Here is a 56959-nt window from a genome sequence, read left to right as displayed (position 1 = left end):
CACGGTTGGTCGGGCAACGTCAGGTGCAGCTCCGTGGCCAGCGCGTCGGCAATCGGCAGCGCTTGCGCACCGAGGGCCGCGAGGGTCCCGGAGGCGCCGCCGAATTGCAGCACCAGCAGGCGCGGTTTGAGTTCTTGCAGGCGTTGACGGCTGCGGGTAACGGCGCCCAGCCAACCGGCGATCTTCATGCCCAAGGTGACCGGCGTTGCGTGCTGCAACCAGGTGCGACCGGCCAGCGGCGTGGCGACATAACGCTGGGCTTGCGTTGAAAGGGTTTCGCCCAGTTGCGCCAGATCGCTCTCAATCAGTTCCAGCGCCCGGCGCAATTGCAGCACCAGACCGGTGTCCATCACGTCCTGGCTGGTGGCGCCCAGATGCACATAGCGCTCGGCTTCGGCATCGGTGGTCGCGATCTGTTTGCCCAACGCTTTCACCAGCGGAATCGCCGAATTGCCAGCCGTGGCAATCGCCTCGCCGAGGACGGCGAAATCGTAGTGCCCGGCGCGGCAGGCCGCTTCGATAGGCGCCACTGCCGCCTGCGGAATCAACCCGAGATGCGCCTCGGCGCGGGCCAGCGCCGCTTCGAAATCGAGCATGGCCTGAACCCGGCCCTGATCGCAAAACACCTCGCGCATATCGCGCGCAGTGAAATAGGCATCGAACAATTGATTGCCCGGTCGCTGGTTCATAAACAGTCCCTGGAGGCGCGGGCCGCTTGGGCCCGCGGGTGTGGATCAAAGGTCGTTTTCTAGATACTTCGCATGTTTGGGCAGACGCAGGCTGAACAGGAACGCTATCGCCATCATCAACGTCACGTACCAGTAGAAGGAGTTTTCCATGCCGACCGCTTTGAGGCTCAAGGCTACATACTCCGCTGAACCACCGAATATTGCATTCGCCACCGCGTAAGCCAGGCCAACACCCAATGCACGCACCTCAGGCGGGAACATTTCGGCTTTTACCAGACCGCTGATCGAGGTGTAGAAACTGACAATCGCCAGCGCCAGGGTAATGAGCACGAAGGCCAGGAACGGACTGGTGACGCTTTTCAGGCTGAGCAGAATCGGCACGGTGCACAGCGTGCCGAGTGCGCCAAACCACAGCATCGAGCTCCGGCGGCCGATCCTGTCCGAGAGCATGCCGAAGATCGGCTGCATGCACATATAAAGGAACAGAGCGCCGGTCATGATGTAGCTGGCGGTCTTGGCATGCATGCCGGCGGTGTTCACCAGGTACTTCTGCATGTACGTGGTAAAGGTGTAGAAAATCAGCGAGCCGCCGGCGGTGTAACCGAGCACGGTAATGAACGCGGCCTTATGGTCGCGGAACAGCGCGCGGATGCTGCCGGCGTCCTTGTTCTCGCGCATTTCCTTGCTGGTGGTTTCTTTCAGCGAACGACGCAGGTACAGCGAAACCAATGCCGCCATGGCACCGACCACGAACGGAATCCGCCAGCCGTAGGCACGCAGGTCATCCTCGGTGAGGAACTGTTGCAGCACCACCACCAGCGACACCGCCAGCAGTTGCCCGCCAATCAAAGTCACGTACTGGAACGAGGCGAAGAAACCGCGCTGGCCCTTGAGGGCGACTTCGCTCATGTAGGTGGCGGTGGTGCCGTATTCGCCGCCCACCGACAGGCCCTGGAGCAAACGGGCGAACAGCAGCATGATCGGCGCCCAGACGCCGATGTCCTTGTAGGTCGGCAGGCAGGCGATGAGCAACGAACCGAAGCACATCATCAGAATCGATATCAGCATCGAATTCTTGCGCCCGTGCTTGTCCGCGACGCGACCGAAAATCCAGCCGCCAATCGGGCGCATCAGGAACCCGGCGGCAAACACGCCCGCGGTGTTGACCAACTGCACCGTGGGGTTGTCGGACGGGAAAAAGGCAGGGGCGAAATAGATCGCGCAAAAGGCGTAGACGTAGAAGTCGAACCATTCGACGAGGTTGCCGGACGAGGCGCCGACAATCGCGAAGATCCGTTTGCTGCGCTCTTCGCCGGTGTATAGCGCGGTTGAAGCGATTGGCGTTGTCATTGTTTTTCACTCAATGGGGACAGTGAGAGTCTAGACACACTTTGCAACAGTCCCGTTCCACACGAACATTTGGTGGCGTACTTATGGACGCCTTCGCGGGCAAGCCTCGCTCCTACAGGTTTAGTGCCGCTCACAAAATGTGATGACCAAATCAAAACCTGTAGGAGCGAGGCTTGCCCGCGAATGATCTCAAGCCAACTCAATAATCGAAGAACACCGTCTCCGCGTCCGTGCCTTGCAGAATCACATTCCACTGGTAAACACCGGTCGCATCCTGCTTCGCCAGCAAGGTATTGCGGCGTTCGGCTGGCACGCACTCCAACAACGGGTCGGCGACGTTGGCCGGTTCGCCATCAAAGTAGATCCGCGTCAGCAAGTGCTTCACCAGCCCGCGAGCAAACACCAGCACCACCAGGTGTGGCGCCTGGGTCGAACCTTTCAGGCCTTCCACTGTGCCCGGTTTGATCGTGGTGAAGCGGAAGCGCCCTTCGGCATCCACCGGGATCCGGCCAAAGCCTTCGAAGTTCGGGTCCAGCGGTTTGGCCTGATCGTCTTCGGGATGGTCGTACTTGCCGGCGGCGTTGGCCTGCCAGACTTCCAGCATCGCATCGTTGACGATGTCACCGTTGCCGTCGATGACTTGCCCGGTGATCGCCACGCGCTCGCCCAGGGTTTGTTCGACGGTCAGGTTTTCGCGGTTCAGCCAGGTCAGGCCGATGTGGTAATACGGCCCGACGGTGTGGGACGTGGTCGCAGTCAGCGTCATCTTATTTCTCCATCGGCGTGGCGTCGCGGCCGCGCAATACGATGTCCCAGCGGTAACCGAGGGCATAGGAAGGGATGGTTTTTTCCAGGTCGAAACTGGCGATCAAGCGCTCTTTGGCGCTGGTATCGGGCACGCAGTTGTAGATCGGGTCGTACGCCAGCAACGGGTCGCCGGGGAAATACATCTGGGTGACGAGGCGCGTCAGGATGCTCGGCCCGAACAGCGAGAAATGGATGTGCGCCGGACGCCAGGCATTGTGGTGGTTGCCCCACGGGTAAGCGCCGGGCTTGATGGTCTGGAATTGATACCAGCCATCGGCGTCGGTCACGGTGCGGCCGGTACCGGTAAAGTTCGGGTCCAGCGGCGCGTCGTGCAGGTCGCGGGCATGGTTGTAGCGACCGGCGGCGTTGGCCTGCCAGATCTCCACCAGAATCCCCGGCACCGGCAGACCGTTTTCATCCAGCACGCGGCCGTGAATGATGATGCGCTCGCCCAGCGGCTCGCCCTTGTGCTGGGCCGTCAGGTCATTGTCCTTCTCGTTGACGCGTTCGGCGCCGATGGTCGGACCGGTAATTTCCGACAACGAATGAGGCAAAAACACCAACGGCTTCGACGGTGAGCGACGGTTGGTGGATTGATACGTCGGGTGCAGGTACTCCGGCTGGGTGCCTTCCTGCGGGCGACGGTAACCAGGCTTGTCAGTCATTTCGCTTTCCTCAGTTCTTATTGTCACTGCTGTGGGTCAGACCCGTTCGATGGCCAAGGCCAGACCCTGGCCAACACCGACGCACATGGTCGCCAGACCTTTCTTGCCACCGGTTTTTTCCAGCTGATGCAACGCCGTCAACACCAGGCGCGCACCGCTCATGCCCAGTGGATGGCCCAGGGCAATGGCGCCACCGTTCGGGTTGACCTGCGCCGCGTCGTCCGCCAGGCCCAGTTCACGCAACACCGCCAAGCCTTGGCTGGCGAAGGCTTCGTTGAGTTCGATCACATCGAAATCGCTGACCGCCAGGCCGAGGCGTTCGGTCAGCTTGCGCACTGCCGGCACCGGGCCGATGCCCATGACACGCGGTGCGACACCGGCGCTGGACATGCCCAGCACTTTGGCGCGAGCGGTCAAACCGTGTTTCTTCACGGCTTCGGCCGAGGCCAGAATCAGTGCGGCCGCGCCGTCGTTCACACCCGACGCATTGCCGGCAGTGACGGTTTTGTCGGGACCGTTGACCGGTTTCAGTTTGGCCAGGGTTTCCAGCGTAGTGTCGGCGCGAGGATGTTCGTCCTGGCTGACGACGGTTTCACCCTTCTTGTGGGCAATCCGCACTTCAACGATTTCTTCCGCGAAAAATCCTGCAGCTTGCGCGGCGGCAGTCCGCTGCTGACTGCGCAGGGCAAACGCGTCCTGATCCTCGCGGGACACTTCGTAATCGTCGGCCACGTTGTCGGCGGTCTGCGGCATCGCATCGACACCGTATTGCGCTTTCATCAACGGGTTGATGAAACGCCAGCCGATGGTGGTGTCTTCCAGCTTCATGTTGCGCGAGAACGCCGCATCGGCCTTGCCCATCACGAACGGTGCGCGGGACATCGACTCGACGCCGCCGGCAATCGCCAGTTCCATTTCACCGCTGGCGATGGCGCGGAACGCGGTGCCGATGGCATCCATGCCCGAAGCGCAGAGGCGATTGAGGGTCACGCCCGGAATGGTTTCCGGCAGGCCCGCCAACAGCAGCGCCATGCGCGCCACGTTGCGATTGTCTTCACCGGCCTGGTTGGCGCAGCCGAGGAACACCTCGTCCACGGCGTTCCAGTCCACCGAAAGGTTGCGCTCCATCAAGGCCTTGATCGGCACGGCGGCCAGGTCGTCGGCGCGAACCGCCGACAGGCCACCGCCGAAACGGCCGATGGGGGTGCGAATCGCGTCGCAGATATAAACGTCACGCATCACGCTTCTCCGGGTGCTTGGCCGTGGGCGGCGGCGGTGCGGGCTTCCAGATCCCTGAGTGCCTTGAGTTCAACCTCGGTCGGCTCGGCGGTGTGTTCAACAGTGTCAGCGAAACGAATCGCCCAACCGGTGGCCGCAACCACTTGCTCGCGGGTCACGCCAGGGTGCAACGCCGTGACCACGAATTCATGGGTGCCCGCTTCCGGTTCCATGATGCACAGGTCGGTAATAATGCCGACCGGACCGGCGCCCGGCAGACCCAGACGCTTGCGCGAGTCGCCGCCCTCGCCATGGCCGACCGAGGTGATGAAGTCGAGCTTGTCGACGAAGGAACGCGACGACTGTTTAAGGATGATCAACACGCTTTTGGCCGAACCGGCGATTTCCGGCGCGCCACCGGCGCCCGGCAGACGGACTTTCGGTGCGTGATAATCGCCGACCACCGTGGTGTTGATGTTGCCGAAGCGGTCGACTTGCGCGGCGCCGAGAAAACCGACGTCGATGCGCCCGCCCTGCAACCAGTAGCGAAAAATCTCACCGGTCGGGACGACGGTGTCAGCGGTTTCCGCCAGTTCACCGTCACCAATCGACAGCGGCAATACACTCGGCTTGGCACCGATCGGACCCGATTCATAGATCAGGACTACGTCGGGCGAGGACGTCAGCCGCGCCAGGTTGGCCGCTTTCGACGGCAGGCCGATGCCAACGAAGCACACCGAACCATTCTTCAGTCGGCGAGCGGCGGCAACGGTCATCATTTCATTGGTGGTGTAAGTCATTACTTCGCCTCCGAAGCAGCGGCCAGCTTGGCCTGGAACTCGCTGAAGTCAGCGCAGCCATGGATGTACTCGTTGATCCACGCGGTGAAGGTTTCACGGTCGCGGGCAATCGGGTCCCAGGCCTGATAGAAACGGTTGTCACGCTCGTTGTAGCCGTGGGCGTAGGAAGGATGCGCACCGCCGGGAACATGGCAGACAGCGCTCAACGCCCAGGTCGGCAGCACGCAGGAGTTCATCGGTGCGTTGAGGTCGTCGACGATTTCTTCAACGGTGACGATGCAGCGCTTGGCGGCCAGTGCGGCTTCTTTCTGTACACCGAGGATGCCCCAGAGCAGCACGTTGCCTTTACGGTCGGCCTTCTGCGCGTGGATCACGGTGATGTCCGGGCGTACCGAAGGCACGGCGGCCAACACTTCGCCGGTGAACGGGCAGGTAACGGATTTGATCAGCGGGTTGACCTTCGGCAGGTCGGAACCGGCGTAGGCACGCAGCACCGCGAACGGCAGGCCGGAGGCGCCAGCGACGTAGGCGTTCGCCAGGTCGGCGTGGCTGTGTTCTTCGATTTCCAGCGGGTGCGGCCACTGCTTCTCGACCGCATCACGCAGACGGTGCAGCGAACCCACGCCCGGGTTGCCGCCCCAGGAGAAAATCAGCTTGCGAGCACAACCGGCGCCGATCAATTGGTCGTAGATCAGGTCAGGTGTCATACGTACCAGCGTCAGATCTTTCTTGCCCTGACGAATGATTTCATGACCCGCCGCCGTAGGGATCAGGTGAGTGAAGCCTTCGAGCGCAACGGTATCGCCGTCGTTAACGAATTGCTTCACCGCGTCGTGCAGCGAAAGGATTTCAGCCATGGGGCAGGCTCCCGTTTTGTTATGAACCGACAGTGGTAGAAAAAGGCGCGATGCGCGCGCCGGAATGACTAGAGAGTAAGCCCCATAAAATCGCCAAACAATCCGATAATCGACTGAGTGTTCGTTTATCGAACAGATTGTTGTTTGGCTACCGATCCCAAAAAGCTTCGCGGGCAAGCCTCGCTCCTACAGGTTCAGTGATTACCCGTAGGAGCGAGGCTTGCCCGCGAAGAGGCCATCAAACCCACTGAAGATTCTGAAACCCGGACTCAGGTCGCATCCGCATGGCTGACCATGCCCTTGATCACCACCGCCGTCGTCGCCAACGCCGCCGGAATCACCAGCGCCGTCAGCACTTGTTCAAAGTTCCAGCCCAACCCCAGCAACGTCGCGCCCATCCACGCCCCGAGGATCGCGCCAAAGCGGCCAATCCCGAGCATCCACGACACACCCGTCGCCCGCCCTTGAGTCGGATAAAACCGCGCCGCCAAAGAAGGCATCGCCGATTGCGCGCCGTTGACACACATCCCCGCCACCAGCACCAGGGTTGCCAACAGCGTGATGTTGCCCAGGCTCTGCCCTACTGCGTAGGCAAACACCCCCGCCAGCAGGTAGAAAGTGCCGATGACTTTGTGCGGATTGAACCGATCCATCGCCCAGCCCACGCCCACGGCGCTCAACACACCGCCGAACTGGAACAGCGCGCCGATGAACGCCGCTTGCTCCATGCTCGCGCCACTGTCACGCATCAGCGTCGGCAGCCAACTGGTCAGCAGGTAAACGATCACCAGGCCCATGAAGTAGGTCAGCCACAACAACAAGGTGCCGGTGCTGTAAGTGCCGGAGAAGATCACCGCAAACACGTTGCGCGCCTTCACGGTTTTCTGTTCCGGCACACTGAAGCTGGATGCCTGAGCGACAACGCTCGGATCGATCGGCGCCAGCGCCTTGCGTACCTTGTCGGTGCCGCGATTGCGCACAACCAGGTAACGCGCCGATTCCGGCAGCCAGAGCAGCAAAACGACGGTGAGGATCAGCGGCAGAATTCCGCCGATCAGCAACAGGCTGTGCCAGCCGAACGCCGGAATCAGCTTGGCCGAAATAAACCCGCCACCGGCCATGCCGAGGTTGAAGCCGCAGAACATGCTGGTCACCAGCAGGGATTTTTTGCGCTCCGGGGTGTATTCCGACAGCAACGTCGTGGCGTTCGGCATACCGGCACCGAGGCCCAGGCCGGTCAGGAAGCGCAGCACCAGCAATTGATCGACATTGGTGCTGTAAGCCGACGCCAGGCTGAAGGCGCCGAACAACAACACGGCGCCCACCAGTACGACTTTTCGCCCAAAGCGGTCAGCCAACGGGCCGGAACCCAGTGCGCCGAAGACCATGCCGATCAACGCCGCACTCATCACCGGACCGAGGCTGGCGCGATCGATGCCCCAGTCCTGGGACAGTGCTGGCGCGATGAAGCCCATGGCCGCGGTGTCGAGGCCATCGAGGAAGACAATCAGGAAACACAGGATCACCACTCGCCACTGGTAGCGCGAAATGGGTTGAGCATTGATGAAGGACTGCACGTCGAGGCAGTTTCCTACAGCAGACTGAGGCTGGTTCATTATTTTTATTCCACGCAAGAACGCAGTCGGACAGGTGCCAGCCTAGGCTGGCGCTGCCGCGACATTAGTGATCCTGGGGAAAGTGCGTCAATTCGTTAAACGCGAGTCTGGGCGATTACCGAACAGCTTAGGCAAACAACTGGGCGCTGAGGTTGCGGCTGGCCGCCAGCAGACCCGGCAGGAACCGTTGCTCCAGCTCGTTGCGGCTGACCCGGCCGGCGTGCGTGCTGACGTTGAGCGCCGCCACCACTTGCCCGGAAGCGTCGTACACCGGAACGGCAATCGAGCGCAGGCCTTGTTCCAGTTCCTGATCGACGATGCACCAGCCTTGTTGCCGTACTTCCTGCAGGCACTCGAGCAACGCTTCGGGGGTATGCAGAGTGCGACTGGTCTTGGCTTGCAGGTCGGCATGGTCGAGGTATTCGCGCAGCGACGTGTCGTCCAGTGCCGCGAGAAGAATCCTGCCCATGGAGGTGCAATAGGCGGGCAAGCGTCCGCCCACCGACAGGTCCACCGAGATCAGACGCTGAGTGGTCGCCGAGCGGGCGATGTACAAAATGTCGTCGCCTTCCAGCGTGGCCATGTTGCAGGCCTCATGAAGTTGCTCGCTCATGCGGTCGAGGTAAGGCTGGGCCGACACCGCCAACGGGGTCGAGGACAGATAGGCATGGCCGAGGGTCAGCACTTTGGGCAGCAGCGAATAGGTGCGACCGTCGGTGGTGGCGTAGCCGAGTTTGATCAGGGTGTGCAGGCAACGTCGCACAGCGGCGCGGGGAATTTCCGTGCGGTGACTGATCTGGGCGATGGTCAAATGCCGTTTGCGCTCCTGGAACGCTTGCACCACGGCCAGGCCACGGGCCAGGGACGTCATGAAATCCGGGTCGCCGGTCAGGGCCTGGATCCGCTTGGCGGGCGACGCGACTATCGGCGGCGCTACTGAAGCGAAGGAATTGCGCATTTGCTCGTTCATATCAGGTCCTTTTCCCACACGGATCGGCGAAGGCTATTACATGCGGCGCCGGGTTCGGCGCACAAGCCACAGGCAGCCAAGATCGGGCGATTATCGAACGGCCGACCGATAATCGCAATCAGCCCTATGGACGCGACAGACGCTGTGCAGGTTTCGGCTCGCCCTCTATTACATGTTTTACCTTTGCTTGAACCCGCCGTTAAAGCACCCCATATAAGCTTTAACTTGTTCGGCTTAATGACGCCAGAAAGACATCACTGCTAAGTGACCACAAAACTTTCAAGTAACAAAACAATCACACATTGCCATTCATTTTTAACTCCTTGGCGATAGTGTTCTGCAAATCGACCGCTATAATGCAATTCAGTGACCCCTCGGTTTTTACTTGCCGATTGCGTCACCCGGCAGCACGATGTTCCATCGCGGCTGCCCGCAGCAAGTGCCTGTCGTTCATTTCATATGCTCCGCCAGCGCGCTCGCTGAAACAGGAAACTGATGCTACGTCAGCCGTTTTGCTCTGGTGCCGTGGCCGCCTGCAACATGGAAGTATTGATTGCCGTGTCGTAAAACGATGCCTTTGCGGGCATTGTCCTTTCGGCGAGCGTGGTCAATGCATTTGCTGCAGCGCGATTTACCAGAATTAATCTCAACCCATACAGGTAGCACTGTGACGAAAGACGAACTGCGCGCGGAACTTGAGCGCCAGGAACAACGTTACAAGGAAGTTTACGGCGGGGAAGTCACCACCTACGCCGCTCAGCCCGAACCGGAACGCAAACCCTGGCGTAAACGCGCCACCGTTCAGGATCAGGCTTTTTCCCAGGAATTGCAGAAGATGGAAAAGGAACTCAAAGCCGAAGAGCCATGATTGCCCCGGCCTGATTCCTTTCAAGGGCCCGCGCCTGCCCCCGTTAAAAGCGGGAAGCAATGATGTTGCCATTCGCGCCCGCTACGAGCGGGCAGCGGCCTCCTCATCCATCTGATGAGGCAAATGGCTCATGTCTGGCCCTCTTCTCAGATATTTCACACAAGCGTTCAAGTCTCTCGCCTACAAGAGAGAAACCCTTGTGCCTGCGGGCTTTCCAAAGAAATTCAACGACTTGCAAAACCCGGTAAAAACCCGGCGCCTGGGCTATTTCCGCAAACTAATTCGTTGAAGAATGTTACCGATGAGCAGCTAGTGCATCGATTAGCAGTCTTTTCTGGCATAATCGCGCCCCCTTATGACCGGGTCAGAAAACCTTCATGATCGATTTATTCAGCGGACTGGATGCTTGGGTGCTTGTGAGCCTCTTGCTCGCCCTCGCCTTTGTCCTCGCCTTCGAGTTCATCAACGGCTTTCATGACACTGCAAACGCGGTGGCCACTGTTATCTACACCAAAGCCATGCCGCCTCATCTGGCCGTGTTCTTTTCCGGTGTGTTCAACTTTCTTGGCGTGCTGCTGGGCGGTGTCGGCGTGGCGTATGCCATCGTCCACCTGCTGCCGGTAGAACTGCTGATCAATGTGAACACCGGTCACGGGCTGGCCATGGTGTTCTCGTTGCTCGCCGCCGCCATCACCTGGAACCTGGGCACCTGGTACTTCGGTATCCCGGCCTCCAGCTCCCACACGCTGATCGGTTCGATCCTCGGGGTCGGCCTGGCCAACGCCCTGATCAACGACATTCCGTTGGCCGATGGTGTGAACTGGCAGAAGGCGATCGATATCGGTGCCTCCCTGGTGTTCTCGCCAATGGCCGGCTTCCTGGTCGCCGCGCTGATTCTGATCGGCCTTAAATGGTGGCGTCCGCTGTCGAAGATGCACAAGACGCCGGAACAGCGCCGCAAGATCGACGACAAGAAGCATCCGCCGTTCTGGAACCGCCTGGTGCTGGTGATCTCGGCCATGGCCGTGAGCTTCGTGCACGGTTCCAACGATGGTCAGAAAGGTATCGGCCTGATCATGCTGGTGCTGATCGGTATCGTGCCGGCGCAGTTCGTCCTCGACTTGGGCAGCACCACGTACCAGATCGAACGGACTCGCGATGCGACCCTGCACCTGAGCCAGTTCTACAAACGCAATGCCGATACGCTGGGCGAGTTCCTGGCACTGGGCAAAAGCGTGGAAGGCGATCTGCCGGAGAAATTCCGCTGCAACCCGAAACAGACCGAACCGACCATTTCCGCCCTGCTCGACACCCTTAAAGGTGTGGCCGATTACCACTCGCTGTCGGCGGAAAGCCGCATCGAAGTGCGTCGCTACCTGCTCTGCCTGGACGACACGGCCAAGAAAGTCAGCAAACTGCCAAGCCTCGCGGCCCGTGAAAAGGCTGACCTGGACAAGCTGCGCAAAGACCTGACCACCACTACCGAATACGCTCCGTTCTGGGTAATCCTGGCGGTCGCACTGGCGCTGGGCCTGGGTACCATGGTTGGCTGGAAACGCGTGGTACTGACCATCGGCGAGAAGATCGGCAAGCAAGGCATGACTTACTCCCAGGGCATGTCGGCGCAGATCACGACGGCGAGCCTGATCGGCATGGCCAACATCTTCAGCCTGCCGGTGTCCACCACCCACGTTCTGTCCTCGGGCGTGGCCGGCACCATGGTCGCCAACAAAAGCGGCCTGCAAGGTGGCACCGTCAAAACCATCCTGCTGGCCTGGGTCCTGACCCTGCCGGCAACCGTGGGCCTGTCGGCCGGCCTGTTCTGGCTGGCGTCGAAGGCACTGGCCAGCTGATACATCGCTGCAACGAAAAAGGCGCGTTCCGTGAGGTTCGCGCCTTTTTTATTGCTGCTGTTTTAGTGAACACCACTAAGCACGCGAGTTGAGGGGGCGGCGTTGGATGGGGTGCATATCCATTTCTGCGGTAACGGCCGCTTTGGGTTTCGCCCTTACGGCGAGTCACTTGGAAGAGCCCCAAGTAACCAAGGGCTCTTGCCCCTTTCGTTCGGTGCCTCGCCTAGGCTCGGCATGCCCTCGCTCCGGTCCTGCTCCGTGGGCCCGCCGCCATCGGCCATCCCTGGCCGGGGGCGGCTAACCCGGCATCCATGCCGGGTTGCCCACTGCGCAGAACCTCCACTCGGCCTCTCGAGGGGGCGCTCAGATCAAAAGCGGAAGGCGAGCTAACGCTCGGCCTGATGAGTGGTGAAAATCAAAAGCGCACGCGATTCCCTGTAGGAGCGAGGCTTGCTCGCGAAAATCGTTTGGACACCGCATTCATTCAGACAGCCCGCGTTAACGTTGACGTCCATCGCCAGCAAGCTGGCTCCTACAGGGGAAATGCACATGTTTTCGGTATGTCCACGATCTCCTGTAGGAGCCGGCTTGCTGCGGGCGGCGTTCCGACGATAGCGGTGGGTCAGTCAACGTATGTATTGGCTGGACGGACGCCATCGCCAGCAAGCCGGCTCCTACAGGGGATCGGTGTACATATCCGGAATGAGTGAACGCAGCAGAGAAGGAGAACGCGGACATCAAAAGAGCCAGGTCGGCTTTCAGGCCGCCTCGGCGGGCTGTGGCGGTAGTCGCCCCCTCGAGAGGCCGAGCGCAGGTTCTGCGCAGTGGGCAACCCGGCATGGATGCCGGGTTAGCCGCGCACGGCCAAGGATGGCCGATCGCGGCGGGCCCACGGAGCAGGACCGGAGCGAGGGTATGGCGAGCATTAGCGAGCCACCGAACGAAAGGGGCAAGAGCCCTTGGTTACTTGGGGCTTTTCCAAGTGACCCGCTGTAAGAGCGGAACCGATAGCCGCCGTTACCACAGAAACGGATATGTCCCCCACCCAACAACCTACCTGAAACCCCCAGGCCGTTGCCCAACTCAGAACCCCCCACCGCCAACCCACACAAACCACCAGATTTTCGCAGGCAAAAAAAAAGGGCAACCGAAGTTGCCCAAAATGCCTTGCGTGCTCATTGCATCCAGAAAGACCTACGGTTTTTTCCGTTTGTGCGAATCTTTCCAGATAAAAAATCCAAACCCTGCGAAAAACAGAACCATGAGGCCGACTGTCAGCACTCCGGCGATCACCACGTTGTCGAAAAACATGACTGGCCTCCTGCACTTGCCCTGTTGCGATGGGGCTAAGTTAACCAATCAGGCAGGAGAGGAAATTGACCGGGATCAATATCGCCCGAGACTGGGCGCAAAGGAGGGGGAAAACTGATCTGCATCAACGGATGCGAGGGGTTTAACGCTTTTTCGGTTTGCTCTTTGGCTTCTTCTTCGCTTTGCCCAATGGCATTGCCTGCTCGAATGCCTGCCGCACTTCATTCAGGCGTTTTTCGTTGAGGTCATGAACACGCTTGGCGCGTTCGGAATTGAGGTCGATCAGTTTGTCGTCTTGGCTCATGGTCTTCGGTGCATCGCGTGAAATGAAGTTCAACTGCCGCATTGCTCGGCAGGATTGCGCCAATAATGCGGTCTGGCGCCCGCGCTGACCAGTCGCCTGCGTAACAGCGGCTTAACAAAATATGTGCTCACGGCGTTTTTTCAACGCACAATCGCGACTTTGCGATGGACCCAAAGGACCCGCGCCGTGGAACTGCACCAGGATCTGCCTCCCTTGATGGCCCTGCGCGCCTTCGAGGCCGTGGCGCGCCATTTGAGTTTCATCAAGGCCGCCGATGAATTGTCGGTGACCCAAAGTGCAATCAGCCATCAAGTGCAGAAACTGGAACAGTTCCTCAACCAGCGGCTGTTTATCCGCCGCACCCGGGCCATCGATCTGACGCCTGCCGGCGAAGCGTATTACCGGCAGATTCAACCGGCTCTCACCTCCATCGCCTTGGCCACCCGTGAACTGCGGGGCAATGAGCACCAGGAAAGCACCCTGCGCATCGGCCTGCTCGCCTCGTTCGCCACCCTGTGGCTGGCGCCGCGCCTGGCCAGTTTCAACGCGCGCCACCCGCACATTCATGTCGAACTCCTGCCCTCGGTGCAACTGGCCGACGTCAGCGGCGGCGAAGTCGACCTGGCCATTCGCTACGGCAAAGGTGGCTGGCCGAAAGTCCAGGCCCGGCGCTTTATGGTGGAAACACTGACCCCGGTCTGCAGCCCGGCGTTCAAGGCCAAGGGCACCGACCAAGGCCCGCTGCTCATGGCCAAGTCGCACCAGCCGTTCGAGTGGATCGACTGGAGCGCGCACAACGCCATCGACCTCAGCCATTGCCCCAGCGTCATGCTCCATGACTACAACATCGTCGTCGAAGCCGCCGTGGCCGGCCAAGGCATCGCCATGGGACGTCATCACTTGATCGAGCGCCGACTCAAGGACGGCTCGTTGGTAGAAGCCTTCTCCACCCCGCCGTTCATTAGCGATATCGGCTATTGGCTGGTCACGCCCGAGCGACCGCCGAGCCACGCAGCACAATGCTTTAGTGAATGGCTGAATGAGATGGCCAACATCGCACACAAATCTCACGGCGACTGAAGTTCAAAATTGTGGGAGCGGGCTTGCTCGCGAAGGCGGTGTGTCAGTCGCCATTTATTTTGCCTGACCCACCGCCTTCGCGAGCAAGCCCGCTCCCACATTCGATCTACGCATGAGCCAATTGAATACGTCGGATTAAATCTATCCGTTTGTCGCACTCCCCGTCCGCCAACATGCTGAAGCCTTCATTCAGGAGGATTCACCATGACCGATTCACTCGCCCACCGCGTCCAGCAACTTGGCCTGAGCCTGCCGACACCGAGCCAGCCCATCGCCAATTACGTCAACCACGTGGTCAGCCAGAACCAGTTGTTCATTTCCGGTCAGATTCCGTTACTGGACGGCAAACCGGCATTCATCGGCCGATTGGGAGAGTCGATCTCCGATGAAGAAGGCGCCAACGCCGCCGAACTTGCCGCGCTGGGCCTGCTCGCACAATTGAGCGATGCGCTCGGTGATGACCTGTCGAAACTGGTGCGCATCATCCGTCTTGGCGTGTTCATCGCCAGCGCCGCGGATTTTGCGCGTCAAGGTGCGGTCGCCAATGGCGCGTCCAACCTGTTGGTCAATGCCCTCGGCGAAAAAGGCCGGCATGTGCGCACGGCTGTCGGCGTATCGAGCCTGCCCGGCGGCGTGGCCGTGGAAATCGACGCGATTTTCGAGCTGCGTCCATGAACCTCGACGAAGTGGAGCGTTTGCGAGCGGCGACGCCGGGGTGCGCCAGCGTGATTCACTTCAACCACGCCGGCGCCTCGTTGCCGAGCCAGGCCACCCTCGACGCGATCATCGAGCAACTGCGACTCGAAGCCCGCTGCGGCCCCATGGAGGCCGCCGACCAGAGCGTGCAGGCCCGCGCTCGCAGTGCGGCGGCCCTGCTGCTCAATGCAAACACTGAAAACATCGCGTTCGCCAGCAGCGGTTCGGCTGCCTGGGGCATGGCATTCAATGCATTGGGGCCATGGCAGGACGGCGAGCGGATTTTGGTCGGGCGCCATGAATGGGGCGGCAATCTGGCCTGCATCGCCGGGGCCGTCAGCGCCGGGGCGCGGCTGGAGGTGATTCCCTGCGATGAGACGGGCGCCGTGTCCGTGTCCGCCCTCCAGCAGATGATCGACCCGAAGGTGAAGCTGATCGCGCTGACCTGGCTGCCGGCCAACGGCGGCCTGATCAACCCGGCCGAGGCCATCGGCGCCGTGGCGCGCCAGCACGGCATTCCCTACTTCATCGACGCCGGCCAGGCGCTGGGGCAATTGCCCTGCGATGTGCAGGCGTTGAACTGCGATGTGCTCAAGGGCGCCGGACGCAAATTCCTCCGTGGCCCGCGAGGAACGGCGTTGTTGTACATCAAACCGGGGTTTCTCGAACGTCTCGTGCCCGGCCATCTGGACGTGCTTTCCGCACCGTGGGACGGCGAAGGTTTCTCGGTGCGTGACGATGCGCGGCGGTTTGAAACCAGTGAAGTGTCGGTGGCTTTGCTGGCCGGGCTGGCCAATGCGCTGGAGGAGTTCAACCACTTGGGTGCAACCCGGATTCGCCAGCGGATCGAGGGCTTGAGCGGGCAACTGCGCGAACGCCTTGAGTCGGTCAGCGGGCTGACGCTACACAACCTGGGGCCGGCGAATCAGCAATCAGGCTTGGTCGCCTTCACGCTCAAGGGTTGGGACAGCGTTGAATTGAAGCAGCGGCTGGCGCAACGAGGGATCAACATCGGCGCCAATGGCGTCGCCTATACGCCGCTGGATATGCAGGCCCGAGGGCTGGACAGCATCGCGCGGATTGCCGTCAGTTACCTCAATACCGAAGAAGAAGTGGATGTACTGCTCAACGCCCTCAACGAACTTTCCCTCATCAAGGACTAAATCTGAATGTCGACCCACAACCCCTGACGCGGCTCGTCGTCCATCAATGGCGCGACCGGCACGGTGTTATCCGCGTTGAGCTCCGTGCCGGGAATTGCCAGGTGCTCTTCAGGATCTTCATCGGCTTCACGGCGACGGCGTTCCTTTTCCTGCTTGCGGCGCTGTTCCTCGCGCAGCTGAAACGCTGCCTCTTCCGGATCGCGCTGTTGCAGGTCGATCGTGCTTTCGTTGGAGCTTTCCTGCACCGGTACAACAGGCGGAATATCCGGGCGCTGGCGGATCGGGTCGTGCTGTGAAGTGATCGGCACGGCACTCAAGGGGAGCATCGGTGGCAGCATAATTATTTGTCTCCTGTCAGCAGGCTGTCGGCTGCGGGGATGGCGACTTGAGCCATCGGTCGCAAACTGTGACCGGATTGGCACTAACAAGTGCCCCGGCCCGCGCACGTCTCAAGCGGTGGACTAACGTAAGACTGTGAGTTTTTCTGAGAGTCCTTTGGCCCTGAAGCCCTCATTCCGTTAAGATAGCCCGCTTTTTCAAGGTGGGAGTCAGGCAGCATGGCGCAGCAGTATCAACCGGGGCAACGCTGGATCAGTGACAGCGAAGCCGAGCTGGGTTTAGGCACCGTTCTGGCACAGGACGGCCGCTTGTTGACCGTGCTCTATCCGGCCACTGGCGAGACTCGCCAGTACGCGCTACGGAATGCGCCCCTCACCCGCGTGCGTTTTTCGCCGGGCGATTCAATCATTCACTTCGAAGGCTGGAAACTGACCGTACAGGAAGTCGACGACATCGACGGCCTGCTGATCTACCACGGTCTCAACGCGCAGAACGAAGTGGTCACCTTGCCGGAAACCCAGCTGTCGAACTTCATTCAGTTCCGACTGGCCAGCGACCGTTTGTTCGCCGGGCAGATCGACCCGCTGGCCTGGTTCTCGCTGCGCTACAACACCCTGGAACATACCAGCCGCCAGTTGCAATCCTCGCTATGGGGCCTGGGCGGCGTGCGTGCGCAACCGATCGCGCACCAGCTGCACATCGCCCGTGAAGTCGCCGACCGCATTGCGCCGCGGGTATTGCTGGCAGACGAAGTGGGCCTGGGCAAAACCATCGAAGCCGGTCTGGTGATTCATCGCCAACTGCTCTCGGGCCGCGCCAACCGCGTGCTGATCCTGGTGCCGGAAAACCTGCAACACCAGTGGCTGGTGGAAATGCGCCGCCGCTTCAACCTGCAAGTCGCACTGTTCGACGAAGAACGCTTCATCGAAAGCGATGCCGCCAACCCGTTCGAGGACACCCAGCTCGCGTTGGTCGCCCTGGAATGGCTGGTGGAAGACGAAAAGGCTCAGGACGCGCTGTTCGCCGCCGGTTGGGACTTGATGGTCGTCGACGAAGCCCACCACCTGGTGTGGCACGAAGACAAGGCCAGCCCTGAGTACTCGCTGGTCGAACAGTTGGCCGAAGTCATTCCCGGCGTATTGCTGCTGACCGCCACCCCGGAACAACTGGGTCAGGACAGCCACTTCGCGCGTCTTCGCCTGCTCGACCCGAACCGTTTCCATGACCTGCACGCCTTCCGTGCCGAGAGCGAGAACTATCGCCCGGTGGCCGAAGCCGTTCAGGAGCTGCTCGACAAGGGGCGCCTGTCGCCTGAAGCGCACAAGACCATTCACGGTTTCCTCGGCAACGAAGGCGAAGCGCTGCTGAGCGCCGTCAATGATGGCGACACCGAAGCCAGTGCCCGCCTGGTCCGTGAACTGCTCGACCGCCACGGCACTGGCCGCGTGCTGTTCCGCAACACCCGCGCCGCTGTGCAGGGTTTCCCGGAACGCAAACTGCACCCGTACCCGCTGCCGTGCCCCGACGAATACCTCGAACTGCCGTTGGGCGATCACGCCGAGCTGTACCCGGAAGTCAGCTTCCAGGCCCAGCCGGACGCCAACGAAGAAGAACGCTGGTGGAAATTCGACCCGCGCGTCGAGTGGCTGATCGACCAGTTGAAAATGCTCAAGCGCACCAAAGTGCTGGTGATCTGCGCCCACGCCGAAACCGCCATGGACCTGGAAGACGCCCTGCGCGTGCGTTCCGGTATTCCTGCGACGGTGTTCCACGAAGGCATGAACATCCTTGAGCGTGACCGCGCCGCCGCTTACTTCGCCGATGAAGAATTTGGCGCGCAAGTGCTGATCTGCTCGGAAATCGGCAGTGAAGGTCGCAACTTCCAGTTCTCGCACCACCTGGTGCTGTTCGATCTGCCGTCGCACCCGGACCTGCTGGAGCAGCGGATCGGTCGTCTCGACCGGATCGGCCAGAAGCACATCATCGAACTGCACGTGCCGTACCTCGAAACCAGCCCGCAAGAGCGCTTGTTCCAGTGGTACCACGAAGCGTTGAACGCTTTCCTCAACACCTGCCCGACCGGCAACGCCTTGCAGCATCAGTTCGGCCCGCGCCTGCTGCCGCTGCTGGAAAATGCCGACGACGGCGAGTGGCAAGCGCTGATCGACGAGGCTCGCACCGAGCGTGAGCGCCTGGAAGCCGAGCTGCACACTGGCCGTGACCGCTTGCTGGAACTCAATTCCGGCGGCGCTGGCGAAGGTGATGCGCTGGTCGAGGACATCCTCGAGCAAGACGATCAGTTCACGCTGCCGATCTACATGGAAACCCTGTTCGACGCCTTTGGCATCGACAGCGAAGACCACTCGGAAAACGCCCTGATCCTCAAACCGAGCGAAAAAATGCTCGACGCCAGCTTCCCGCTGGGCGACGACGAAGGCGTGACCATCACTTACGACCGCAACCAGGCGCTGTCTCGCGAAGACATGCAGTTCATCACCTGGGAACACCCGATGGTGCAAGGTGGCATGGACCTGGTGCTGTCCGGTTCGATGGGCAACACCGCCGTGGCGCTGATCAAGAACAAGGCGCTGAAACCGGGCACCGTGTTGCTGGAACTGCTCTACGTCAGCGAAGTGGTTGCACCGCGTTCGCTGCAACTGGGTCGTTACCTGCCGCCGGCTGCGTTGCGCTGCCTGCTCGATGCCAATGGCAACGACCTGTCGGCCCGGGTGTCGTTCGAGACCCTGAACGATCAACTGGAAAGCGTGCCGCGTGCCAGCGCTAACAAATTCATCCAGGCCCAGCGCGATCAGCTGACGCCACGGATCAACGCCGGCGAAGAGAAAATCTTCCCGCGTCACGCCGAGCGCGTGGCCGAAGCGCAACGTCGTCTCGCGGCTGATACCGATGAAGAACTGGCCCGCCTGACCGCGTTGCAAGCGGTCAACCCGACCGTACGCGACAGCGAACTGGTTGCCCTGCGTAAACAGCGTGAACAAGGTCTGGCGATGCTCGACAAGGCAGCGCTGCGACTGGAAGCGATTCGGGTGTTGGTGGCGGGTTAATCGCCCTGCCCCACCTCGCGCAATGAAAAAGGCCCGCAGCGATGCGGGCCTTTTTTTGTCTCGGATAAACCAGACAATCCCTGTAGGAGCCGGCTTGCTGGCGATGGTCGTTAACGATAACGCGTACTGACTGGTTCACCGCGGCGTATTCGAGTCCATCGCCAGCAAGCCGGCTCCTACAGGTCTTCTATTCCAGTTTTTCTAAGCGGTGACCGCCGGGATCTGCGGCTCAACCACCGCCACCAAGCCTTCCTTCATCCGCTTCGCATCCCGCACAAAACACCGCGACGCCATGAACAGGAACACCATCGTAAAGAACAGCGCTACCGGAATCAGGTACATCGCGTCATGCAGGCCAACAGCCTTGAACGCTTCGGTCATCTGTTCGGCGCCGGCCGCCAGCATCGCCGTGTGCGCAAAGTGATCGGACAAACCGCCCACCACCACCGGCCCCAATCCACCACCCAGCAAATACAGCCCGGCAAAGAACAACGCCATCGCCGTGGCCCGCAGGCGTGGTTCGACCACGTCCTGGATGGCCGTGTAAACGCAGGTGTAGAAGTTGTAGGCAAACAACCAGCCCAGACTGAACACCGCCACGAACACCCCGATCTCGATCCGCCCGGCATGCAACGCCCACGCGGTGCACACCGTCGAAACGATCAGGCTGAACGCCGCAAACAGCAGCCGCCCATTGGCCACCCGCTGGTGAATCTTGTCCGCGACCCAGCCGCCCAACGTCAGGCCAAACAGCCCCGTCACACCAACAATCACACCGGTCGCCACCGCGGCTTCGTGCAATGGCATCTGGAAGTAGCGTTGCAGCATCGGCACCAGGAACGAGTTGCAGGCATAGGTCGCGAAGTTGAAACACAGCCCCGCCATCACCAACCACAGAAAGGTCGGCACCGCCAGCACCCGGCGGATCGGCCGGTCCACACGCTCCTGCGAGACCTGCACACTTTCCGCTGCGCCGCGTTTCGGTTCCTTGATGAAAAACATGAAGACCGCCAGGATCAGCCCCGGCACCGCCGCGATGAAGAACGGCGCGCGCCAGCTGTCGAACGCCTTGACCATCCAGCCGATGGTGAAGAACGCCAGCAGCAGGCCCAACGGCAGACCCAGCATGAAAATGCCCATCGCACGCGCACGGCGGTGGGCCGGGAACAGGTCGCCGATCAGCGAGTTGGCGGCAGGTGCGTAACTGGCCTCACCGATACCGATGCCCATGCGCACGATCAGGAAACTCCAGAAACTGCCCACCAGCCCATTGACCGCTGTCAGCCCGCTCCAGGCCGCCAGCCCCCAACCCATCAACTTGGCGCGCGAGCCGGTATCGGCCATCCGCCCCAGCGGCAGCCCGGCAATCGCATAGACAATGGTGAAGGCGGTACCGATGATCCCCAGTTGAAAGTCGCTGAGGTGCCATTCCATACGGATCGGCTCGATGATGATGGCCGGAATGGTGCGATCGAAGAAATTGAACAGATTGGCCAGGAACAGCAGGAACAGAATGCGCCAGGCATTCGCCGCTTGGGTCGAGTTCTGCATGGGTCCGTCTCTTTTTATTGTTTTTGGGGCATCACTGTCCCCGGAACCTGCAATCTAGTCAGGCCCGGTGCAACTGTCTGTAATTATTCGTAAGGCTGATATCAACCCATGGCGCCAGTGGAGCTGGCTTGCAAGCGATGGCGATGCCACATTCAACATTCATGTGACTGATATACCGGTCGTATCGCCCGTCCCACAGTGGGTTGGTGGTGTTTTCCATGATCCGACCAACCGTTGAAAAATACCTCTGTGCCCCCCTTCCAAAGCCCGAGGCGAAGCCTAGAATAGCGGCCTTGTCTGCCACACCATGCCCCCATCCCTCCTTTGATTATCGCCCATGTCCGAAGCCAGTCCGTGTCTGAATTGCGGTGCCTGCTGTTCTCACTTTCGCGTGTCTTTTTTCTGGGGTGAATGCACCTCGGCCGGAGGTGTAGTACCCGATGAACTGGTGGCGCCGATCAGCCCCAGCCGGGTGGCCATGCTCGGCACCGACTGCAAACCGACTCGTTGTGTCGGATTGGTCGGTGAAGTCGGCACCGCGGTGCAATGCTCGATTTACGACCAACGCTCCAGCACTTGCCGCGAGTTCGATGCCTCTTGGGCCAACGGCGAGGCGAATGTGGATTGCGATGCGGCACGAGCCGCCTTCGGGTTACCAGCGCTGCAACCCGATTTACCTTATGAGCAGATCGCCTGAGCCTTAGCCGTAAACGCTATAACACTTATGCCAAAATCATTAGTGCCAATATGCCATCACCGCTGACGCTCTTTGTATGACCTCTATACTCCAAAGCATTCGCCAGCGTGCATGGCGCGGGCCGGGACAAGACGGGGCATGCTATGGAGTGGCTTGGTTTGCATTTTTTTACCGAGCTGACCGCGAACGGGCAAGTTGTCCTCAATTGCACACATGATCCTTTTCTGGTGCTGCTGGCCTATCTGGTCGCCTGTGTGGGCGGCTTCGCCACGCTGGACATGGCCGAACGAGTCGGGCATTCGGAAAACCCGGCGTCACAACGGCTGTGGCGCTGGATCGGCGCCGGATGCCTGGCCGGCGGCATCTGGGCCATGCATTTCATCGGCATGCTGGCGTTTCAGGCGCCGGTCGAGATTCAATACGAACTGCCCGTCACCCTTGCCTCCCTGCTGATTGCCCTGTTCGCCTCGTGGCTGGCGATGCACACCCTCAGTCATCCTCACCTGAGCATCCGGCAGTACATCCAGGCGGCCATTTGCATTGGCCTGGGCATCGCGATCATGCATTACGTGGGCATGGCGGCGATGCGTTCGAATGCGATGACGTATTACGAACCGGTGCTGTTCATCCTTTCCATTGTCATTGCCATTGGCGCCAGCCTCGCGGCGCTGTTGCTGTCGAGTCGATTGCGCGAAGGCTCTGGCCTGCTCCATCAATTGGTCAAATTCAGCGCCAGCCTGGTGCTCGGGGCGGGCATTATCAGCATGCATTTCACCGGCATGGCCGCCTTCAGCCTGGTGTTGCCGACCGGCAGCCCACTGACGTTGCCCGGTGACAACAATCACCTGCAACTGGGGCTGACGGTGGCGGTTATCACGCTGCTGATCATCGGCAGCAGCATCGGCGCAGCACTGGCGGACAAGAAACTGCAACACAAGGAACGCGACCTGCAACGGGTCAACACGCTACTCGGCCAACTGGATCAGGCGCGCATGTCGCTGCAAGAAGTGGCGAACTATGACGCCCTGACCAACCTGATCAACCGCCGCGGCTTCAACCAGATCTTCGCCGAGAAGCTGCTCCAGAAAACCGATGAAGGCGGCATGCTCGCGGTGATGTTTCTGGACATCGACCACTTCAAGCGGATCAACGACAGCCTCGGCCACGACGCCGGCGACGAATTGCTCAAAGTCCTGGCCCAGCACATCAAGAGTTCGGTACGCAGTCACGAAGATGTGGTGGCGCGTTTCGGCGGTGACGAGTTCTGCCTCCTCATCAGCCTGCGTGAACGCGAGGAAGCACGGGCCATGGCCCAGCGCATCATGCTGAAGATGAAGGAACCGATCGAGCTGTCCGGGCGGCGCATGGTCATGACCACCAGCATCGGCATCAGCCTGTTTCCGGAGGATGGCACCACCTGCGAGGAATTGCTGAAACACGCCGACCTGGCGCTGTACCAGTCCAAGGGCGGCGGCCGCAACGGCCTGAATTTCTTCAGCCCGAACCTGAAAACCCGAGCCACGCTGGAGCTGCAACTCGAAGAGGAACTGCGCCACGCCCTGCATGAAAACACCGGGCTGATCCTGCATTACCAACCGATTTTCGACTTGCAAACCGCACAGGTCAGCAAGCTGGAAGCGCTGGTCCGCTGGCAACATCCGGTTCACGGGCTGCTGACACCAGACCGCTTCATTGCCATCGCCGAGGCCAACGGGTTGATTGCCGAGCTGGACAATTGGGTTCTGCGCAAAGCCTGCGAGGACCTGAGCGAGTTGTCACGTCAGGGCTACGAAGAACTGCACATCGCCGTCAACTGCTCGCCGCTGAACCTGGCGCGCGAAGACCTCGCCGATGAAATCGAACACGCGTTGCGGGTTGCCGGAGTGGCGCCGCAGCGACTGGAACTGGAAGTGACCGAGAACGCGCTGATGGTCAACATCGCCAATTCGCTGGTGTTGTTGCGCCAGATTCGCGCCCTCGGCGTGTCGCTGTCGATCGACGAATTCGGTACCGGTTATTCCTCCCTCGCCTACCTCAAGCGCCTGCCGCTCAACTCGCTGAAGATCGATCGCTCGTTCATCCAGGACATTCCCAAGTCGACTCAGGACATGGAAATCGTTCAGGCGATTATCGTCATGGCTCACACCCTGCATTTGCAGGTGATCACCGAAGGCGTCGAAACCCTTGAGCAATACGAGTTTCTCCAGCGCAACGGCTGCGATTTCGTCCAGGGCTACCTGCTCAGCCGCCCGGTGCCGCTGGCGGAACTGCGTCCGGTGCTGAGTGAAATCAACCAGCGCCAACACGGGCACACGATCAGTCCGCTGAGTCCGGTTCGCGGTACAGCTGCACCAGGGTCGACGGATCTTTTTCCAGGAATCCCTGGCTACCATGCAACCGCATCAATTGTGCGGCCAATCCGCTAATGGGCGTGGCCGAACCTTGCTCACGGGAAAATTTCACCGCGGTATCGAGGTCCTTGAGCAGCGTGCGCACGTGCCATTTCACCGGTTCAAAACGGCTTTCGGCCATTTGCGGGGCGAGGATCTGCAACGGTTTTGAATCGGCAAACCCGCCGGCCAGCGCTTCGGCAATCAGGCTGGCCTGCACACCGGAACGTTCGGCCAGCGCCACGACTTCGGCGATGACCAGAGCGTTACAGGCAACGATCATCTGATTGCAGGCCTTGGTCACCTGCCCCGCCCCGACCGCGCCCATATGAGTGACGCGTTGGCCGAGGCTGAGCAGAACAGGCCTGACACGCTCAAGGTCCGCCGCTTCGCCGCCCACCATGATTGCCAGGCTCCCGGCCTCGGCGCCGATAACGCCCCCGGACACCGGAGCGTCCAGCCAGCGCATGCCGGTCTGGCTGGCCAACTGCGCCGACATTTCCCGCGTCGCGGTGGGTTCCAGGCTGGAAAAATCCACCAGCAACTGGCCGCTTTTCCCACCTTCGGCCACTCCGCCCGGGCCAAACACCACCTCGCGCACCACGGCCGTGTCGGCCAGGCACAACATCAGCACATCGGCGTGCCGACACAGCTCGGCAGGCGTGGCAACTTGTCGCGCACCCGCCTCGACCAGCGGCGCACATTTGGCCGGATTACGGTTCCATACAGTCAGCGAAAACCCCGCAGCCAGCAGGCGCCGGCACATCGGCAGGCCCATAAGGCCGATACCGGCAAAACCCAACGAAGGTAGGGTTGACATCATTTGGCCTCCTTTTTCATTAAAGATCGCCAAATATTGGCCGATTCATCATGACTAAGGAAAGGATTCCCCCGAGTGATGTTCAGGCCCAGTCCCTGACGCTTGGGCCCAATACGCGCTGAAAAAAGACGCGAGAACCCATCCGTGATGGTTTGACGACACGTTGTCGTCCAGCCAACCAGCCCAGGTACATGGCGCACAATGACTTCTAAAAACAATCCGGCCACTGCGATTTCCGATCTGACGCTGAGCCCCGCGGCGAACAGCCCCACGCCGTCGAAGCCATTGAGCCCCTCGCGCCCGTTGGCGACTCAGCAATACCTGTACTTCACCGAGACCAATACCGACCGCATCCTCGATAACCTCGACGGTCTGCGCGACATGGTGTTCCCGCGCCCGCCGCACCTGGAAGGCGATAACGAACAGCACAACGATCAGGAATTCCCGTCGGTGTGCCTGATCGGCCTCGGTCGCTGCGGCTCGAACATCGCGCTGGACGTCGCGGAGCTGGTGTACAACGCCCGCAAGTTCTACCTCAACGAATTCAACAACGAAGATCGCCTGTCGCCGGACAAGCGCTACGCGGAAAAGGGCTACAGCCCGGCCCAGTGGATCCGCAACAACCTGCGCCTGGGCCCGAACAAGGCCACCAAGCCGGTGTTCCTGGTCGAACCGCTGGTGATGCTCGGCGACCTGGACAAAGACATCGCCGGTCGCATCCGTTTCTCGCGCAAAGGCGAAAAAAGCGGCTTCCTGCGCGACTACAGCAAAATGAAAATCATGGACTTGTCGGAAGTCCACGCCGGTGGCGCCGGTAACGCGCCGATCCTCGGCCAGTACCTGGCCAAGATCATCCTGAACAAGGACACCCAGCGTTTCTCCAGCCCGGACTGGAAAATGATTCACTCGTACCTGATCGACAGCTGTGGCATCAAGGCCAACCAGTCGCGCCTGTACTTCTCGATCTTCAGTGCCGGCGGCGGTACCGGTTCGGGCATGGCATCGGAATTCGGCCTGGCCCAGCAGCACTCGTACATGAACAAGACGTTCGACACCAAGCCGATGGACGAGCACGACGGCAAAAGCGGTCATTCCTTCGTCTTCGAACCGATCTTCACCAGCGGCATCTGCGTGCTGCCGAACATTTCCGATCACCGCAGTGAAATGTCCGAGGCGCTGCACATCAACGCCGGTCGCCTGCTGTGCAAATACCTCTCGGAAGAATGGGACTTCTCCTACAACTTCGCCAACGAAGACAGCAGCGAAGCCAGCGTCATGGGCCGTATCCGCCCATGGAACGCGATGATGCTGATTTCCAACGACATCATGCGTTATGCCGAAGAAAGCGATGACGGCAACATCCAGAACATCGACGTCAACGCGATGGAAAAGCACGCCAACCAATACATTTCGCAGCAGATCTTCAACATTCTGACGGCGCAGGCGGTCACGACTGACTACGACCAGAACTATTTCCGTCGCGCCGGCATCGACATCGGCGAAACCATTCGCCTCGACGCCAACGACCTGTTCATGAGCCTGGCCGGCCCGGTGGCGATTGCCTACGCAGAATCCGTCGTGCCGGAAACCCCGCCGCCAAGCAGTGACAAGTTCAAGGTGTTCGAGAAAGAGCCTCAGCGCCTGAACATCGATGACCTGTTCTTCCGCTCCATCGACCTGCCGCACTTCAACAAAGTGACCCAGGCCATCGAAGGCATCAGCCTGCTGCCGATCGAGTCCAAGCGCTATCGCGCCTCGCTGGAGCAGTACAAGAATTCCGGTTACGACGCGGCCGCGTTGCACGACCTGCACTTCTTCAAGAACTGCTCGTCGGTGGTGTCGATTGTTTCGCTGCCGAAAGACTACAAGCTGTCGTACATGGACCTGAACCGGTTGAAGACTCACCTCAACAGCCTGTTCCCGAACACCACGCTCAAGCGTTATGCGCTGGTGATCGGCGCGTCGGCCAACTTGTCGCTGACCACCTTGATCGCCAAGAGCCCGTGCCTGTCGGACGATTTCCTGACGCTGATCGTGGCCTTCATCAAGCGCTGCTTCGCGAAGAACCCGTACCGCTTCGACGATACGCTGGACAACTCGATCCTCGACTTCATCATCAACGAAGACTTCAACGAAGAGCTGATCGACGACTTGCTGAACGAGTTCGAGAACCCGGCGAAGATCCTCGATACCAACTGGTATGCGATCAAACCGATGTACGAGAAGAAGTACCGCGAGCTGATCAACGACAAGGAAAAATTTGTCTCGATCAATGACATTCGCCTGTCGCGCGATTGCGTGAAAAAGGCGATCAAGTACCTGCGCGAGATCTACCGTCACCGGATTGGCAAGACCAAGGTTATTTCGCTTAATAACCACACGGGCAAGACGTTTACCGTCTGATCTGATGCCGCTCCTCAGGCTTTTAGATTCAAGCTTGGGGGGCATATCCGTTTTTTGGGGGATGGCGGATATTGGTTTCGCCCTTACGGCGAGTTACTTGGAAAAGCGCCAAGTAACCAAACGCTCTTGCCCCACCACTTGGCACCTCGCTCTGGCTCGGTGTGCCCTCACTCCGGCATTGCTCCGCGGGTCGCCGCGATGGGCCATCCCTGGCCCAGCGCGGCTAAACCGGCATCCTTGCCGGTTTCCCCGCTGCGCAATGCCTGCGTTCGGCCAGCGTGGTTAACGGGGCGCTTGCGATCAAAATCAAAAACGAGGCGGCCTTTGGGCCGACCGGGGCGTCAAGCGGGCGCGCTGCGCTTGTTTGACCGTGCTGACGCCGATCCCATGTAGGAGCGAGCCTGCTCGCGAAAAACGCCCAGCCACCGCGCACATTCAGGCAGCCCGCGTCATCGTCAACGTCCATCGCCAGCAAGCCGGCTCCTACAGGGGATTGGTGTACAAGTCCGGAATGAGTGTACGAAACAAAGAAGGACAACGCGGACCACCAAAGAGCCAGGTCGGCTATCAGGCCGCCTCGCGCGCTGTTGATCTGGCTTTTGATTTTGATCTGCTTGCCCCATGGGGAGGCCGAGTGGAGGTTTTGCGCAGTGGGCAACCCGGCATGGATGCCGGGTTAGCCGCCCCCGGCCATGGATGGCCGATGGCGGCGGGCCCACGGAGCAGGACCGGAGCGAGGGTATGCCGAGCCTGGGCGAGGCACCGGACGAAAGGGGCAAGAGCCCTTGGTTACTTGGGGCTTTTCCAAGTGACTCGCCGTAAGGGCGAAACCCATAGAGGCCGTTACCGCAGCAATGGATATGTACACAAAACCACAACTCCCAGCCTGAATAGCCCCCCAATTCCAACATCCAGAAACAATTAAGCAGCCCATCGGCTGCTCAATAAACTGTGCCCGTTACGTTTACGTCACCGTTATGCCAACTCCGCCTGTGGCCTTTCTCTACGGCAACATGCCATCACGCTACTCGGCTACACACTTTTCCCCGGCGAAGCGACGCACTCATTCGGTGCGCAACTTCACTTCGTCGCCCTTTCCTGGATCAGAATCCACGGCGAAACCACCACTGCCCACAACTCCGGATCACGTTCAAAAAGATCCAGCGCCCGCGTTTCAGACAGCTTGGCGACCGTGTCGGCGGCCAGCCAGGCAGCCACTTTCGTCCCTTCGTCCGTCGCCACAGCCTCGGCCACCGCGATCAAATCCAGACCGGGATCGACCCACAATAGGGCACCCTTGGCGAAGAAGGGCTCCAGCTCCTTCCAGGTAATAGATGCGGTTTCACCAAGCAGCTTGGCATAGAGGGTGCTAGGTTCTTGAGTCATGGGTCCTGTCCGGAAAAGAAATCGACGTGGATGATAACGTCGGTGGTCAGGCAGAAAAACCCGGATGCAATTGAGTTACCGATTGAAAACTGCAGGAAAGCCAAGGATTGCTGAGAATTCAGCTACAACCCCCGCCGCAATTCTGTCTTTTTCTTTCAAAAAAGCGACACCCTCAGGTTTTGCCCCCCGGCGCTGCCTTCCCAGGCTAACAATCGGCGCTCTACACTGTACCGGTACAGTTGCCGGGGGCATTTTCCGGAGGATATTCGAAGATATCTGACCCGGTTCTGCTGCTACGGCGCCAGGACTATAAAAACTACAACAGTAAGAGTGGAGCACTATGACTAAGGCTACTAAGCAGATTTCCAAACTGTTTGCCGCTATGGTTCTGGCCGGGGTTGCCAGCCATTCGTTCGCAGCTGACACCATCAAGATCGGCATCGCCGGCCCTAAAACCGGCCCTGTAGCCCAATACGGCGACATGCAGTTCAGTGGCGCCAAAATGGCCATCGAACAGATCAACGCCAAGGGCGGCGTAGACGGCAAGAAACTCGAAGCCGTTGAATACGATGACGCCTGTGATCCAAAACAAGCTGTGGCTGTCGCGAACAAGGTCGTCAACGACGGCGTCAAGTTCGTAGTCGGTCACCTGTGCTCCAGCTCCACTCAACCGGCTTCGGACATCTACGAAGACGAAGGCGTGATCATGATCACCCCGGCTGCCACCAGCCCGGACATCACCAATCGCGGTTACAAAATGATCTTCCGTACTATCGGTCTGGACAGCGCCCAGGGCCCTGCCGCCGGTAACTACATTGCCGACTTCGTAAAACCGAAGATCGTTGCTGTCCTGCACGACAAACAGCAATACGGTGAAGGCATCGCCAGTGCCGTGAAGAAAACCCTGGAAGGCAAAGGCGTCAAGGTTGCCGTGTTCGAAGGCATCAACGCCGGCGACAAAGACTTCTCTTCGATGGTCTCCAAGCTCAAGCAAGCCAACGTCGACTTCGTCTACTACGGCGGCTACCACCCGGAGCTGGGCCTGATCCTGCGTCAATCCCAGGAAAAAGGCCTGAAAGCCAAGTTCATGGGTCCGGAAGGCGTGGGTAACGACTCCATTTCGCAGATCGCCAAGGAAGCTTCCGAAGGCCTGCTGGTGACCCTGCCGAAATCCTTCGACCAGGATCCTGCCAACATCGCCCTGGCTGACGCGTTCAAAGCGAAGAAAGAAGACCCGAGCGGTCCGTTCGTGTTCCCGGCCTACTCGGCGGTGACTGTAATTGCCGATGGTATCAAGGCTGCCAAGTCCGAAGACTCCGCCAAAGTGGCTGAAGCCATCCACAAAGGCACCTTCAAGACCCCTACCGGCGACCTGAGCTTCGACGACAAGGGCGACCTGAAAGACTTCAAATTTGTGGTTTACGAGTGGCACTTCGGCAAACCAAAAACTGAAGCCAAGCCTCAGTAAGGCGTTGCCTGACTGACTGCCAATAAAGCCCACGGCGTGCCGTGGGCTTTGTTTTACGAACGTATTGGGCCGCGCTGGCGTGATCCGCCAGTCTCCCCACCTGAAAATCTCAAAACCGTCATCAGCGGTTCGCTGGCAAACCTCGCGTTCGAAGTGGATGCAGATCCACGGGGCTCGAGCGGGAAAATGACTCCACCAGTGAAATGCGTATCAGGTTTTTAGGAGCGCTGTAATGCCTGACATCTATCACTTCTTCCAACAGCTGGTTAATGGTCTGACCATTGGCAGCACGTATGCCCTGATCGCCATCGGCTATACGATGGTTTACGGCATCATTGGAATGATCAACTTCGCCCACGGCGAGGTGTACATGATCGGTTCCTACGTGGCGTTCATCGCCATTGCGGGCCTGTCCATGATGGGACTCGACAGTGTTCCGCTGTTGATGACCGCCGCTTTCCTCGCGACCATCGTCGTGACCAGTGCCTATGGTTACAGCATCGAACGGATCGCCTACCGCCCCTTGCGCGGCAGCAACCGTCTGATCCCGCTGATTTCCGCCATCGGCATGTCGATTTTCCTGCAGAACACGGTTCTGCTGGCGCAAGACTCCAAGGACAAATCCATCCCCAACCTGATCCCCGGCAACTTCGCCATCGGGCCAGGTGGCGCACATGAAGTGCTGATTTCCTACATGCAAATCGTGGTGTTCGTGGTGACCCTGATCGCCATGCTCGGCCTGACGCTGTTCATCTCCCGCTCTCGCCTGGGGCGCGCCTGCCGCGCCTGTGCCGAAGACATCAAGATGGCCAACCTGCTGGGTATCAACACCAACAACATCATCGCCCTGACCTTCGTCATCGGTGCCGCACTGGCGGCCATCGCGGCCGTGCTGCTGAGCATGCAATATGGCGTGATCAACCCGAACGCCGGTTTCCTGGTCGGCCTCAAGGCCTTCACCGCAGCGGTACTGGGCGGTATCGGCAGCATCCCCGGCGCCATGCTCGGCGGGATCGTGCTTGGGGTGGCGGAAGCCTTCGGTGCCGATATCTTCGGCGACCAGTACAAGGACGTCGTGGCGTTCGGCCTATTGGTTCTGGTGTTGTTGTTCCGGCCTACCGGCCTGTTGGGCCGTCCGGAGGTTGAAAAAGTATGACTAGGAATCTTAAACAGGCGTTGTTCAGCGCCTTGCTGGTGTGGGCCGTTGCCTACCCGGTACTCGGTCTGAAGCTGACCATTGTCGGCATCAACCTCGAAGTCCATGGCACCAGCACTGCAACACTGATCACCATCGCCGTGTGCTCGGTACTGATGTTCCTGCGGGTGCTGTTCGACCAGCAGATCAGCTCGGCCTGGAAATCCTCGCCGAACCTGCCGGTGATGCCGGCCAAGGCCAGTAATTTCCTGACCCTGCCGACCACCCAACGCTGGATCATCATCGCGCTGATCGTCGGCGCTCTGGTCTGGCCGTTCTTCGGTTCTCGCGGTGCGGTGGATATCGCCACGCTGGTGCTGATCTACGTGATGCTCGGCCTGGGCCTGAACATCGTGGTCGGTCTGGCCGGCCTGCTCGACCTCGGTTACGTCGGTTTCTATGCCGTCGGCGCCTACAGCTACGCGCTGCTGTCGCACTACTACGGCTTGAGCTTCTGGATCTGCCTGCCAATCGCCGGCCTGATGGCGGCCACTTTCGGCTTCCTGCTCGGTTTCCCGGTCCTGCGTCTGCGCGGTGACTACCTGGCGATCGTGACCCTGGGCTTCGGCGAAATCATCCGTCTGTTCCTGCGTAACCTGACCGACATCACCGGTGGTCCGAACGGCATCAGCAACATCGAGAAACCGACGTTCTTCGGCCTGACTTTCGAACGTAAGGCGGCTGAAGGCCTGCAGACGTTCCACGAGTACTTCGGCCTGGAATACAACTCGATCAACAAGGTGATCTTTCTTTACCTGGTCGCGCTGTTCCTCGCGCTGTTTGCGCTGTTCGTCATCAACCGCTTGCTGCGCATGCCCCTGGGCCGTGCCTGGGAAGCGTTGCGTGAAGACGAAATCGCCTGCCGTGCTCTGGGTCTGAACCCGACGATCATCAAGCTCTCGGCTTTCACCCTCGGCGCGTGCTTCGCCGGTTTCGCGGGCAGCTTCTTCGCCGCGCGTCAGGGCCTGGTCACACCGGAGTCCTTCACCTTCATCGAGTCGGCGACCATCCTCGCCATCGTGGTGCTGGGTGGCATGGGCTCGCAGCTGGGCGTCGTACTCGCCGCCACGGTGATGATCCTGTTGCCGGAAATGATGCGTGAGTTCAGTGAATACCGCATGTTGATGTTCGGCGCCTTGATGGTGCTGATGATGATCTGGCGTCCTCAAGGTCTGCTGCCCATGCAACGTCCTCACATGGAGCTGCGCAAATGAGCCGCGAGATCCTTAAAGTCGAAAACCTGAGCATGCGCTTCGGCGGCTTGCTGGCCGTCAATGGCGTAGCCCTGAGCGTGAAAGAGAAACAGGTCGTGGCACTGATCGGCCCCAACGGCGCCGGCAAGACCACCGTGTTCAACTGCCTGACCGGTTTCTACAAGCCGAGCGGCGGCAGCATCATGCTGGACGGCGAGCCGATCGAAGGCCTGCCCGGCCACAAGATCGCCCTCAAAGGCGTGGTGCGCACCTTCCAGAACGTGCGGCTGTTCAAGGACATGACAGCGGTCGAGAACCTCTTGATCGCCCAGCACCGTCACCTGAACACCAACTTCCTGGCGGGCCTGTTCAAGACCCCGGGCTTCCGCAAAAGCGAACGCGAAGCCATGGAGTTCGCCGAGTACTGGCTGGACAAGGTCAACCTCAAGGCGTTTGCCAACCGTCCGGCCGGAACCCTGGCCTACGGTCAGCAACGTCGCCTGGAAATCGCTCGTTGCATGATGACCCGCCCGCGGATCCTCATGCTCGACGAACCGGCTGCCGGCCTGAACCCGAAGGAAACCGAGGATCTCAAGGCGCTGATCAGCATGCTGCGTGAAGAGCACAACGTTACCGTGCTGCTGATCGAACACGACATGAAACTGGTCATGAGCATTTCCGACCACATCGTCGTGATCAACCAGGGCACGCCTCTGGCCGACGGTACGCCGGAACAGATCCGCGACAATCCTGAAGTGATCAAAGCCTACCTGGGGGAAGCGTAAATGCTGCAATTCGAAAACGTTTCCACCTTCTACGGCAAGATCCAGGCGCTGCACAGCGTCAACGTCGAAGTCCGTCAGGGCGAGATCGTGACCCTGATCGGTGCCAACGGTGCCGGCAAATCGACCCTGCTGATGACCCTCTGCGGTTCGCCGCAAGCCCACAGCGGCAGCATCCGCTACATGGGCGAAGAGCTCGTCGGCCAGAGTTCGTCGCAGATCATGCGCAAGAGCATCGCCGTCGTGCCGGAAGGTCGTCGGGTGTTTGCTCGCCTGACCGTAGAAGAAAACCTCTCCATGGGTGGCTTCTTCACTGAAAAGGGCGATTACCAGGAACAGATGGACAAGGTCCTCGGACTTTTCCCACGCCTGAAAGAGCGTTTCAATCAGCGCGGCGGCACCATGTCCGGCGGCGAACAGCAAATGCTCGCCATCGGCCGTGCGCTGATGAGCAAGCCCAAGCTGCTGCTGCTCGACGAGCCTTCGCTGGGTCTGGCGCCGATCATCATCCAGCAGATCTTCGACATCATCGAACAGCTGCGCAAGGATGGCGTGACGGTGTTCCTGGTCGAGCAGAACGCCAACCAGGCGCTGAAAATCGCTGACCGCGCGTACGTTCTGGAGAACGGCCGCGTGGTGATGCAAGGCACCGGTGAAGCACTGCTGACCGACCCGAAAGTGCGCGAAGCGTACCTCGGTGGTTAAGCGTTTGCGGTAAACAAAAAAACGGCCTTCGGGCCGTTTTTTTGTGTCTGGCACAACCCCGAGAACAATGAATAACCCTTGTAGGAGCCGGCTTGCTGGCGATAGCGGTATTACATTCAACAAAGATGCTGACTGATACACCGCTATCGCCAGCAAGCCGGCTCCTACAGGGTTTTGTGTGATCAGTCAGAGGCGATCCAACGCCTCCCCACTGCGCTTGAACCAGCCAATCAAGTAATCCGCCAGCACCTGCGTGCGCTTGGGCAACCCGCCCTGATACGGATGCACCAAATACATCGGCATGCGACGCGTCTGATAATCGCGCAGGAGCCAGCGCAAACGGCCGTCGGCCAATTCCGCCTGCAACAGGTAGGACGGCAGACGCGCAATGCCGGCGCCCGCCAGCGCGGCTTTTTTGAGCAGGCTGTAATGATTGCTGGCAAACGGTCCCGACACACGCACCCGCAATAATTCGTGCTGCTGGTGATACAGCCATTCTTCGCGGCCGCTGTAGTGGCTGTTGAGCAAACACTGGTGCTCAGCCAGGGACTGCGGGGTCAGCGGTTCGCCGTGTCGCTCAAGGTAAGCCGGGCTGGCGCAGGTCAGTTCGTGCCAGGCCAACAGCGGTCGCGCCACCAGACGCTCGTCATTGCCGACGTCGGAGCGAACCGCCAGATCAAAACCGTCGCGGGACAAGTCACGGTAATTGTTGCTGAGGTCGAGCTCGATCTGCACCTGCGGGTACTTGTGGGAAAACTCCAGCAGCAAGCCATCGAAGAAGGTTTCTCCCAACGATACCGGAACCGTCATACGCACCGGCCCTGCCATATCGTCCTTCAACCGCGCCAATGCCTGACGCGCCCGTTCCACTTGCACCACCAGCGCCTGGGCTTGCGGCAACAGCGCCGCCCCCGCCGCCGTCAGGCTCAAGCGGCGGGTGGTGCGTTGCAGCAGCACTACGGAAAACCTCGTCTCCAACAGGCTGATGCGCTTGGACAACTGGCCCTTGCTGCAACCCAGTTGTTGCGCCGCCAAGGTGAAACTGCCCGCTTCAATCAGCACTGCAAACGCCGCCAGATCATCCATCTCGCTCATGGATTGTTTCCATTAGAAAACCAAAGGTTGCCTATTAGCGCGCTTATCCACAGAAAAAACCACTCTAGACTGAAGCCACTTTCAACACACATGAGGATAAACAACATGAAAATTCTTTTGATTGGCGCAGGCGGCACGATTGGTTCGGCGATCGACAAGGAATTGTCCGAGCGTCACGAGGTCATCCGCATCGGTCGCAACAGCGGCGACTTCCAAGTGGATATCAGCGACAGCGCCTCGATTCGCAAACTGTTCGAACAGACCGGCAAGTTCGACGCACTGGTTTGCGCGGCGGGCAACGTGACCTTCGCGCCGCTGAACGAAATGACCGCCGACAGTTTCACCCTCGGCCTGAACGACAAGCTGATGGGCCAGGTCAACCTGCTGCTGATCGGTCGCGAATTCGCCAATGACGGCGCATCGTTCACCTTCACAACCGGCGTGCTCAGCCACGACCCGATCCGCAGCGGTGCTTCGGCCGCACTGGTCAACGGTGCCATCGACAGCTTCGTGCGTGCCGCGGCGATCGAACTGCCGCGCGGCCTGCGGGTGAACTCGGTGAGCCCGAATGTCCTGGTTGAAGCGATGGGCAAATACGCGCCGTATTTCCGCGGCTTCAAACCGGTTCCGGCAGTCGATGTGGCACTGGCCTACGCCAAAAGCGTAGAAGGCCTGCAAACCGGTCAGACCTTTCACGTCGGTTAAACAACACAATCCGTAGGAGCACGGCTTGCCGGCGAAGGCGTCCGTAAGATCGCCTTCGCCAGCAAGCTGTGCTCCTACAGGTGGACCAACACACCTCGGCGGGGTTGTGATGAACGGTCAGGCTGCGTAACGTGGCGGCTCTTGTCTGGAGAGCCAAAGATGCGTGTTGCCCGTTCCTTAGTCCTTGTTGCCGTGCTTCCCCTGTTCGCGGCCTGTCAGTTGTTCGATGGCCCGCGTGAAAGTGCCTCCCACGTGGGCCAGACCCGAATGCAGGGTCAGTTGACGGCGGCCGACGGCAAGCTGTTGTTCCAGCCGTGCAATGAGCAGCGCAGTTTCGTGGTCAACGACACCGGCGGCACCAGCGTCCTGCAAGAGGCCGCAAGCCTCGCCAATGCCCAGGGCAAGCTGTTCGCCGACGTTCGCGGGCGGATCGTCGACAGCCGCCTCGATCTGGAGCAGTTGTACCGCGTCGAGCGCTCGGGCACCGCCTGCGGCGATCCGAATTTCAAACCGTTGATCCTGCGCGCCGCCGGCCACGGGCCCGAGTGGAACGTCAAGGTCAGCGGCAAAGGCATGGTCGTCGACCGTGCGGGCCAACCGCCCCTGGCCGTACCTTATGTTGAAGAGCAACTGGGCGATGGCCGCTTCAACCTCAGCACCGAAGCCAATAACCAGCACATCGAACTGTGGGTCGCGCCGCAACGTTGCGTCGACAGCAGCACCGGCAGTGTTCAACACATGAGCGCCGAACTGCGTATTGATGGTCAGGTTCAGCGTGGTTGCGGGTATTTCGGCGGATCGCGCGACGACTGATCGTTTAAGCCTCACGGGACTCGGCTTTTGGGGCTTATAATCGCCGCCTTCAAACGCCTTGGCGCAGTTGTGCGCCCCGCGAACCGGATCCCGTCATGTTACGAATCACTGAACTCAAGCTGCCGATCGACCATCCCGAAGAAGACCTGCGCCCTGCCATCGTGCAGCGCCTGGGCATCGCCAGTGATGACCTGCTCGATTTCACCTTGTTCAAGCGCAGCTACGATGCGCGCAAAAAATCCTCCGAACTGTGCTTCATCTACACCATCGACCTCACCGCGAAGGATGAGGCGGCGTTGCTGCACAAGTTCGCCGATGACCGCAACGTCAACGTGGCGCCGGATGTCAGCTACAAAGTGGTCGGCCAGGCGCCGGCCGATCTGCAGCAACGCCCGGTTGTCGTAGGTTTCGGGCCGTGCGGGATTTTCGCCGGGCTGCTGCTCGCGCAAATGGGCTTCAAGCCGATCATCCTCGAGCGCGGCACCGAAGTGCGCCAGCGCACCAAGGACACCTGGGGCCTGTGGCGTAAAAGCGTGCTCAACCCCGAGTCCAACGTTCAATTTGGTGAAGGCGGCGCGGGGACGTTCTCCGACGGCAAGCTCTACAGCCAGATCAAGGACCCGAAGTTCATCGGGCGCAAAGTCCTGCATGAGTTCGTCAAAGCCGGTGCGCCGGAAGAAATCCTCTACGTCAGCAAACCGCACATCGGTACGTTCCGTCTGACGGGCGTTGTGGAAAACATGCGTGAGCAGATTCGTGCACTGGGCGGCGAAGTACGCTTCCAGCAGCGCGTCACCGACGTGTTGATCGAGGACGGTCAATTGGTTGGCGTCGAGCTCAACGGCGGCGAACAGATCCATTCGAAGCACGTGATTCTGGCCCTCGGCCACAGTGCCCGCGACACCTTCCGCATGCTCCACGGTCGTGGCGTGTTCATGGAAGCCAAGCCGTTTTCGGTGGGTTTCCGTATCGAACACCCGCAGTCGCTGATCGACCGCGCGCGCCTGGGCAAGTACGCCGGCCACCCGAAACTGGGTGCCGCCGATTACAAACTGGTGCACCACGCCAAGAACGGTCGCTCGGTCTACAGCTTCTGCATGTGCCCGGGCGGCACGGTGGTCGCGGCGACCTCCGAGCCGAATCGCGTCGTGACCAACGGCATGAGCCAGTACTCGCGAAACGAGCGAAACGCCAACTCCGGGATCGTCGTCGGGATCACCCCGGAAGTCGATTATCCGGGCGGCCCGCTGGCCGGTATCGAGTTGCAGGAACGCCTGGAGTCCCACGCCTTTGTGCTGGGTGGCAGCAACTACGAAGCGCCGGCACAGCTGGTGGGCGATTTCATCGCGGGCAAACCGTCCACCGAGCTGGGCAGCGTTGAACCGTCCTACAAGCCCGGTGTTGCGCTGGGTGATTTGGCGCTGGCCTTGCCGGCATTCGCCATCGAAGCCATTCGCGAAGCCTTGCCGGCGTTCGAGAAGCAGATTCGCGGCTACTCGCTGCATGACGCGGTGTTGACCGGGATCGAGACGCGCACGTCGTCACCGTTGCGGATCACCCGTAACGAGTCGATGCAGAGCCTGAACGTCAAGGGCTTGTTCCCGGCGGGTGAAGGCGCGGGTTATGCGGGCGGGATTCTGTCGGCGGGTGTCGATGGCATTCGCATCGCTGAAGCCGTGGCCCGCGATATCCTCGGCCTCGAGGCCTGATTAGGAACGTTGGGAACGACGAATAACTTGTAGGAGCGAGGCTTGCCCGCGAAGAACGATAACGCGGTCTGTCTGAATATCCGCGTTATCGTTCTTCGCGGGCAAGTCGGATCGCCGCACCGCACGCTCCTACAAGGTCCGTGTTGGGGGTTAGATGTTGGCGCGCAGCACGGTCGCTGGAAGCGGCTCGCCGCGCTCGACACTCGCTGCCACCGCCGCCATCAACCCGCTCAACTCATACCCCTGCGCCTTGAGCCAGGCCTGATCGTAATAACTGGTCTCATAGCGCTCGCCGCCATCGCACAGAATCGCCACGATCGACCCCGTTTCCCCCGCCGCCACCATCTGTTGCGCCGCCATCAACGCACCAATCAGATTGGTCCCGCTCGACCCGCCCACCCGACGTCCCAAACGCTGCGCCAGGTAATGCATGGCCGCCAGTGACAGATCGTCAGGCACCTTGACCATCGCATCGATCACCTTTGGCAGAAACGACGCCTCGACCCGTGGCCGACCAATGCCTTCGATCCGCGAACCGTGATCCAGTCGAAGACTGGCATCGCCAGTCAGGTAGTAATCAAAAAACACCGAGCGCTCGGCATCGGCGCACAGCACGCGAGTGCAATGCTGGCGATAACGCACGTATCGCCCGAGGGTCGCCGTAGTGCCGCCAGTGCCTGGGCTGGAAATCAGCCAGCTCGGCTCCGGGTGCTGTTCAAAACGCATCTGATGGAAGATCGATTCGGCGATGTTGTTGTTCGCCCGCCAGTCGGTGGCGCGTTCGGCGTAGGTGAACTGATCGATAAAGTGCCCGTCGTGCTCGCGCGCCAGGCGCTCGGATTCGGCATAGATCTGCGTCGGGTCGTCCACCAGATGGCTCTTGCCACCGTAGAACTCGATCTGCGCGATCTTCTCTTTGGAGGTGGTGGCCGGCATCACTGCAATAAACGGCAGGCCGAGCAAACGGGCGAAGTACGCCTCGGAAATCGCCGTCGAACCGCTGGACGCTTCGATCACTGGCGCGCCGGGTTTAAGCCAGCCGTTACACAGCGCGTAGAGGAACAAAGAACGCGCCAGGCGATGTTTCAGGCTGCCGGTGGGATGGCTCGACTCATCCTTGAAATACAACTCGATGCCCGGCAACCCAGGCAGCGGCAAGGGGATCAGGTGGGTGTCGGCGCTGCGCTGGAAGTCCGCTTCGATGATCCGGATCGCTTCCCGGGCCCACTGTCGGTTGTCGCTCATGATGGTTTTCTCGTTGAGTCGGCCTTGGCACAAGGCTCAGCCCACAAGCTTAGGAAAAATCCGACATCGCGCACAGATACAGCTGAGGTTCAATACGTCCGGCAACTGCTAGGCTCAGGTCCGTGTCGCCTTTCGCGCTGTAACGGCATATAACAAAAAAGAATATAACTTTTGTTTTAACAACTAACGGTACGGGTTAGGGTGTGCCACCTTTTTGATTATTCGATGGAGAGCGACCTTGCCTCTGCGTAGCACTTTCACGCGTTTCTTTCAGTTGGAAGCTGCCAGCGGTCTGTTGTTGATCGCCGCAGCAGCCCTGGCTTTGATCATCAACAACTCCCCGTTGTCGTGGCTCTACAGCAGCTTTCTGGACACCCCGGTGGTGGCTCAGGTCGGCGCGTTGCAAATCGCCAAACCGGCACTGCTGTGGATCAACGACGGCCTGATGGCCCTGTTCTTCCTGCTGATCGGCCTGGAAGTAAAGCGCGAAGTCCTCGACGGTCAGCTGTCGAAGCCTTCACAGGTGGTCCTGCCCGGCGCCGCGGCGATTGGCGGCATGGTCGTGCCGGCGTTGGTCTACTGGTTCTTCAACCGTGACAATCCCGCTGCGCTCGGTGGCTGGGCCATTCCGATGGCGACTGACATCGCCTTCGCCCTCGGCGTCCTCGCCCTGCTGGGCAAGCGCGTGCCGGTGTCGCTGAAACTGTTCCTGATGACCCTGGCGATCATCGACGACCTCGGTGCGATCATCGTCATTGCGATTTTCTATTCCGGCGCGCTGTCGACCTTGTCCCTGGCGTTGGCCGCGGCCTGCATCGTCGCGCTGATCGCGATGAACCGGCTCGGCGTGGTCAAGCTCGGGCCGTACATGATCATCGGTTTGATCCTGTGGGTGTGCGTACTCAAAAGCGGTGTCCACGCCACGCTGGCCGGCGTAACCCTGGCCTTCTGCATCCCGTTGCGCACCAAAAACGCCGAGCCGTCGCCGCTGCTGACGCTGGAACACGCCCTGCACCCGTGGGTGGCCTACGGCATCCTGCCGCTGTTCGCCTTCGCCAACGCCGGCCTGTCCCTGAGCGGCGTGACCGTCGAAAGCTTCACCCATCACGTGCCGATGGGCATCGCAATCGGCCTGCTGCTGGGCAAGACGCTTGGCGTATTCGGCCTGACCTGGCTCGCGGTAAAAACCGGCATCGCCGCCCTGCCCCAAGGCGCCAATTGGGGCCAGGTGCTGGGGGTTGCGATCCTCTGCGGGATTGGTTTCACCATGAGCTTGTTTGTCGGTTCCCTGGCGTTTGAACCGGGCGTCAGTGAGTACGCCGGGATGGACCGGATGGGGATTTTGACTGGCTCGATATTGGCAGCGTTGATTGGTTATGCGGTGACGGCGGCGGCGAGTCGCAAGCAAGGCGAGCGCTAATCCTGAATGGTTGTGGTGGCATCGCTCGCACATTAACCCTGTAGGAGCCGGCTTGCTGGCGGTGGCGGTGGGTCAATCAACCTGTTTATTGACTGGACGGACGCCATCGCCGGCAAGCCGGCTCCTACAGGAAATCGCCGTACGCTTTTGATTTTCACCACTCATCAGGTCGAGCGTTAGCTCGCCTTCCGCTTTTGATCTGAGCGCCCCCTCGAGAGGCCGAGTGGAGGTTCTGCGCAGTGGGCAACCCGGCAAGGATGCCGGGTTAGCCGCCCCCGGCCATGGATGGCCGATGGCGGCGGGCCCACGGAGCAGGACCGGAGCGAGGGCATGGTGAGCATTAGCGAGCCACCGAACGAAAGGGGCAAAAGCGCTTGGTTACTTGGCGCTTCTCCAAGTGACTCGCCGTAAGGGCGAAACCAATGGAAGCCGTTACCGCAGAAACGGATATCCCCCCAATCCAAAACCCCGCCTCAAAAAAAAAACCCCAACCAGCTCACGCTGATCGGGGTTTTCTTTTACCCGCGTTCCCGCTTAGTGCGTAACGCGGCTCGTACCATCTACAGTAGCAATCCGCACCCGCTCACCCACACGGAACACTTCGTTTTCCTGAACCTGCTGCACATAGGCACGCATGCTGCCGTCGTCTTCACGAACAGTGATTTCCACACCTTGGGTGCGGGTCAGGCCTTCCTCAGTGGCCGAGCCGATCAGCCCGCCAGCCACGGCGCCGATAACTGCAGCAACGATGCTGCCTTTACCACCGCCGATGCTGCTGCCGCCAACACCACCGACCGCCGCGCCGGCGAGGCCGCCGATCGGGGTCTTGGTGCCTTCGATTTTCACCGGACGCAGGGATTCGATGGTGCCCATGCGAACGGTCTGCACACGACGCGCTTCGTCACGGGAGTAGGAGTCACCGGTCAGGCTCGATTGGCAGCCAGTGAGCAACATCGCCATCGTGGAAAAGGAAGCAACAAGCAGAACAGACTTACGCATGGCATCACCTCCAAAGGACATGTAACCATTAAACTCCGCAGCTTGACGCGTGTCACGACGTCGCCCCGATAACATTGGTTTGATTCAGGCCCGGTACAGGGACCTCCACGAACTCATCAAACATTAGCGGCAAATGACGAGATCTGCGCCGCTGCCCCAAGGATTTTCATGGATTACTTCATCATTGTCGTCACCACTGTCGCCGGCCTGTACTTCCATGGGTGGTTGTACGTACGGATCAAACGCTGGATGGACCGCGATATGGCGCTAGCCCTGGCGGGGAGCGATGAGCAGAAAAGAGCCTACATGCTCCAGCAACTGGCGAACGCTCAAGCGCAGAAGATCAAGCGTCGGGACCTGCCTCAGTGGCTGGAGGCCGCTGCGGCAGGTTATCCCGGTCGGTAGACTGCTCAGGGCGCCAGACGTTCAAGAATCCAGTCGGCGCCTTGTAAACGATAGTTGAGGCGATCGTGCAGGCGGCTCGAACGGCCCTGCCAGAATTCGATGCGCTCAGGCAGCAGACGATAACCGCCCCAGTGCTCAGGGCAATGAGGCTGCGTATCGCTGAAACGTTGCTCGGTGTTCTTGAGCAACGCTTCCAGTTCGGCACGATCGGCGATCACGCGACTTTGCGGTGAAGCCCAGGCGCCAAGGCGACTGCCCAGCGGCCGGACCTGGAAGTAAGCATCGGACTCCTCAGGCGTGACCTTCACCACCCGACCTTCTACACGGACCTGACGCTCGAGGGCCGGCCAGAAAAACGTCATGGCCGCGAACGGGTTCGCGGCCAGATGCTGGCCCTTGGCGCTGTCGTAGTTGGTGAAGAAGGTGAAGCCCTGCGCATCCAGGCCCTTGAGCAGCAAAATGCGGCAATGCGGCCGACCGTCCTGATCGACGGTGGCCAGGGTCATGGCGTTGGCTTCCACCGGCGGCTGCTCGGTTTTCACCGCGTCGGCAAACCACTGATGGAACAGCGCGAACGGCTCGGCCGGGGCTTGTGCCTCGGTCAGGCCGTCTCGGGTGTAGTCGCGACGCATATCAGCCAGGCCCTGGGTCATGGCGCATTCCTTTTGGTTAACGAATCACTTTTTCACAGGATCGGCGACAACGACTTTTTTGTCAGCTGCCGTGGCTTTGGCCGGCGTGGTCTTTTTGGCCGGCGTCGCGGTTTTAGCCGGAGTCTTCTTGGCGGCGGCTTTCTTGGCCGGCGCTTTTTTCGTGGCAGGTACAGCGGCTTTCTTCGCGGCCGGTGCCGGGGTGACCGGCTTGGCCACTGGCTTGACGTCCTGGGCAGCGACCAGTTTCACCGGTGCAGGGGCTGGCATGTTGTACTTGCTCAACAGCGCAACCATAGTGTTTTGCGGAGTCACCAGCAGTTCGACGCGACGGTTCAAGGCACGGCCTTCAACGCTGTCGTTGGCCGCACGCGGGGCTTCGCCGCCCATGCCGCGCAGCATCAGGCGATCACGCTGCAGACCGCTGAGGCGGAAAATCGCCGCCACGGCTTGTGCGCGTTCCTGGCTCAGTTTCACGTTGGCCGGTGCGGCGCCCGAGGTGTCGCTGTGACCCAATACCAGCACGGCGGTCTTGGGATCGACTTCAAGGATTTTCGCCACGCGAGTGAACGGGCCGAGAGTCACCGGCAGCAACATGGCCGGACGGTCCGGGTTGAACGAACCTTCTACTGGCGCAGTGACCACCAGCACGTTTTCACGGCGCTCGAGTTGCAGGTTGCTGTCCTTGATCGCGGTGCGCAGGCGCGGTTCGTAATCGTCGAGCCAGGCCTGAGTGACTTTAGGGTCAGGCATCGGCACGACTTTGGCCGTGCTCTGCTCTTTGCCGCCGAACGGCCACCACCATTTGCCACCGGCGTCGGCTTCAACCTTGGCAACCGGGGCCACCTCGGCAGGCTTCACAGGTGCCGGCGCGGGAGCCGGCTCTTTCGCCGCGACTTTGTCGGAGGAACCGAACGGCCACCAGCTGCTGCCATCCGAATCATTTTTTGGTGTCTGCGCACAACCGGTAACAGCGACACACAGGGCCAAAGCGAGGGTGGTTTTATTGAGTGACATTGGAAATCCACAAAAAAGAAGTCATAAAAATTCAGGCCGGCATGACCCGGATAAACAGACGGTTGGAAAACATAAAGGCCTTCGGGTTCCGGCCCTGGAACCCTTCAGCGCGTTTTACAGACAAGTGGCCAGTACCCGCGCGAGCTTTTGCGCGCGCGGATCCATCAAGACGTAAGGCCCCAGTGTATTTGTCACAAAACCGAAGGCGACATCGTATTCAGGGTCAGCAAAACCGATGGAGCCGCCAGCGCCCGGGTGGCCGAACGCACGTGGGCCGAGGCCGTAGGTGGCATTCGGGACATCCGGTTGATCGAGCATGCAACCCAGGCCGAAACGGGTCCGGGTCAGTAAAGTCTTGTCTTCGCCGAGGCTGTGTTCGCGGGTCAGCTCATCGAGCATCTCGCTTTCCAGCAGGCTGCCGTCGAGCAGCCCGGCGTAGAACCCGGCCAGGCTGCGGGCATTGCCGTGTCCGTTGGCCGCCGGTTGTTGCATGCGCCGCCATTCCGGTTTGTTGGTGCTGGTCAGGACCGACGGCGGGTTAGTAAAGGCCCGCGTGGTCATGGCCGTCGGTTCGCGCATCGTCACTTGCAGCAGGCGCTGGGCCGCGGCATCGCCGACGTTGCCCTTGCCACGGGCGATGTGCGCCACGCGATGGAATTCTTCATCCGCCAGACCCACATGAAAATCCAGGCCCAACGGTTTGGCCACGCGGGCCACAATGGACTCGCCCGGCCCACGGCCATCGGCACGGCGCAGCAACTCGCCAACCAGCCAGCCATAGGTGATCGCGGCATAACCGTGAGCGGTGCCCGGCGTCCACCAAGGCGATTCGGCGGCCAGCGCATCGACCATGGTTTGCCAGTCGTAAAGCGCTTCCGGGGCCAGCAACTCGCGCAACGCCGGCAGACCGGCCTGGTGGCAGAGCAGTTGACGCAGGGTGACGGATTCCTTGCCGGCGGCAGCGAATTCGGGCCAATAGCGGGCAACCGGGGCATCCAGTTGCAGTTTGCCTTCGGCGACCAGTTGCAGGGCGGTGACGGCGGTGAAGGTCTTGGTGCAGGAAAACAGGTTGGCGATAGTGTCGCTGTGCCAGGCCTCATGGCCATCCTTGTCGGCGGTGCCGGACCAGAGGTCGAGAACGGTTTCGCCGCCAACCTGGATGCACAGCGCTGCGCCACGCTCCTGAGGATCGTCGAACAACGCCGCGAACGCTTCGCGAACCGCTTCGAACTTAAGCTCGTAATGACCCTGAATCTGCACCCGCTACTCCCTCGGACAAACGTTCTACAAAGTGGCCGGCATTGTTCCAGCCATTGATGGTTTTGGGAACAGGGTTGGGCCGGGCGGTCGGTTCGCCCAAGCACTGATCAGAAATTTATGGTGTTCGTGTGGACGCCTTCGCGGGCAAGCCTCGCTCCTACAGGAGCACCACCGAACCTGTAGGAGCGAGGCTTGCCCGCGAAGAACGATAACGCGGTAGATCAGGCCTTAATGGCCATTCCCCGAATGCCCACCCGCCTGCCCGGCGCCCTTCCCCGGGCCCTTGCCGGCTTCAGCTTTTCGCCCGCCTTCGGCATCGTGGCTGGCTTTATCCGCTTCAGCCTTGGCCTTCTCGGCCTCTTTGCCCAACTGATCAACGGCCGCCAGGTTGCTCTTGCGCACGCTGTCGACGAAGCCCTGAAACGGCAGATCGGTAATGCCGACCAATCCAAAGTGCCCGTTTTCACCGTCCAGCAGACGACCGGTCACCGGTTGATCGAGGTACTGGAACCAGTGCACGCCGACAATCGACGGCTCGCTCAGTGCCTGTTTCAGGAAGTTGGCGTAAGCCGGGCCACGGTCTTCTTCCTTCGCCAGTTGCGTCACGCCGCCCCAGAACGGGCCGCGATCGGCCGAGCCGAAGTTGAATTCGGTGATCAGCACCGGTTTGTCCAGGCTGCGCAATTTGGCGAAGTCGTAGCCGTCCTGCGGTTGCAGGGTGTACATGTTGAAGCTCAGCACATCGCAATACTGCGCACAGGATTCCACGGCTTCCGGGGTGCTGATGGCGAAACGGCCGCCCAGCAGCAGCTGATTCGGTGCATGCCACTTGAGCGAGTCGGAAATGGTTTTGAAGTACGTGTCAGCGAAGACCTTCTGGAAGTATTTGAAGTCGGCTTCGATTTCCGGGTACTCGGCGCTCGGCAGCGGCGGCACGAAGCCCGGGTCTTCCATCAATTCCCAGGCCGGCAAGTCGATGCCCCAGGCTTTGGACAGGCCTGCCTGATTGCGGTACTTGTCGCGCAATTGCTTGAGGAACGCGCGCTTGGCCGGCACGTCGGTGGTCATTTTCAAGGTGCCGTAGGCCAGCGCGTAGCGGGCTTTCGGATCGTCACCAGGACCGGCCCAGGCCAGTTCGTTGTCGGCGAAGTAACCGATCAGCCAAGGGTCGTCGCGATGATCGCGGGCGGCGATGGCCACGGCACGTTCGGTGGCCATGGCGAAACGCGGGTCGAACGGGTCAGGCATGCCGCCCCACCAGTCGGTGCCGGTGCTGATGCTGGCGTAATCGCCGACGATCGACAGCGGCAAGGTGTAGGGCACGCGGTCCGCGTTGCCCAGCTCCGGGGCGCTCCAGTTGCCGATGGTGTTGAAGCCCCAGGCTTGCAGGCGATCCAGGGTGTGGCTGGCCCAGCGTTGTTCATCAATCACGGCGGTGCAAGGTTCGGCGGGTTTCTGCTCGACCGCTTTCGCGACGGTCGCTTCCTCTGCGCCGGCCTTGGCGGCTTCGGCAACACCGGCTTCGGCCGTGGAAGGAGCGACGGTTTGTTCAGCGGTCTTCTCGACCGTCGCCTCAACCGCGTCGGCCTTGGCCGCTTCGGCGACACCGGCCTTGGTGTCGCTGCCCGGTGTGCAAGGGGCGCCATACAGGCGCTGCAGGTTCGCGCCATAGAAATCGTACCAGCGCCCGGCGTTGTAGCCACGGCCCTGATCGACGCCATTGCCACCCCGGTTGTCGCCTTCGCCAAAGTGACTGGCCAGCGGTTCTTCGGGTTTAGGCAGCGATTCGAACATCCACTCGCGACCGGCGATGTAAGTCTGGTTGACGTCCGGGGTCACGGTGTTGACCCCGAGCGAATAAAAAGGATGGCCTTCCGGGGTCACCAGATACCAGCGACCGTCACGTTTCTCGCTGCGGAAAAAACCGCTGGCCTTGAACGTCGGGCCTTTTATCCAGCCACCGAACTTGTCCAGCGACGACTTCTCGCGCTCGGCCAGCCAGGTTTTGGTTTGTTGCTGTTCCTTGGCGGCGGCGCTTTTCAGTTGCTCGTCGCTGCCGACCTTCTCCGGCCACTTGGTCCGGGTCGACTGACCGAAAGCGTCCACCAGGCCGCCATAAACGGCTTGGGTGACCGCCTCGCCTTCCTGCACGCCAAAGCGTTCCAGCAGGATACTTTGCGCGACTTTCGGCTGATCCATCGACAACGTCACCGACACCACCTGGCTGCGATCCAGCTCACCGGCGCTGCTGGCCAACAGGATGCGTTGACCGTCGACAGTCATCGGCATCGGCGGACCGGCCTTCATGCCCAGGCTCAGCGGCGAGCTCGGCTGCAACGGCACCAGCAGCGTCTGCGCAGGGCCGGCCGGCAGATCGACGCGGCTGATCAGCGTCTTGCCGTCGTTGCTCTGGATTTTCACGTAGAGGGTCACGGCCCAGTTCATTGCGCTTTGAATACGCAGGCTCATCACGCCGGACTGCGACCAGTCCCAGGCCCCGGTTTGCGGGGTCAGGCGCAGGGTTGGCTGGGCCACCGGGTTGAACGTCACCCGGCGCAGCACTTCGCCTTCGGCCGTTTGCTCTGCATTGGATTGCGGCAGGCTGGCGTCCTGAGTCGCCACCTGGACCACGTCGGCGGGGCGCACAAAGTTGAACAGCGTCTGCTGGCCTGCGGGAGCGGCGAGCAAAGGCGTGGTGAACAACAAGGCAAAAACAGCAGGCAACGAACGGCGAATCATGAGAACGAAAATCTCCCTAACGACCAACAATGGCCAGTGGAAAAGCGATGGCAGAGAGATAGACAACGCGGCGGGCAGATTTGCCCACCGTCGTATCAGGAAATTTCTCGACGGAATGGCGGTAACGCATTGAGGATCGCTTTGCCGTAACGCTGGGTGACCAGGCGTCGGTCGAGCAAGGTGATGGTGCCGCGGTCCTCTTCGGTTCGCAGCAAGCGACCGCAGGCCTGAACCAGTTTCAGCGAGGCGTCCGGTACGGAGATTTCCATGAACGGATTGCCGCCCCGCGCTTCGATCCACTCGGCCAGTGCCGCTTCGACCGGATCATCGGGCACCGAGAATGGAATCTTCGCGATCACCACGTGCTCGCAGTACGCACCGGGCAAGTCGACACCTTCGGCGAAACTCGCCAGGCCGAACAGCACGCTGGAATCGCCGCCATCGACGCGCGCCTTGTGCTTGTTCAGGGTTTCCTGTTTCGACAGGTTGCCTTGAATGAACACTTGTTTGCGCCAGTCGCGGTCGAGACCGTCGAACACGTCCTGCATCTGTTTACGCGAGGAGAACAGCACCAGCGTGCCGCGCGAACCTTCGACCAGTTGCGGCAGGTCACGAATGATCGCCGCGGTGTGGGCCGCTGCATCACGTGGATCGGCTTTCAAGTCCGGCACCCGCAGTACGCCGGCGTCGGCGTGATGGAACGGGCTCGGGACCACGGCGGTCACGGCTTTTTTCGGCAGCCCGGCACGCATGCGGAAGCGGTCGAAGGTGCCGAGTGCGGTCAGGGTCGCCGAAGTCACCAGCGCGCCGTAAGCCACGTTCCACAGGTTGCGCCGGAGCATTTCCGCCGCGAGGATCGGGCTGGCGTTGACTTCGATGTCGAACAGCGAGCCGCTTTCGGCCAGGGTCAGCCAGCGCGCCATGGGCGGGTTGTCTTCCGGGTCTTCGGCGGTAAATGCAACCCACAACTCCCAGTTGCCCGAAGAGCGCGACAACAGGCTGCCGAACAGCGGATACCACTCTTCGGCCTGGTTGCTGGCGATGCCGATGTTGACCTCGCCGTCCATGCCTTCCTTGAGCAACTCGGTGAGTCGGGTGAACAGGTCGGTGAGACGGGCAAAACCCTTTTTCAGCTCGATGCCCATTTCACGCATGTGCTCGGGAATCACCCCGCCGACGAAACGGTGACGCGGCCGTTCGCGACCTTCGACGTCTTCGCCGGGTTTGAAATCGGCAGCCTGTTCGCACGCGGTAAACATGAATTGCTGCTGGGTCTTGATCTCGCGGGCCAGCTCCGGCACCTGTTCGATCAACTTGCCCAGGTCGCCCGGCAGCGGATGCTGGGCGAGCAATTTGGTGAGGTTCTTCGCGGTGGTTTCCAGCCAGTCGGCGGTGGAGCGCAGGCGCGTGTAATGGGCGAAGTGGCCGATGGCCTTGTCCGGCAGGTGGTGACCTTCGTCGAACACGTAGATGGTGTCGCGCGGATCGGGCAAAACGGCGCCGCCGCCAAGGGCCAGGTCCGCCAGGACCATGTCGTGGTTGGTGACGATCACGTCCACCTTGCCCATGCCTTCGCGGGCCTTGTAGAAGGCGCACTGGCCGAAGTTCGGGCAATGGCGGTTGGTGCACTGGCTGTGATCGGTGGTCAGGCGCGCCCAATCGGCGTCTTCCAGGGCGGTGGACCAACTGTCGCGGTCGCCGTCCCATTTATTGCCGGCGAGCTTCTCGATCATGCTGGTGAACAGCTTCTGACTGGCCTCATCGACCTCGATCTTGAAGCCTTCTTCTTCGAACAACTGCGCGGTAGCGGTTTGTGCGTGACCTTCCTGGAGCAACATGTCGAGCTTGGACAGGCACATGTAGCGCCCACGGCCCTTGGCCAGGGCGAAGCTGAAATTCAGCCCGCTGTTGCGCATCAGGTCGGGCAGATCCTTGTAGACGATCTGTTCTTGCAGGGCCACGGTGGCCGTGGCGATCACCAGGCGTTTGCCGGCGGCTTTCGCGGTCGGGATCGCCGCCAGGCTGTAGGCCACGGTCTTGCCGGTACCGGTGCCGGCTTCCACCGCGACAATCGCGGGGTCGCCACTGCGCCGGCCTTCGTCGTCGGTGTCGATGTCACCGAGGACCTTGGCAATTTCAGCGATCATCAGGCGTTGGCCGTAGCGCGGCTTGAGGCTCTTGGCTTCGAGAAAACGCGAGTAGGCGCCCTGGATCGTGGTTTTGAGTTCAGTGCTGATCATGGATTGTCGGGCGCAAAAAACGCTGGATAAATTTTCAGTGGTTCGGTTCGGCCGCTATCATACCCCGCTAATTAATCCCGCGCAGAACGGAGTACCCCAATGACACCTTTTGGCATCGTTTACACCCTGCATGTCCTGTCCGCCCTGGTGTGGGTCGGCGGCATGTTTTTCGCCTGGATGGTCTTGCGTCCGGCCGCGATGAAGGCGCTGGAAGGCCCGGCCCGGTTGAAGCTGTGGGTAGAAGTGTTTCAAGGTTTTTTCCGCTGGGTCTGGATCGCGGTGGTGCTGTTGCCGGTCAGCGGTGTCGGCATGATTCATTTGCAGTACAGCGGTTTCGAGGCCGCGCCACGTTATGTGCAGGTGATGATGGGCTTGTTCGTGGTGATGACCGCGCTGTTTATCCGGATTCAGGCGTTGCTGTTGCCGGAATTGCGCACGGCGGTGACGGCGCAGGATTGGCCGACGGGGGCTGCGGTGCTGGGGAGGATTCGCCGGTTGGTGGGGATTAATTTGATTGTGGGGTTGGTGTTGGTGGCGATCGCCTCGGCGCGGCCGATGTTCTAAAAGCTTAAAGCTTCGCGGGCAAGTCGGATCGCCGCACCGCTCGCTCCTACAATGGACAGCGTGATCCCTGTAGGAGCGAGGCTTGCCCGCGAAGGCAATCGTTCAGACGACGAAATTGTCCGAAACCACTTACAACCTTTGAACCGTCACCGAACCCGCCGCGCCCGCAGGCCCCGGCTGGCCGTCAACGCCTGGCTTGCCGCTCTTGCCGCCATCGGCCTTGTAGACGAAGCACCCCTTGGCCTTGCCACCCGCCCCCGGCTTACCGCCAGGACCGGCCAGACCACCCGCGCCGCCGGCAACCTGAACCTTGATCTGCTCCGCCGGATAATCACGCGGCACTTCCAGCCTGACCAGCGCACCCGGCGCCCCAGGCTGACCGTCGCTGCCATCGCTGCCATCGGCCCCGCGACCGGCCTGGCCCCAGGTGCAGCCCGGTGCCTGACCGTTGGCGCCGTCGAGGCCGACAAACCCCGGTGCACCTGCGCCGCCGCGAGCGTCAACCACCAACTGCGGTGCATTCAGTGCCTTGATCTGCACATTCAGATTGCGTCCCGAGCGGGCCGCCTTGAGGTAAGTACCCGGTGCACCGCGAGCGGTAATCTGGCTGCCTTCGGACAATTGGGCACGGCTGACTTTCAACTCCAGCGCCGTTTCCCCGGGCACGATGGCGATCCGCGCTTCACGCCCCAGGCGCAATTCGCCGACGCTGACTTCGGTCACGTTCGAGGGAATCAGCAACGTGCCGTAATCGGCCACTTCCAGGCGTTCTAGCTGCAAGGTGCTGGCGGTATTGGGCAAGCGCATCAGCGAGTTGGTTTCGACGCTGACCACCTGGGCGCAGGCGAATGGGCTGACGAGTGCGGCGAGCAGACAGAGTTTACGCATGGGAAGCCTTCGGTACGGCAGGAGCCGGAATGGTTTGCAGGTGGAAAACACCGAAAAAGACAATCTTCAAGCGATCACGCCAAGGGTGGGCGCGGCCCCGGAGACTGCGGAAACAGAACACCGCCTCAAGAAGATGAAGGAACGCCAGCAGGCCGCCGGCCAGATTGACCAACAGGTGCAGCGGATTGACAAAGGGCATCAGCAGATTGACCAACACCACCAGCCAGAACAGCAGGGTCAACAGCTTACCCAGCCCCCAAAACACCTTCATACGCCCCCCTGTTGAGAATTATTCTTTGCACGCACAGTAACGGCTTCCACGCGGGATAAGCCAGAGGGCAACGGAAAATTCTTCATGAAGGCCGCCGAATGGCCGTCGGCGCCACTGCAATCATTGGCCGACGGCTCTATCACGGGGTTCAGCGATTGATGTGCAATTCCACGCGACGGTTTTTCGCGCGACCTTCCTCTGTTTCGTTATCGGCCACCGGCGCGCTTTCGCCCCGGCCTTCGCTGGTGAGTTTGTCCGGCGCCAGGCCCATGCCCAGCAAGTAAGCGGCTACGCTGCTGGCGCGTCGCTCCGAGAGTGCCTGGTTATAGGCGTCGTCACCCACGCTGTCGGTATGGCCGATCACTTTGATGCTGACCACATCGGCGCTTTGCAGTTTGGGTATGAACGAGTCCAGCTGACTTTGCGCCGAGGGTGTCAGGTCGGATTTGTTGAACGCAAACAACACATCGCCCGCATCGCTCAGGGTGATGACTTCAGATTGTGCAGGTTCAGCGGGATTCACACTGGCCGGGTATTGCGGCAGCGGACAACCATGATGTTCGACCGGAGTATTGGCCGGCGTATCCGGGCAGCGATCGCGTCGATCGAAGACACCATCGCCATCTTCGTCGCCATCCTGCGCGTAGCAGATCAGGCCACCGGTCAAGATACCAAGCGCCGCTCCGCCGGCCGCCCAACCGCCACTTTCGATAGCGCCCAGGCCACCACCGACCAGGCCACCGATAACGCTGCAGATCGGCCAGGTACGTTGATTGAGGGGGGCAGTGCCATCGCTGTGAGTAGCGCAACCGGTCAACAGGCTGCCAAGCAGCACAACCGGCCAGACGGTCCGTGTGAGAAGGCTCATGGTGAAAGCTCCTGTGTTACCGGCCGACGCCGGTTACACAGGAGTAAAGACCCGCATCCGTGACTGCACAAGCCACGGATGCGAGGGATCTAGCGTTGGATTTTGATTTCGGTGCGACGGTTCTGTGCACGGCCGTCGGCGGTTTTGTTATCGGCCACCGGCTGACTTTCACCGGCACCGGAAACAGACACGAAGTTGCTGCGCGGCACGCCTTCCTGGATGAGGTACTCAACCACCGAGTGAGCGCGTTTATCCGACAGTTTCTGGTTGTAGCTATCACTGCCCACGCTGTCGGTATGGCCAGTAACGGTCAACTGAGCAGTAGGGGCTTCGGCTTTCAAACGAGTGGCGATCTTATCGAGCACCTGTTTGTCAGAAGGGGTGAGTGTGGCTTTGTCGAACTGGAAGTGAACATCCCGGATGACGATGGTTTCTTCCTTGACCACAACCGCCTCTTCAACCACTGGCGCAGGGACTGGTGGTGGGCAACCGTCGGCATCGACCTTCACGCCTCTAGGCGTGCCCGGGCACTTGTCGCGGCTGTCCGGCACGCCATCGCCGTCTTCGTCGCCATCACCGTGAACCCAGCAATAGGCAGCGGCCGTACCGCCAACCAGCAGAGCGCCGTACCCTGCCCATGCCGAGCTCTCGGTCGCGCCGAGACCCGCACCGATTACACCGCCGACTGCCGCACAGGTCGGCCAGTCGGTTTTCTGCAAACCTGCGCAACCAGTCAACACACTGGTTAGCAGAACCAAGGGTAATGCTGTCCGAACTATGCTCATCTAGTTTTCTCCTGAGGGATCGGCTTAGAACCGATTCAGGTAGTAAAGACCCGAGCTTTAATCTCCGCCAGCAATAGGCCATTGCAGTTTTATCCAGTGTTCACGGCTGATCGATACTTTTAGCGCGACGACGCTCTATATCTGGACCTTCGGGCAGGCTAGTCTTGGCGCTCTGATTGAGGAACTTCGATGATTTCAGGTATTTCTTCGCGCACGCCCCAGCAGGCGCTGGCCGCTTTGCTGGATCGTTATGCCCCGCTCCGCCTGTTGCTGATCGGCGCGAGCGAATTCCCCGCGCTGGAAGCATTCAAGCTGGCGCACCCGGACACCTGCGTCGCCCACGCGGCGCCCGGACCGTTGCCGGCCGAACTGGCGGCGCGCCGCTTTGATCTGGCGCTGGTGGTCGATTGCCTTGAACACTTGCCCAAACGCGATGGCCTGAATTTGCTCGGCGGCATCCGCAACCTCAATGCCAGTCGCATTGCGGTGCTGGCGGATCTGTCGGCCAGTGGCTGGCAGGAGACGGATTTTTTCTCCCTGGCCCTGCAAGCCAGCGAACGCTTCCAGCGCGACGAGCAAGTACTGACCCTGTTCACCTACGATCTGCTTGACTACAAACAAGTCCCCGACTGGCTCAACTCACGGTTCTGGGCCAATCCGGAAAACTTCGGGAAATACTGGTGGTAACGCAATGAGTACATCCATTTGCCCTTGCGGCAGCGGCACCCTGCTGGACGCCTGCTGCGGTCACTACCATGCCGGGCATCCGGCGCCTTGTGCCGAAGCGTTGATGCGTTCGCGCTACAGCGCTTATGTGCTGGGCCTGATCGATTATCTGGTAGCAACCACCCTGCCCGCGCAGCAGTCCGGCCTCGATCGTCAGTCCATCAGCGACTGGAGCGCGCAAAGCACCTGGCTCGGCCTGGAAGTGGAAAGCTCCGAGGTGTTCGGCGGTCAACCGGAACACGCGTTCGTGACCTTTACCGCACGTTGGCACGATGGCAGCGGCGAACACAGCCACCGCGAGCGCTCGTCGTTCGTGCAGAACGCCGGCCACTGGTACTTCATCGACCCCACTGTGCCACTCAAGGCCGGACGCAACGATGCCTGCCCATGTGCCAGCGGGCAGAAATTCAAGAAGTGTTGTGCGGGGTATTTCGCCAGTTGAGGTGATTCGTGAAGGGCTAGACTGGGGATCAAGGGAGAAACACAACCATGATCAGCCGACGTCGCGTCCTGCATACGCTCACCCTGCTCCTGCTTCTCGGACTCGGCGGTTGTGCGTCCTGGTTCAGCGACGATGAACCGGAACCTGAAGTGCATCTGGTCAAGGTAGAAGTAGTCCGGGCGAAACTGATGGAGCAACGCTTCCTGTTGTTCTTTCGCGTCGACAACCCGCGCGACAGCGACCTGACGGTGCGCGGCCTCGAATACCGGATTCACCTGGGCGATATGTTGCTGACCGAAGGCGAGCACGAACACTGGTTTACAGTCGGCCCCAAGCACAGCGCGTATTTCAAAGTGCCGATCCGCACCAACCTGTGGCCCAAGGTGCGGGACCTGGTGAAACTGTTGAAAAAACCCGAGCAACCTATCCCCTATCGCCTGGAAGGTGAGCTGGAAACCGGTGTGTTCATCGCGCACTACGTGCACCTGGCGCGCAAAGGCGTGATAATCCCCGCCGATTTAATTCCGGAGCACACCCGATGACCCAGCAACCCCACGTCCATGGCCCTGACTGCAATCACGATCATGACCATCACGACCACCATGATCACGACCATGGCCATGTCCACGGCCCGAACTGCGGCCACGCTCACCAGGAGCCGGTGCGCAACGCCCTGAAGGACGTCGGCCGCAACGACCCTTGCCCGTGCGGCAACGGCAAGAAATTCAAGAAGTGCCACGGCGCTTGATGCTTCGGGCGATGTTTTTCATCGCCTGTTGAATCGCTTCGCCGGCAAGCCGGTCTCGCTCCCACACTGGATTCGTGAATGACACAATCCCCTGTAGGAGCGATGCTTGCCCGCGAAAGAGGCACCGCGATTATTCAGGCAAACCGCGTCATCTTCTTCGCGGGCAAGCCTCGCTCCTACAGTCACTCAGTCGGTCATCAGGATCAGCGCACTGCTGACGACCGTGGCGTATTCGCCGTGCAGATTGCCCAGCGACATCGCATGCACCTCTTCAGCTGAATGCGCATTGCTGAAATAATCCGCTTTGTCGAACGTGAAGCACGCATCCTCCGCCACCCACGTATCAAACCCCAGGTTACCGGCCGTTCGCGCCGTGGACTCCACCGAGTTGTGGGTCGCGACGCCCACGATGACCAACTGATTGATCCCCGCCTCGCGCAAACTTGCCTCCAGCGCCGTCGTACAAAACGCATCCGGCACCTGTTTCTGAATCAGTTGCTCGCCGGCCAATGGCTGGAACCGCTCCTGAAACTCCACGCCCGATTGCTGCGGCCAGAACACTGAGTCCGGTGAACGGGACAGGTGCTGTACGTGGATCACCGGCCGCCCGGTTCGCCGCCATAGCCCCAGCAAATCCAGGATCCGCGCCTCGGCCTGAGGATTATTTCGCCGGCCAAGCCTTGGCTCCAAAATGCCTTTTTGTTGATCGATGATGATCAGTGCTGCGTTGGTCTTGAGCTCCATGCTGACTTTTCTCACGCGAGGTTATTGAGTTTCACGCACTTGAGCATCACCGCCTCCTACAGGCAAGTCCTCGATCGCAAACGGGACGATCTGATGTTCGCGGTTGCTGTCTGAACTTCACGATGCCGCAACGAATACAGCAAGGTGAATTCGCCTAGGCTTGAAAGTGATCGATTGTGTATATCCGGTTCTTCGGTAACGGCTGCTATTGGTTTCGCCCTTACGGCGAGTCACTTTGGAAAAGCCCCAAAGTAACCAAAGGGCTCTTGCCCCTTTCGTTCGGTGCCTCGCCTAGGCTCGGCATGCCCTCGCTCCGGTCCTGCTCCGTGGGCCCGCCGCCATCGGCCATCCATGGCCGGGGGCGGCTAACCCGGCATCCATGCCG

The 56959-nt window shown here is 60.5% G+C and carries 52 protein-coding genes (1 of these 52 cut by a window edge); 24 read left to right on the top strand and 28 right to left on the bottom strand.

Going from position 1 to position 56959, the window contains the following annotated elements:
* The 9 genes from IB245_RS22065 to pcaR form a co-directional block, all read right to left on the bottom strand.
* A protein-coding gene (locus IB245_RS22065) for a 3-carboxy-cis,cis-muconate cycloisomerase (protein WP_192228646.1) crosses the window boundary here: on the bottom strand, positions 1-689 show its 5' portion. It extends 676 nt beyond the left edge of the window; only the first 689 of its 1365 coding nucleotides appear in the window; the start codon lies at positions 687-689; the stop codon falls past the left edge of the window.
* 45 nt (positions 690-734) lie between these two features.
* Positions 735-2039, bottom strand: a complete 1305-nt coding sequence (locus tag IB245_RS22060; protein ID WP_008039437.1) for an MFS family transporter — start codon at positions 2037-2039, stop codon at positions 735-737.
* Between the two features lie 199 nt (positions 2040-2238).
* The gene (gene pcaG, locus IB245_RS22055) at positions 2239-2805 is read right to left on the bottom strand and encodes a protocatechuate 3,4-dioxygenase subunit alpha (protein ID WP_008025646.1); all 567 of its coding nucleotides are present in this window, start codon (positions 2803-2805) and stop codon (positions 2239-2241) included.
* A gap of 1 nt (position 2806) precedes the next feature.
* Positions 2807-3511, bottom strand: a complete 705-nt coding sequence (gene pcaH / locus IB245_RS22050; protein ID WP_008039436.1) for a protocatechuate 3,4-dioxygenase subunit beta — start codon at positions 3509-3511, stop codon at positions 2807-2809.
* 36 nt (positions 3512-3547) lie between these two features.
* Positions 3548-4753 carry a 3-oxoadipyl-CoA thiolase gene (pcaF, locus tag IB245_RS22045; RefSeq protein ID WP_192228645.1) on the bottom strand — a complete coding sequence of 402 codons (1206 nt, stop codon included), beginning with the start codon at positions 4751-4753 and terminating at the stop codon, positions 3548-3550.
* Positions 4750-5529 carry a CoA-transferase subunit beta gene (locus IB245_RS22040; RefSeq protein ID WP_008025640.1) on the bottom strand — a complete coding sequence of 260 codons (780 nt, stop codon included), beginning with the start codon at positions 5527-5529 and terminating at the stop codon, positions 4750-4752. The genes pcaF and IB245_RS22040 overlap by 4 nt, the downstream gene beginning before the upstream one ends.
* Positions 5529-6386 carry a CoA transferase subunit A gene (locus tag IB245_RS22035; protein ID WP_008025638.1) on the bottom strand — a complete coding sequence of 286 codons (858 nt, stop codon included), beginning with the start codon at positions 6384-6386 and terminating at the stop codon, positions 5529-5531. Before IB245_RS22035 ends, IB245_RS22040 begins: the two co-directional genes overlap by 1 nt.
* 269 nt (positions 6387-6655) lie before the next feature.
* A complete protein-coding gene (locus tag IB245_RS22030; protein WP_008039434.1) occupies positions 6656-8002 on the bottom strand; it encodes an MFS transporter in 1347 nt (448 codons plus the stop codon).
* A gap of 127 nt (positions 8003-8129) precedes the next feature.
* Positions 8130-8972: a pca regulon transcriptional regulator PcaR gene (gene pcaR / locus IB245_RS22025; RefSeq protein WP_008025635.1), complete on the bottom strand. Its 843-nt coding sequence runs from the start codon at positions 8970-8972 to the stop codon at positions 8130-8132.
* 667 nt (positions 8973-9639) lie between these two features.
* Between pcaR and IB245_RS22020 the strand changes: the two genes are divergently transcribed.
* A complete protein-coding gene (locus IB245_RS22020; RefSeq protein WP_007903846.1) occupies positions 9640-9840 on the top strand; it encodes a hypothetical protein in 201 nt (66 codons plus the stop codon).
* A gap of 377 nt (positions 9841-10217) precedes the next feature.
* On the top strand, positions 10218-11693 hold the full coding sequence (locus IB245_RS22015; RefSeq protein WP_008025627.1) for an inorganic phosphate transporter: 1476 nt from the start codon (positions 10218-10220) through the stop codon (positions 11691-11693).
* Between the two features lie 1194 nt (positions 11694-12887).
* Here the strand turns inward: IB245_RS22015 and ccoM are convergent.
* Together ccoM and IB245_RS22010 are read right to left on the bottom strand one after the other, a co-directional pair.
* The gene (gene ccoM, locus IB245_RS29260; RefSeq protein ID WP_007906619.1) at positions 12888-13004 is read right to left on the bottom strand and encodes a cytochrome c oxidase subunit CcoM; all 117 of its coding nucleotides are present in this window, start codon (positions 13002-13004) and stop codon (positions 12888-12890) included.
* A 142-nt stretch (positions 13005-13146) separates the two neighbouring features.
* Complete coding sequence (locus IB245_RS22010) at positions 13147-13308, bottom strand: hypothetical protein (RefSeq protein WP_085988412.1); 162 nt, start codon at positions 13306-13308, stop codon at positions 13147-13149.
* Positions 13309-13494: 186 nt separating this feature from the next.
* Between IB245_RS22010 and IB245_RS22005 the strand changes: the two genes are divergently transcribed.
* The 3 genes from IB245_RS22005 to IB245_RS21995 all read left to right on the top strand — a co-directional run bounded on the left by IB245_RS22005 (position 13495) and on the right by IB245_RS21995 (position 16247).
* Positions 13495-14388 (top strand): LysR substrate-binding domain-containing protein, encoded by an 894-nt coding sequence (locus IB245_RS22005; RefSeq protein WP_192228644.1) that lies wholly within the window; start codon positions 13495-13497, stop codon positions 14386-14388.
* A gap of 204 nt (positions 14389-14592) precedes the next feature.
* Positions 14593-15063: a RidA family protein gene (locus tag IB245_RS22000; protein WP_008043590.1), complete on the top strand. Its 471-nt coding sequence runs from the start codon at positions 14593-14595 to the stop codon at positions 15061-15063.
* A complete protein-coding gene (locus IB245_RS21995; RefSeq protein WP_192228643.1) occupies positions 15060-16247 on the top strand; it encodes an aminotransferase class V-fold PLP-dependent enzyme in 1188 nt (395 codons plus the stop codon). Before IB245_RS22000 ends, IB245_RS21995 begins: the two co-directional genes overlap by 4 nt.
* Here the strand turns inward: IB245_RS21995 and IB245_RS21990 are convergent.
* Entirely contained in the window at positions 16244-16585 is a 342-nt protein-coding gene (locus IB245_RS21990) for a hypothetical protein (protein ID WP_008034222.1), read from the bottom strand. The genes IB245_RS21995 and IB245_RS21990 overlap by 4 nt on opposite strands.
* 219 nt (positions 16586-16804) lie before the next feature.
* Here IB245_RS21990 and rapA point away from each other — a divergent pair, with 219 nt between their 5' ends.
* Positions 16805-19651, top strand: a complete 2847-nt coding sequence (gene rapA / locus IB245_RS21985; RefSeq protein WP_008034221.1) for an RNA polymerase-associated protein RapA — start codon at positions 16805-16807, stop codon at positions 19649-19651.
* 201 nt (positions 19652-19852) lie between these two features.
* Here the strand turns inward: rapA and IB245_RS21980 are convergent, their stop codons facing one another.
* Positions 19853-21202 (bottom strand): spinster family MFS transporter, encoded by a 1350-nt coding sequence (locus IB245_RS21980; RefSeq protein ID WP_008043599.1) that lies wholly within the window; start codon positions 21200-21202, stop codon positions 19853-19855.
* A 337-nt stretch (positions 21203-21539) separates the two neighbouring features.
* On the opposite strand from IB245_RS21980, the gene IB245_RS21975 reads away from it, so the two are divergent.
* The gene (locus IB245_RS21975; RefSeq protein ID WP_032829148.1) at positions 21540-21899 is read left to right on the top strand and encodes a YkgJ family cysteine cluster protein; all 360 of its coding nucleotides are present in this window, start codon (positions 21540-21542) and stop codon (positions 21897-21899) included.
* Between the two features lie 143 nt (positions 21900-22042).
* Complete coding sequence (locus IB245_RS21970) at positions 22043-24325, top strand: putative bifunctional diguanylate cyclase/phosphodiesterase (protein WP_192228642.1); 2283 nt, start codon at positions 22043-22045, stop codon at positions 24323-24325.
* On the opposite strand, the gene IB245_RS21965 is transcribed toward IB245_RS21970, so the two are convergent.
* Positions 24216-25112, bottom strand: a complete 897-nt coding sequence (locus IB245_RS21965) for an NAD(P)-dependent oxidoreductase (protein WP_192228641.1) — start codon at positions 25110-25112, stop codon at positions 24216-24218. The two genes, IB245_RS21970 and IB245_RS21965, sit on opposite strands and share 110 nt — an antisense overlap.
* A 198-nt stretch (positions 25113-25310) precedes the next feature.
* Here IB245_RS21965 and IB245_RS21960 point away from each other — a divergent pair, with 198 nt between their 5' ends.
* Positions 25311-27512 (top strand): hypothetical protein, encoded by a 2202-nt coding sequence (locus IB245_RS21960; RefSeq protein WP_008034213.1) that lies wholly within the window; start codon positions 25311-25313, stop codon positions 27510-27512.
* Positions 27513-28592: 1080 nt separating this feature from the next.
* On the opposite strand, the gene IB245_RS21955 is transcribed toward IB245_RS21960, so the two are convergent.
* Positions 28593-28898: a DUF2288 domain-containing protein gene (locus IB245_RS21955; protein ID WP_008043547.1), complete on the bottom strand. Its 306-nt coding sequence runs from the start codon at positions 28896-28898 to the stop codon at positions 28593-28595.
* A gap of 340 nt (positions 28899-29238) precedes the next feature.
* On the opposite strand from IB245_RS21955, the gene IB245_RS21950 reads away from it, so the two are divergent.
* From IB245_RS21950 to IB245_RS21930, 5 genes are all read left to right on the top strand, one after another.
* Complete coding sequence (locus tag IB245_RS21950) at positions 29239-30366, top strand: branched-chain amino acid ABC transporter substrate-binding protein (protein ID WP_192228640.1); 1128 nt, start codon at positions 29239-29241, stop codon at positions 30364-30366.
* A gap of 232 nt (positions 30367-30598) precedes the next feature.
* Positions 30599-31522 (top strand): high-affinity branched-chain amino acid ABC transporter permease LivH, encoded by a 924-nt coding sequence (gene livH, locus IB245_RS21945; protein WP_008034378.1) that lies wholly within the window; start codon positions 30599-30601, stop codon positions 31520-31522.
* Positions 31519-32775, top strand: coding sequence for a high-affinity branched-chain amino acid ABC transporter permease LivM (locus IB245_RS21940; protein WP_008034379.1), 1257 nt, complete (start codon positions 31519-31521; stop codon positions 32773-32775). The genes livH and IB245_RS21940 overlap by 4 nt, the downstream gene beginning before the upstream one ends.
* A complete protein-coding gene (livG, locus tag IB245_RS21935) occupies positions 32772-33539 on the top strand; it encodes a high-affinity branched-chain amino acid ABC transporter ATP-binding protein LivG (protein WP_008034380.1) in 768 nt (255 codons plus the stop codon). Before IB245_RS21940 ends, livG begins: the two co-directional genes overlap by 4 nt.
* Complete coding sequence (locus tag IB245_RS21930) at positions 33540-34241, top strand: ABC transporter ATP-binding protein (protein ID WP_008034381.1); 702 nt, start codon at positions 33540-33542, stop codon at positions 34239-34241. It abuts the gene before it with no gap.
* 186 nt (positions 34242-34427) lie between these two features.
* Here IB245_RS21930 and IB245_RS21925 read toward each other — a convergent pair whose 3' ends face one another.
* Entirely contained in the window at positions 34428-35336 is a 909-nt protein-coding gene (locus IB245_RS21925; protein ID WP_192228639.1) for a LysR family transcriptional regulator, read from the bottom strand.
* A gap of 105 nt (positions 35337-35441) precedes the next feature.
* Between IB245_RS21925 and IB245_RS21920 the strand changes: the two genes are divergently transcribed.
* The 3 genes from IB245_RS21920 to IB245_RS21910 all read left to right on the top strand — a co-directional run bounded on the left by IB245_RS21920 (position 35442) and on the right by IB245_RS21910 (position 38563).
* Positions 35442-36041: a short chain dehydrogenase gene (locus IB245_RS21920; RefSeq protein ID WP_008034386.1), complete on the top strand. Its 600-nt coding sequence runs from the start codon at positions 35442-35444 to the stop codon at positions 36039-36041.
* 159 nt (positions 36042-36200) lie between these two features.
* Entirely contained in the window at positions 36201-36854 is a 654-nt protein-coding gene (locus IB245_RS21915) for a COG3650 family protein (RefSeq protein ID WP_192228638.1), read from the top strand.
* Between the two features lie 95 nt (positions 36855-36949).
* Entirely contained in the window at positions 36950-38563 is a 1614-nt protein-coding gene (locus IB245_RS21910; protein ID WP_192228637.1) for an NAD(P)/FAD-dependent oxidoreductase, read from the top strand.
* Positions 38564-38713: 150 nt separating this feature from the next.
* Here IB245_RS21910 and IB245_RS21905 read toward each other — a convergent pair whose 3' ends face one another.
* A complete protein-coding gene (locus IB245_RS21905; protein WP_177318900.1) occupies positions 38714-39811 on the bottom strand; it encodes a PLP-dependent cysteine synthase family protein in 1098 nt (365 codons plus the stop codon).
* 235 nt (positions 39812-40046) lie between these two features.
* Between IB245_RS21905 and nhaA the strand changes: the two genes are divergently transcribed.
* Positions 40047-41228, top strand: coding sequence for a Na+/H+ antiporter NhaA (gene nhaA / locus IB245_RS21900; RefSeq protein ID WP_008034612.1), 1182 nt, complete (start codon positions 40047-40049; stop codon positions 41226-41228).
* 534 nt (positions 41229-41762) lie between these two features.
* Here nhaA and IB245_RS21895 read toward each other — a convergent pair.
* Positions 41763-42227 (bottom strand): glycine zipper 2TM domain-containing protein, encoded by a 465-nt coding sequence (locus tag IB245_RS21895; RefSeq protein ID WP_008040841.1) that lies wholly within the window; start codon positions 42225-42227, stop codon positions 41763-41765.
* Positions 42228-42395: 168 nt separating this feature from the next.
* Between IB245_RS21895 and IB245_RS21890 the strand changes: the two genes are divergently transcribed.
* On the top strand, positions 42396-42632 hold the full coding sequence (locus IB245_RS21890; protein WP_008040840.1) for a hypothetical protein: 237 nt from the start codon (positions 42396-42398) through the stop codon (positions 42630-42632).
* Between the two features lie 5 nt (positions 42633-42637).
* On the opposite strand, the gene pdxH is transcribed toward IB245_RS21890, so the two are convergent.
* The 5 genes from pdxH to dinG all read right to left on the bottom strand — a co-directional run bounded on the left by pdxH (position 42638) and on the right by dinG (position 50538).
* Positions 42638-43285, bottom strand: a complete 648-nt coding sequence (pdxH, locus tag IB245_RS21885; RefSeq protein ID WP_192228636.1) for a pyridoxamine 5'-phosphate oxidase — start codon at positions 43283-43285, stop codon at positions 42638-42640.
* 24 nt (positions 43286-43309) lie between these two features.
* The gene (locus tag IB245_RS21880) at positions 43310-44299 is read right to left on the bottom strand and encodes an OmpA family protein (protein ID WP_192228635.1); all 990 of its coding nucleotides are present in this window, start codon (positions 44297-44299) and stop codon (positions 43310-43312) included.
* Between the two features lie 114 nt (positions 44300-44413).
* Positions 44414-45559, bottom strand: coding sequence for an EstA family serine hydrolase (locus IB245_RS21875; protein ID WP_008031660.1), 1146 nt, complete (start codon positions 45557-45559; stop codon positions 44414-44416).
* Positions 45560-45787: 228 nt separating this feature from the next.
* Positions 45788-48298 carry a beta-agarase gene (locus IB245_RS21870; RefSeq protein ID WP_192228634.1) on the bottom strand — a complete coding sequence of 837 codons (2511 nt, stop codon included), beginning with the start codon at positions 48296-48298 and terminating at the stop codon, positions 45788-45790.
* Between the two features lie 95 nt (positions 48299-48393).
* Positions 48394-50538, bottom strand: coding sequence for an ATP-dependent DNA helicase DinG (gene dinG / locus IB245_RS21865; protein WP_008031664.1), 2145 nt, complete (start codon positions 50536-50538; stop codon positions 48394-48396).
* A 99-nt stretch (positions 50539-50637) separates the two neighbouring features.
* Between dinG and IB245_RS21860 the strand changes: the two genes are divergently transcribed.
* Positions 50638-51102 carry a CopD family protein gene (locus IB245_RS21860; protein ID WP_008031665.1) on the top strand — a complete coding sequence of 155 codons (465 nt, stop codon included), beginning with the start codon at positions 50638-50640 and terminating at the stop codon, positions 51100-51102.
* A gap of 129 nt (positions 51103-51231) precedes the next feature.
* Here IB245_RS21860 and IB245_RS21855 read toward each other — a convergent pair whose 3' ends face one another.
* The 4 genes from IB245_RS21855 to IB245_RS21840 all read right to left on the bottom strand — a co-directional run bounded on the left by IB245_RS21855 (position 51232) and on the right by IB245_RS21840 (position 53914).
* Complete coding sequence (locus IB245_RS21855; protein WP_008040834.1) at positions 51232-51990, bottom strand: collagen-like protein; 759 nt, start codon at positions 51988-51990, stop codon at positions 51232-51234.
* A complete protein-coding gene (locus IB245_RS21850; RefSeq protein ID WP_008031667.1) occupies positions 51983-52261 on the bottom strand; it encodes a DUF1145 domain-containing protein in 279 nt (92 codons plus the stop codon). Before IB245_RS21850 ends, IB245_RS21855 begins: the two co-directional genes overlap by 8 nt.
* A 148-nt stretch (positions 52262-52409) precedes the next feature.
* Positions 52410-53129 carry an OmpA family protein gene (locus IB245_RS21845; RefSeq protein ID WP_008040833.1) on the bottom strand — a complete coding sequence of 240 codons (720 nt, stop codon included), beginning with the start codon at positions 53127-53129 and terminating at the stop codon, positions 52410-52412.
* Between the two features lie 89 nt (positions 53130-53218).
* Positions 53219-53914 (bottom strand): OmpA family protein, encoded by a 696-nt coding sequence (locus tag IB245_RS21840; protein ID WP_008040832.1) that lies wholly within the window; start codon positions 53912-53914, stop codon positions 53219-53221.
* 189 nt (positions 53915-54103) lie between these two features.
* Between IB245_RS21840 and IB245_RS21835 the strand changes: the two genes are divergently transcribed.
* Genes IB245_RS21835 through IB245_RS21820 form a run of 4 tightly spaced genes read left to right on the top strand, consistent with a single transcriptional unit; the run spans position 54104 to position 55830 of the window.
* The gene (locus IB245_RS21835) at positions 54104-54601 is read left to right on the top strand and encodes a DUF6231 family protein (RefSeq protein ID WP_192228633.1); all 498 of its coding nucleotides are present in this window, start codon (positions 54104-54106) and stop codon (positions 54599-54601) included.
* A gap of 4 nt (positions 54602-54605) precedes the next feature.
* Positions 54606-55082 carry a YchJ family protein gene (locus tag IB245_RS21830; RefSeq protein WP_008040831.1) on the top strand — a complete coding sequence of 159 codons (477 nt, stop codon included), beginning with the start codon at positions 54606-54608 and terminating at the stop codon, positions 55080-55082.
* Positions 55083-55129: 47 nt separating this feature from the next.
* On the top strand, positions 55130-55624 hold the full coding sequence (locus IB245_RS21825) for an LEA type 2 family protein (protein WP_192228632.1): 495 nt from the start codon (positions 55130-55132) through the stop codon (positions 55622-55624).
* Positions 55621-55830, top strand: a complete 210-nt coding sequence (locus IB245_RS21820; protein WP_007906737.1) for an SEC-C metal-binding domain-containing protein — start codon at positions 55621-55623, stop codon at positions 55828-55830. The genes IB245_RS21825 and IB245_RS21820 overlap by 4 nt, the downstream gene beginning before the upstream one ends.
* Before the next feature lie 186 nt (positions 55831-56016).
* Here IB245_RS21820 and IB245_RS21815 read toward each other — a convergent pair whose 3' ends face one another.
* Positions 56017-56574: a cysteine hydrolase family protein gene (locus IB245_RS21815; protein ID WP_192228631.1), complete on the bottom strand. Its 558-nt coding sequence runs from the start codon at positions 56572-56574 to the stop codon at positions 56017-56019.
* Positions 56575-56959 lie beyond the last annotated feature (385 nt).

Source organism: Pseudomonas sp. PDM02, from assembly GCF_014852285.1.
Taxonomy (GTDB): domain Bacteria; phylum Pseudomonadota; class Gammaproteobacteria; order Pseudomonadales; family Pseudomonadaceae; genus Aquipseudomonas; species Aquipseudomonas migulae.
Note: the sequence above shows the minus strand (reverse complement) of the source record. Positions and strands in the feature narration are given on the sequence as shown.

Bases quoted from the DNA above. Each gene is read 5' to 3' on its own strand.
- IB245_RS22060 (WP_008039437.1), bottom strand. From the start codon at position 2,039: ATGACAACGCCAATCGCTTCAACCGCGCTATACACCGGCGAAGAGCGC.
- pcaG (WP_008025646.1), bottom strand. From the start codon at position 2,805: ATGACGCTGACTGCGACCACGTCCCACACCGTCGGGCCGTATTACCAC.
- pcaH (WP_008039436.1), bottom strand. From the start codon at position 3,511: ATGACTGACAAGCCTGGTTACCGTCGCCCGCAGGAAGGCACCCAGCCG.
- IB245_RS22040 (WP_008025640.1), bottom strand. From the start codon at position 5,529: ATGACTTACACCACCAATGAAATGATGACCGTTGCCGCCGCTCGCCGA.
- IB245_RS22035 (WP_008025638.1), bottom strand. From the start codon at position 6,386: ATGGCTGAAATCCTTTCGCTGCACGACGCGGTGAAGCAATTCGTTAAC.
- IB245_RS22030 (WP_008039434.1), bottom strand. From the start codon at position 8,002: ATGAACCAGCCTCAGTCTGCTGTAGGAAACTGCCTCGACGTGCAGTCC.
- pcaR (WP_008025635.1), bottom strand. From the start codon at position 8,972: ATGAACGAGCAAATGCGCAATTCCTTCGCTTCAGTAGCGCCGCCGATA.
- IB245_RS22015 (WP_008025627.1), top strand. From the start codon at position 10,218: ATGATCGATTTATTCAGCGGACTGGATGCTTGGGTGCTTGTGAGCCTC.
- ccoM (WP_007906619.1), bottom strand. From the start codon at position 13,004: ATGTTTTTCGACAACGTGGTGATCGCCGGAGTGCTGACAGTCGGCCTC.
- IB245_RS22010 (WP_085988412.1), bottom strand. From the start codon at position 13,308: ATGAGCCAAGACGACAAACTGATCGACCTCAATTCCGAACGCGCCAAG.
- IB245_RS22000 (WP_008043590.1), top strand. From the start codon at position 14,593: ATGACCGATTCACTCGCCCACCGCGTCCAGCAACTTGGCCTGAGCCTG.
- IB245_RS21995 (WP_192228643.1), top strand. From the start codon at position 15,060: ATGAACCTCGACGAAGTGGAGCGTTTGCGAGCGGCGACGCCGGGGTGC.
- IB245_RS21990 (WP_008034222.1), bottom strand. From the start codon at position 16,585: ATGCTGCCACCGATGCTCCCCTTGAGTGCCGTGCCGATCACTTCACAG.
- rapA (WP_008034221.1), top strand. From the start codon at position 16,805: ATGGCGCAGCAGTATCAACCGGGGCAACGCTGGATCAGTGACAGCGAA.
- IB245_RS21980 (WP_008043599.1), bottom strand. From the start codon at position 21,202: ATGCAGAACTCGACCCAAGCGGCGAATGCCTGGCGCATTCTGTTCCTG.
- IB245_RS21975 (WP_032829148.1), top strand. From the start codon at position 21,540: ATGTCCGAAGCCAGTCCGTGTCTGAATTGCGGTGCCTGCTGTTCTCAC.
- IB245_RS21970 (WP_192228642.1), top strand. From the start codon at position 22,043: ATGGAGTGGCTTGGTTTGCATTTTTTTACCGAGCTGACCGCGAACGGG.
- IB245_RS21965 (WP_192228641.1), bottom strand. From the start codon at position 25,112: ATGATGTCAACCCTACCTTCGTTGGGTTTTGCCGGTATCGGCCTTATG.
- IB245_RS21960 (WP_008034213.1), top strand. From the start codon at position 25,311: ATGACTTCTAAAAACAATCCGGCCACTGCGATTTCCGATCTGACGCTG.
- IB245_RS21955 (WP_008043547.1), bottom strand. From the start codon at position 28,898: ATGACTCAAGAACCTAGCACCCTCTATGCCAAGCTGCTTGGTGAAACC.
- IB245_RS21950 (WP_192228640.1), top strand. From the start codon at position 29,239: ATGACTAAGGCTACTAAGCAGATTTCCAAACTGTTTGCCGCTATGGTT.
- livH (WP_008034378.1), top strand. From the start codon at position 30,599: ATGCCTGACATCTATCACTTCTTCCAACAGCTGGTTAATGGTCTGACC.
- IB245_RS21940 (WP_008034379.1), top strand. From the start codon at position 31,519: ATGACTAGGAATCTTAAACAGGCGTTGTTCAGCGCCTTGCTGGTGTGG.
- livG (WP_008034380.1), top strand. From the start codon at position 32,772: ATGAGCCGCGAGATCCTTAAAGTCGAAAACCTGAGCATGCGCTTCGGC.
- IB245_RS21930 (WP_008034381.1), top strand. From the start codon at position 33,540: ATGCTGCAATTCGAAAACGTTTCCACCTTCTACGGCAAGATCCAGGCG.
- IB245_RS21925 (WP_192228639.1), bottom strand. From the start codon at position 35,336: ATGAGCGAGATGGATGATCTGGCGGCGTTTGCAGTGCTGATTGAAGCG.
- IB245_RS21920 (WP_008034386.1), top strand. From the start codon at position 35,442: ATGAAAATTCTTTTGATTGGCGCAGGCGGCACGATTGGTTCGGCGATC.
- IB245_RS21915 (WP_192228638.1), top strand. From the start codon at position 36,201: ATGCGTGTTGCCCGTTCCTTAGTCCTTGTTGCCGTGCTTCCCCTGTTC.
- IB245_RS21910 (WP_192228637.1), top strand. From the start codon at position 36,950: ATGTTACGAATCACTGAACTCAAGCTGCCGATCGACCATCCCGAAGAA.
- IB245_RS21895 (WP_008040841.1), bottom strand. From the start codon at position 42,227: ATGCGTAAGTCTGTTCTGCTTGTTGCTTCCTTTTCCACGATGGCGATG.
- IB245_RS21890 (WP_008040840.1), top strand. From the start codon at position 42,396: ATGGATTACTTCATCATTGTCGTCACCACTGTCGCCGGCCTGTACTTC.
- pdxH (WP_192228636.1), bottom strand. From the start codon at position 43,285: ATGACCCAGGGCCTGGCTGATATGCGTCGCGACTACACCCGAGACGGC.
- IB245_RS21880 (WP_192228635.1), bottom strand. From the start codon at position 44,299: ATGTCACTCAATAAAACCACCCTCGCTTTGGCCCTGTGTGTCGCTGTT.
- IB245_RS21870 (WP_192228634.1), bottom strand. From the start codon at position 48,298: ATGATTCGCCGTTCGTTGCCTGCTGTTTTTGCCTTGTTGTTCACCACG.
- dinG (WP_008031664.1), bottom strand. From the start codon at position 50,538: ATGATCAGCACTGAACTCAAAACCACGATCCAGGGCGCCTACTCGCGT.
- IB245_RS21860 (WP_008031665.1), top strand. From the start codon at position 50,638: ATGACACCTTTTGGCATCGTTTACACCCTGCATGTCCTGTCCGCCCTG.
- IB245_RS21855 (WP_008040834.1), bottom strand. From the start codon at position 51,990: ATGCGTAAACTCTGTCTGCTCGCCGCACTCGTCAGCCCATTCGCCTGC.
- IB245_RS21850 (WP_008031667.1), bottom strand. From the start codon at position 52,261: ATGAAGGTGTTTTGGGGGCTGGGTAAGCTGTTGACCCTGCTGTTCTGG.
- IB245_RS21845 (WP_008040833.1), bottom strand. From the start codon at position 53,129: ATGAGCCTTCTCACACGGACCGTCTGGCCGGTTGTGCTGCTTGGCAGC.
- IB245_RS21840 (WP_008040832.1), bottom strand. From the start codon at position 53,914: ATGAGCATAGTTCGGACAGCATTACCCTTGGTTCTGCTAACCAGTGTG.
- IB245_RS21835 (WP_192228633.1), top strand. From the start codon at position 54,104: ATGATTTCAGGTATTTCTTCGCGCACGCCCCAGCAGGCGCTGGCCGCT.
- IB245_RS21830 (WP_008040831.1), top strand. From the start codon at position 54,606: ATGAGTACATCCATTTGCCCTTGCGGCAGCGGCACCCTGCTGGACGCC.
- IB245_RS21825 (WP_192228632.1), top strand. From the start codon at position 55,130: ATGATCAGCCGACGTCGCGTCCTGCATACGCTCACCCTGCTCCTGCTT.
- IB245_RS21820 (WP_007906737.1), top strand. From the start codon at position 55,621: ATGACCCAGCAACCCCACGTCCATGGCCCTGACTGCAATCACGATCAT.
- IB245_RS21815 (WP_192228631.1), bottom strand. From the start codon at position 56,574: ATGGAGCTCAAGACCAACGCAGCACTGATCATCATCGATCAACAAAAA.